The organism is Armatimonadota bacterium (assembly GCA_013359125.1).
Classification (GTDB): domain Bacteria; phylum Armatimonadota; class Fimbriimonadia; order Fimbriimonadales; family GBS-DC; genus JABWCR01.
The window spans coordinates 1-57,286 of record JABWCR010000017.1; the positions used below are offsets into that span (position 1 = coordinate 1).

Here is a 57,286-nt window from a genome sequence, read left to right on the forward strand (position 1 = left end):
CTTAGGATCGATTCGTACTCAGTTTTGTGCTACATTCGCGCAGATTCCCGTTCAGCTTGCGGTTCCAGGTCTTTTGCCAGGCGGAAGCCTGGCGTTCCGGGAGGCGGTCTCGCGCAAAGGGCGCCAAGGATGCTGCCGGAATGGGGGCGATCCCTGTTGCTTCTTAGGCGAAAGGAACCAAGCATTCGCCGGGGAATCACTTCGGTGTTCATGGCACTCTTGGGCTTGGTCGTCATCGCAGCGGCGGTCTATCTGGTCGTTCGCCGAGTCGATGTGCGGCTGGCGCTCATCCCAGCGGGTCTGCTGATGGGTTTGCTGGCGGGCGATCCGTTCGCCATCGTTCGTACCCTATTCACAACGCTGGTCGATCAGAAGTTCGTGATCCCGATCTGTTTTGCCATGGGTTTCGCCTATGTGCTGAGGGAGACGGGCTGCGATAAGCACCTGGTGCGGCTGCTGGCCAACCCGTTGCGCAACGCCAAAGCCGCGCTGATACCGGGCGCGGTGTTGGTCGGTTTTCTGGTCAACATCCCCATCATCAGTCAGACCAGCACCGCTGTTGCGATCGGCGCCGTCTTGGTGCCTCTAATGATGGCCGCAGGCGTCAGTCCGGTCATTGCGGGCTCAGCGCTGTTGCTGGGCGCATCGGTCGGCGGCGAACTGTTGAACCCCGGCGCGCCCGAATATGGCACGGTAACCGTAGCCATCGGCGAATTGACGGGCCAGACGGTCAGCCGTTCGTCCATGCCGAAATATGCATTGCCATTGTTGCTCGTGCAACTCTCGGTCAGCGCCGCTGTTTTCACGATCATGAGCTGGCGATACGAGAAGCGTCAAGAGGGCGCCAAGGCCGAGCCCCTCGAGTCATTCAGGCCGAACCTGCTCAAGGCGATGGTGCCGCTGTTTCCTATTGCGCTGTTGTTCTTGACCGCCGAACCGTTCCGGCTCTTTGCGCCCTCTCCCGATTGGCTGGTGGGCGCGAAGGAGGTCGCCGGTCTGTCGGACGAGGCGGGCGCAAGGAAGAGCGCCGAACTGTTCGACAGTCGTTGGATCGGGGCGGCGATGCTGTTGGGAGCGCTGGTCGCCATGGCGACGGCTCCCAAGGCGGCACTGGGCGCAGGCAAGGCGTTTTTCGAAGGGATGGGCTATGCCTACAAAGAGATTATCGGGATCATTGTCGCGGCGTCCTGCTTTGCCGAGGGCGTTAAGCTGATCGGCGTTGGCGAGTTGTTCAGCCAGTTGGTGGGCGGTTCGCCGCAGACTTTGGTTCCGGCGTCTGGCTATGTGCCGATGCTGTTTGCGGCTCTCAGCGGTTCGGGCATGGCGTCTACTCAGGGTTTATACGCGCTGTTCGCCGAGCCCGGCATAGCGCATGGTTTGAACTTAGAAAGGTTGGGAGCGATCGTTTCGATCGGTGCGGCGGCGGGGCGCACGATGTCGCCTGTCGCGGCGGTCGCGCTGATGTCGGCCAAACTGACAGGCACCGATTCGCCCGAACTGTGCAGACGGGTAGCGTTGCCCTTGATCATTGGGCTGACCGCCACGCTGCTATACGCATTGGCGCTTTTCTGATATAATCCGCGCAATGGCGGAGATAACGGTCGGGATTGCGCAGATCGCGCCGATCAAGGGCAATATCCAGGCGAACTTGGACAAGGTCGGCGCCTTGATGCGTCAGATAAGCGACGAGGGATTGGAGGTCGATCTGCTTACGCTGCCGGAGACCGCTACGACCGGCTACTTCTTAGAGGGCGGGGTGGTCGAAGCCGCCTTGGATGCGCGATCGCTGGCGAATATGCTGGCGCAACAGTACCAATCTTCTGGGCTTCAGCGCGCGCTCGATGTGTCGATGGGATTTTACCAGAAAGAGAACGGCCACCTCTATAACTCGGCGATCTATGTCGAACTGCCGTCGGGCGAGATCAAGCACGTTCATCGGAAGTTCTTCCTGCCGACTTATGGCGTGTTTGACGAGGAGCGATTCGTCAGCCGAGGGGTTCGCATAGAAGCGTTCGATACGCGCTTCGGGCGGGGTGCGATGCTGATCTGCGAGGATGTTTGGCATTCGGTTTGCGCGACGATAGCGGCGCTCAAGGGCGCCTGGTTTATCCTGGCGCCGGTTGCATCGCCTGCGCGCGGTTTTGGCGGCGAGATTCCAGACAATCTGGTTCAATACGAGCGAATTGTTGGAAGGATGTCGGAGGAGCACGGCCTATACACAGTGATGACGGCGCTGGTCGGATTTGAAGGGGGCAAGGGATTCTCGGGCGGTTCGATGCTGGCCGCGCCGAACGGCGAAGTAGCGTTGAAGGCGCCCATTGGCGAAGAGGCTCTGGCTATTGGAAAGATGAGTTTTGACGAAGTCGAGGTCGCTCGCGCGCGGCTGCCTTTGTTGAGCGATTTACAATCGGCGCTGTGCGACGTGATCAACCAGATGTGCTCAGGTGCAATTGTATACAATCAAGATCGAATGGAGGAGTAGAGATGAAGACGATGACTTTGCTTTTGGCTTGTTTGGTTGCCGGAATTGCTGTTGCTCAGCCTAGTATGACGCTGCCCGCCGAGTTGAAAGCCCTGGATTGAATGAAGGGAGAATGGACGGGCGCCTTGTCGTCGTGCCCGAGGTCTCGTCGAAAGTAACGGCGTAGTCTTCGCCGTCCGCGTCGAGGGTCGTGTCGTTCTCCGCAAAGTTGCGGTCGTTAATTGATGTCTCAATCCCTTCGAAACCCCCATAGGCCTTTACTCCGTCGGGGATTTCGATCTGTTCTAGATAGGGCGTCGTGTCGTCGCCGGCGACCCAGACCGAGTCGCCCGAGGACGAAGCGGCGAGCGCGGATCCGATGGCGGCTTTGGCGTTGGCCCAACTGAGGCCGTTGTTCGCGTCGTTGCCGTCCGGCTTCTTCATCCTGAGGGCGTTCTACAATCATGGGGAAGGTCTTCGGGCGTAGGAATCCTGGTCGGCCGCGTGGGTACACCAGAGACAATACATGCGGTGCGGTTTGGATATGACGGGCAATTTACGCCGTTGACGCCGCCTGCTGCAAACAGTTCGCGCATTCTTGCCGTGTCTGGCTTGGTAGGCGTCGGTAACGTCCAGAGTTCTGGAGTGGGGAGGGCCATATTGTGGAACCTTCAGACCGGCGACTATCAGGCGGGTTGGGCCTACTGGCCCGCGCGCAAAGCGGTCTTGTGGCACGGTTCGGCCGAGTCGGCGATGGAGCTTCACTCCTTGCTGCCTCCCGAATACACCCATTCGGAGGCGGAAGGCATCGAGGTGGACGCCTTTGGCAACGTTACGGTCGTCGGATGGGCCTACAACGGCATGCATGGTCGGAACGAGGCGATCGTCTGGCAGATGGCCGTGCCCGAACCCGGCTCGCTGACCGTCCTCAGCTTTGCAACCCTCTCCGCCCTAATTTTCCGCCGAAGACTGAAAGCGCATCGCATACCAGGCGCAAAACGGCGCGAGAGGAGTTAGGAGGCGGGTGGGGAGTTCCCGCCTCCGTGGGGGTAGGGGAGGTGCGACCAAGTCTTCTACACAACTCTGCCCCCAACCGCATTATCGGTCGTGCGCTTGCGAATTATCAGACTTAGCGCCCTTAGTACCGCCGGCGTCCTCGCCGGCCCTCCTCCAACCCAGACGGGCCACACCCCAAGTACCGCCGGCGTCCCCGCCGGCTTTCCTCCAACCCAGACGGGCCACACCCCAAGTACCGCCGGCGTCCTCGTCGGCTTTCCTCCAACCCAGACGGGCCACACCCCAAGTACCGCCGGCGTCCTCGCCGGCCCTCCGTCGGGTTCTGATAGTTAAGGAGATCCTAAAGACGTTCTTGACAGACATACTGGAGCATTAGGTAGAGTCAGTTGTTGCATTTAGACAATGGCAAACCAAGAAGAGAAAAAGCCGATCGATTCGGATCCCTCTAAGCTGAACTTCGTGAGCCTCAAAGGCTCGGTGAGTATCCGCGACCGTAGATATCTTCCTCATTGGGAGAAGGAAGGCGCGACCTATTTTGTTACTTTCCGGCTGGCTAATTCAATGCCAAGGCATGTAATCGAACTCTGGGCTGAGGAGTTGGCGAACCTGGATGCTTCAGTTAGAAAATGGCAGATGATCAAGAAGATCGAGCGATATCTGGATATTGGCGGCAAAGGCTGTTTGTTGTTGGACGGTCGCTGTGCGGATATAGTGGCGGGCGCATTGCAGTTTTACGAAGGCGAAAGGTACATTCACTTTGCATGGTGCGTCATGCCGAATCACGTACACACGGTGTTCCAACTTTTGGGCGACCAAAGGTTGTCCAAGGTCATTCAGAATTGGAAGTCGTATACAAGCCACAGCATTAACAAGGTACTTGGCTCGAAAGGCGAAGTCTGGCATAGAGAATATTTCGATCACATAGTTCGAAGTCCACAGCAGTTAGAGAAAGCAATACGTTACGTGCAGACGAATCCGATGAGGGCGGGTTTGACGGATTGGAAGTGGGTCTATCCAAGCATATCGGATGGATAGGAAGGCCGGCGGGGACGCCGGCGGTACTCTGGCGTTCCAACGGCAAGGTTTCGCGCAGAGGGCCGGCGGGGACGCCGGCGGTACTTAGCTTCCGGCGGTACTCTGGCGTTCCAACGGCATAGTCTCGCGCAGAGGGCCGGCGGGGACGCCGGCGGTACTTAGCTTCCGGCGGTACTTAGCTTCCGGCGGTACTTTGGCAAGGGGGTTATGCGATCGCTTTAGCGATCATTCTGATTGCCAGAAGGATCATGGTAGCGGCAAAGATGCGCCTGAGGACGATCAAGGGCGCACGGGCGCCTAGCGAGCTTCCGATGCGCGCGCCGACCATGATGCCCAGCACAACCGGAGCGACGATATGGCCGAGCATCGCGCCCTTGGCCAGGTAGACCAAACCGCTGGCCGCGCCCGTTGCCCCGATCAGAAAGACGCTGGTCGCGATCGCCTTCCTCATGCCCAGCTTCAGCAGAAGGTGCATCATGGGCGTCTGGACGATGCCGCCGCCGACGCCCAAAAGCGCCGATACCGCTCCGGCGCCCATGCTCAGCCCCATCCCGATATAAAGGCGCGATCGGTCCCAGTCTCCACCTTCGTCGGAGGCGTCCTTTGACGCCAGCAACTGGATCGAAACGACCACCATTAGGACGGCAAAAAGACCGGCCAGGACGTTCTGTGGCGCCCAATAGCCTAACTTGGCGCCCAGAATAGCCCCGATTACGGTCGGAAGAAGCAGGTAGACGCCCAAATCCAAGTCGACCAGCCCTTTGCGAAGGTAACCGAGCGAGCCGACGCAAGAGGTGGCGACGACGGCTGCTAAGCTGGCTGGAATCATCTCTTTGATCTCGTACCCCAGCGCAATGGTCGCGACCGGGGTTAGAATGATGCCACCCCCCAAGCCAAGCATCGCGCCAAATGCGCCGGCCCCGAGCGCTGTCAGAAAGAGATAGAACTGCTCCAACTCATCCCCGGCGGTTTCGCGGCAACCTTTCGATAACCGGCGGCATGGGCGTCAGGGGCGGATGGCCCGGCGTTTGATACCAGTAGGCGACGCTGGAGTAGTCGTTCTCCTGCAAGTTCGCGTGGCCGTGCTCGATCGAAAGGCGAAGGGATCTTTCAAACATGACCGGGTCTTCTAAATGGAATCGATAGGAGGTGCACTGCCGGCGGTCGGGGAATTTGGGATCGCGCTCGGGGATCGACGTGCCCGCATAAAGATGGCCTCTCGGGTGCATGCCCCAGGCTTGGCAAAGATAATCTTCAGAGCCAGTCCCGTGCAGGGACGGAGGCCATGGCTCGCCATCGATAAAGAACATATCGTCGCCCTCGCCCCACCAGGTGTATTCCGGCTCTTCTCGAACCGAGTTGCCGATCGTAACTTTCTTAGGCAGAGGATCGATGTTATCGACCGACAGAACGCAACCGACGTAGTGTCCGGCGCCCTGGGTATCCAAGATCAGATAGTTGCCTGCATCGCTCAAGCAGGGTTCGTCCATCTTTTCCCAATAATTTTCGCCCAGCGCATAGAGGCTGCCGCGATCGGCTTTGGTCGGATACTCTTGGCGGTAGTGGGCGCAGAATCGCAATGCGTCGTCGTTCACGCGGTCGTGGGTTTCGTAGTCCACATAGTAGTAAAAGTGCCCGATGTCGCCGTCGCACTCGTTCAGGACTTCTATGCGGGCACCATCGGCAAACGGCATGGCGAAGTAACAGTTCATAGCCACGCCGCCACCGTATCTACCTTCGTTATCGACGTGGGTTACCGTATTGAGCGGGATAGAGTTGAAAGAGCGGGCAATGCCGTGCCCCATGCCGAAAAAGTCGCCCAGCGGGGCTAATACGCTCGGTTCGCTATTGCCGTCCCAATAGCACCTCAGGATGACCTTGCGCAGATAAAGATCGTCGGAGCATCCAACCGTGATCCAGACATGGCGGATAACGCCCGCGCCTTCGATTCGGGCTAACTCGGCGACCTCGCCTTTACCAATGGTCAGATAGTCGCGATTGCCGCCCGTTCTGTCCCAACTGGATTGTCTTTTGGTGCGCCCGGAACGCTTAAGAGTTAGTCGTCCCATCATCCCTGCAGCATAGTTCTCCATCCCTGCCTCCTGTGCGCATTAGGTTTCTCTGTTCGCCTCGGCGTTCCTACCGTCTACAATTATCCCGTGAGCGAGCTGAAGCAAAAACTGGCGGGACTGCCCAAGGCGCCGGGATGTTATCTGTTCAAGGACGAATCGGGTGAAATTCTCTACGTCGGCAAGGCGGCGTCGTTGCGGAGTCGGGTGCGAAGCTACTTTACCAAGTCGGCCGACCCGTCGAACAAGACGCGCCGATTGGTCAAGCGAATCACGGATTTAGAGTGGATTGTAACGGACAGCGAGTTAGAGGCGCTGATCCTTGAATGCAATTTGATCAAGAAGCACCGACCCTACTACAACGTGCGGCTGAGGGATGACAAAAGCTACCCGTATCTGTGCATTACGACTAGCGAGAAGTTTCCCCGTCTGATGGTAACGCGGCGGGTTCGACAGGATGGCAATCGCTACTTTGGGCCGTTCGCCAGCGCCTATGCCATGCGGCAGACCTACAACCTGCTGCACCGTGCTTTTACGCTCATTCCGTGCGGCAAGGTGTGGAGCGGCGAGGCAGTCCAGCGGCCGTGCCTGTACCATCACATTGGGCGATGCATGGCGCCCTGCGCCGGATTGGCGGATCGGGAAGCCTATCTTGCGGTCATCGAGGACGTGAGCGCGTTCTTGAAAGGCAAGGGTGAGAGCTTGATCGATCCTCTGAAAGAGAAGATGCAGGCGGCGGCCGAGGCGTTGGAGTTCGAGAAAGCGGCGGCTGTCCGAGATCAGATCGCTCACTTGGAAGAGGCTCTGCAAAGGCAGAAGGTGGTCAGCGCGGATCGGAACGACGAGGACGTGGTTGCGGTGGTGAAGGACGATCGCACCGCGCTGGTGCAAATGTTCTATGTGCGCGGGGGTAAGTTGGTGGGGCAAAAGTCGTTTATGGTTGACGGCGCCCAAGATGAGAATCCTGGATTGATAGTGCAGGAATTTTTGAAACAGTACTACCAGACTGCGCCGGATGTGCCCGATCGAATCTTGTTGCCTTATGAGATCGAGGAGATGCGGATCGTGCAGTCTTGGCTGCGGCAGAAGCGGGGCGCAGGAGTTGAGATCAAGGTGCCTCATAGAGGCGAGGGCGCTCAACTGATCGAGATGGCTGCGCAGAACGCCGAACTGTCGCTGAACAGCCTGAGGCAGCAGATGGAGGAAAGCGCGGAATCGGCCGCAGAATCGTTGGCCGAGCTTCAGGAGGCGTTAGATTTGGCCGAGCCGCCGACACGGATAGAGGCGTACGACATTTCCAACATTCAAGGCACTGCGCCTGTCGGCAGCATGGTGGTGTTGGAGGACGGCGAGCCTAAGAAGTCTGAGTATCGTCGGTTCAAGATTCGCTGGCATCCCGAAAGCCCGGACGACTTTGCGATGATGTCAGAGGTGATTACACGGCGGTTGAAGGAGGCGTTAGGCGGGGATGAGAAGTGGTCGCGATTGCCTCAACTGATACTGATCGATGGAGGCAAGGGCCAGTTGTCGGCGGCGCAAGAGGCCATGAAGAAGCTCGGCTTTGAGGTTCCTATGATCGGGCTGGCCAAAAGGGAGGAGCTGATCTACTTGCCCGATCGCTCGGAGCCGATCGATTTGCCAAGAGGGAGCAAAGCGCTCCACTTGCTTCAGCGGATTAGGGACGAGGCGCATCGGTTTGCACTGCAATACCATCGGAAAGTGCGGGACAAACGCGCGGTCGGATCGGTATTAGAAGAGATACCCCATGTAGGGGCTAAGCGGCGGAGGAATCTGTTAAGGCTTTTTGGCAGCGTGGAGCGGATCAGATCGGCCTCTGTCGAGGAGTTAGCCAGCGTGCCGGGCATGACGCGGCGAGTGGCGGAGCAGATTTTGACTTATCTGAACGAGGCCTGAAAAATACGTCTTTCGGCGTATGCGAGGACGTAGAAACCGGCGCATACTTTTTCTATGATGAAGACCATTATCGCTCTTTCGATATTGCTGCTTGCTTGTTCGTCGGCGATTGCGGCAGCCAAGACATGGACCGGCGCAATCTCTACATCATGGGGATTGGCGAACAACTGGAGCCCTTCAGGCGCTCCGTTGGATGGGGACGACGTTACGATCTCAAGCGTAACTGTTAGGCAGCCCACTTTCTCATCGGGCACGGTTACGCTCAACTCGATCTCTTGCTCTGGGACATTGACTATAACCGGCGGTTCTTTGTCGGTGTCTTTGGCATCGTCTATAGCCAACCTGAACTTGAACGGGGGAATCTTTGGAGGCACCGGCAACGTTCAGATCACCGGCAACTTCAACTGGACGGACGGCATTCTGTCTGGCACAGGGACTTTCTCGATTAACGGTAGCGCGACAGGCGTCCTCTCGGGCTCTGGGACCAAGACGCTGAGCAGCAAGACGTTCTCGAACAGCGGGACAATCAACTGGTCCGGTACGGGCAATATCGATGGATTGGGGTCCTCGCAGTTCATCAACCAAGGCACGGGCGCGCTGAATATTCAGTCGGCCGCGGATTTTACCGGTGCTATTAGAGTAGAGAACCGCAGGATTACCATCAGCGGCAATACCTTTAGGGGTCAGATGACAAAGTCTGCCAGTTCGGGGCTGACGACTATTTCTGGCGAGTTCATCAATAACGGCGATCTTCTTATTAACCTCGGTGCGTCGCTCCAACTCTTGGCCGGAGGGAGCGGAACCGGGGATTTCAGCCTCAATGGCGGCAACCTCAATTTTTCGGGCGGTACCTATGACTGCGATGCGGGATCGGCCGTGCATGGAGGCGGCCAAGTACAGGTATCCGGCGGAACCGTCAATGTTTCAGGCGTCTTTAATATGACCAGACCCCTGGCCAATGGGATTGCGACGGCGTGCACAGGCGGCACGCTCAACCTGCTCGCAGCCTCTACTTTGTCGTCGTTGGGCGCCCATACATTTGTGTCGTTAGGAACGTTAAATCTTAGCAGCGGCGAAACGGCGTTCGTCGAAAGGCTTCAGATTTCCGGAGGCACATTGACCGGTTCCGATCTCATCCGGGTCTCTGTGCTCATGGAGTGGTCGGGCGGAGCCATGACCGGGATAGGAAGAACTGAGATTCGAACGACTGCGGACTTGAATATCAGCGGGGCGAGTCTGAAGACAATGTCGGGCAGCCGCATCTTGGAGAACTACGGCGACGTCTTCTTTGCCGGAACGGGCGTCTTGGTGGGTTCTGGCTCGCCCATTATCCACAATATGCCAGACGCGGATTTTCACATTCAGACCGATTCGAACATTTCGGGCACTGGCACATTCAATAACCATGGGAACGGCTTTGAAGGACCTTTCGGCGAAGTGTTTAAGGAAGCCGGTCCGCTCAGCCACTTTGCGATCGAGTGGGTTTTCAACAACGACGGTCGGGTGGAGTGCCAACAGGGGCCTGGCCTCAGTCTCGCCGGAGGCGGCACTAGCTCGGGCCGATTTGATATTCTGACCAACTCGGCGCTGCGGTTCGAAGGCGGCATGCACACCCTCACCGATCAGTCGTCCATATTCGGCCCTGGGGCTTTGATCATGAGCGGCGGAGTGGCCAACATTTCTGGATTTGTAACGTTAACCCGACCCATGCCTAACATCTCGTTGAACGTGGCCAGTGGAACGATCAACTTTCTTGCGGCTGCGACCATTCAACAGATCGGCGGTTACGTAAAAATCCAAGGTGGGACCGCCAACTTTAGCGCTGGGCAGGTTGTTACGATGGAGCAGTTGGACATAGAGTCCGGAACTTTGACCGGCTCAGACACGGTAAAAGTAACCGACCTTATGAACTGGTCGGGCGGCACGATGCGAGGGTCAGGAAACACGCAGGTGGACGCAGGGGGGCACCTCAGTATCTCTGGCAGCAGCGTGAAGCGGCTTGACGACGCGCGCCTTCTCGAAACGCTTTTTGTATTAGGCGACACAACGATTTGGACGGGAACGGGCAACGTTGAGAGCGGCCCCAACGCGCGATTCGACAGTAGGGGAGACTGGAGAATCGAGACGGACGCCGACTGGCTGGGCGGCACGGTCCGGAACATAACTCAGATGAGAAAGATGCCTGGTTTTGGCGAAACCTTGTTCACGGCGAACGTTACGAACCAGAACCTCCTCATCGTGGATGTTGGCGCGCATCTTCGTTTTGGAGGCGCGTTTATTCAGTCGCTCAGTATCGCGAACACACGTTTGCACGAAGATGCGGTGTTGACCGGCCCGCCCCTCTTGACCTATAATGCTGGCGCGCTCAGGACCGATACCCTCCGAGAATCTCCAGTCGTCGGGATTCTCGACATGGTGGGATCGTCCCTTGTGCTGGGAGCAGACCCCAATGCTCCAGGAAGGTTGCTATTGGATGGCGGATTGCGCTTTGGTGCGAACGCGCGCCTGGTGGTTACTATTTTAGGAACAAACAACTCGAATCCTGATTCGATCGAGTTTAGTCAGATCATAGCGACATCCAATGCCGCTCCGGGCATCGACTTGGCGGGCCAACTGAAGATTGTCCGTAACTCCGCGTACCTCCCGACCGTGTGCGACACCATTCCGATCATCATGATGGAAGATTCGAGCGAGCAGATCGAGGGCGAGTTTGACAGCATCGTGTTGGAGGGTTTCGGCGGAGTCTTTCTGGAACCTGTTTTAGTCTACGAGCCGCAGCAGGTCAACCTCGTTATGCGGCCGTTGAGACCTGGCGATGCCAATGCCAACGGTTGCGTCGACGATGTCGATTTAGCCATCGTTCTTGGGTCGTTCGGAAGCACATGCGGTTGTTGCCCTGCCGACATCAATCGAGACGGGTTGGTCGACGATACCGATCTTGCGATCGTGCTCGAGAACTTTGGCCTGGGGTGTTAGCCCGCGTATTTCCAGGCAAAATCTGCCCAACGATGCACCATTAACCAGAGAAATCGGATTACAATCTACAATATGCAGGTTTGATTGGAGGTGTTTCTATGAAGATCGTTCTCGCTCTTTTGCTTATGCTCGGGGCTGTTGCTTCAAGCTTCGCTATCTTGCGCACATGGACGGGAAACGTGAGCACGAGTTGGCACACGTCCGGCAATTGGTCGCCAAGCGGCATTCCGGCGGCTGGCGACGATGTTACCGTGCCATCCTCTGCGCCCAGAATGCCCAGTTTCTTCTCCGGTACGACCAACCTCAACTCGCTGACTGTTGACGGTACGTTGACAGTCTCCGGCGGCACGCTTACCGTCGCCGTCGACTCGACCGTAGAGAACTTGAACTTAGCGGGCGGCACAATCGGCGGAACGGGCGCGTGGACGATACTGAACGACATGAACTGGACGCAAGGCTCGGTGATCGGAAACGGCGATCTGGTGATCCCTGGCGGGTCGACGTTGGACATGTCCGGTTCGAACACCAAGACGCTCGACCAGCGCCGAATTCTCAATTCTGGGGTTGCAACCTGGACCGGAACGGGAGATATCTCAGCGCTCAACAGCCCCCAGTTCGTGAACACCTTTAGCGGCGATTGGAACATTAATACCGACGGCAATTGGGTAGGGGGCGGCGTCGTTACCAATCAGCGCTTTGTTTCTGGAGCGAATACCTTCAGAGGCGAGATTGTCGTGTCAACTTTGGGGCCGAATATCGGCGCGCAGTTTAATAATGCGGGCAGGTTGGATCTGATTAATGGGGCGGGAATGCAACTGAGCGGCGGAGGCACTAGCAGCGGTATCTTCAACCTGGTCGGAGCCAATTTCACCTTTCAACAGGGCGACTTTGTATTGACAAGCGCGTCAACCATTCAGGGAACAAGCCAGATACAAGTGCTATCGGGGAATGTGACGATCGAAGGCGTTTACAATATGACAAGCGCTGCCAGTCCAAGCTTAACGATCGGACAAGCCAACTTGACGTTTGCTCCGTCAGCGACCTTAGCTTCGCTCGGCACGGCCGTCTATATCAACGCTGGCAATCTTACTCTCACGAGCGGCGAGTTCGTTTCTATCTCGGTGCTGACAATGGCAGGCGTGAACTCGCTCGTTACCGGCAGCGATCGGCTGAGGGTAACCGGCTTAACGACCTGGGAGTTAGGCAAATTTGGCGGCTCGGGAGTCCTTGAGATTCCCGCTACTGGCGACCTCAACATCATCGGCGCTTTTCCGAAGCAGCTGCTCGGCACGCGCGTCATCGAGGTTACAGGCGATGTGTTCTGGACCGGCTCCGGCAACATTGAAGCGGAGGCAGGAACGCGATTCGACATAATGCCGAACGGCGACTTTTTCATTAACACCTCGGGAGACATTACGGGGGCTGGAACTTTGAACGTTCTAGGCGACGTGTTGGAAGGTCAGTTTGGCGAAGTGATCAAGATGAACACGACCATCGATACTACAGAAGTGTCTATGGTCTATAACTGTGCCGGACTTACTAATGTCCAGTCGGGCGTCGGATTGACGCTTCAAAACGGAGGGTCGAACAGCGGCCACTTTGAGGTTGCCGGAAACCTTACGTTAGGCGGAGGCGCGCACACGTTCGCCGCTTCGTCAAGAATCGCAGGCGCTGGGTTCGTCGTCTGTACCGCTGGCGCTGTCCATTTCAACGGAACGCTAAACATTGCGAATCCTGGAGGCGGGCCTGCATTGAGCTGCACTGGCGGGGTTTTCAACTTCCTAGCGCCTTCGACCATTCAAGCGCTTGGTCAAAGGGTTTTTATTGAAGGAGGCGTCCTCAATTTCAGTTGTGGAGAGATCGTTACTTTGCCCGTACTCATGCTCGTGTCTGGCACGTTGACTGGAAGCGATCACGTGCGGGTCTCGACAAGTTTTGATTGGACGGGCGGCATCATGAGAGGGTCTGGACGCACCGAAATCCTTTCCAGCGGGATCTTCAGAATCCAGGGAGCTACAGTCAAATCGATGATGGATGCTCGCGCGCTTGAAATCGAATCGGACACGCAATGGACGGGTACGGGCAACGTTGTCTGCTCTGCTGGAAACCAAACGATCAATCGAGGACAGTTCACGATTTCGACCGACGCGGACTGGCTTGGCGGACAATTCGAGAACATAAGGACGGTTCACAAGGCTGTAGGCTCGTCGGGCACTCAATTTTCATCGGTCTTTACAAATCGAAGCGAGGTTTACGCATCGGCGAATACCCTCCTTCAATTTGCTGGAGGATATACTCAATCGTCCGGCCTGAGTTTGACCGATCTTGGTGAGTATGCAACTCTTCAGGGGTCTTCGGCGATCACAATCACCAATGGGACGCTTCAAACCTTCGGTGGAAACTACAGCAGTATCAATGCGAATGTTGTGATCGATAGCAGCGAACTCAAAGTTGGTCGAATAGACAATGCGGGCATTCTATTCTTGGATGGAGACTTGAGTTTGGATATTGGGGCTAACCTTCGAATCAGTGCCGAAGGTACGGACAACGGCGATGTCAACTCGCCTCAGTACGGGCAAATCGTTGTAACAGGAGACGGCCGCACCATCAACTTAGGTCAATCTGCACTGAGGGTCGACCGGGTAGCGGGCTACAACCCTCGCGTTTGCGATGAGTTTGACGTTATCTTGCTTCGCGGCAACGATTCAAGGATTGAGGACGAGTTTCGCATCGTCGTGGCTGTCAACTTTGTGAATGTCCGCCTGATACCCATCTACAGGTCGGACAAGGTCGTCATCCGCATCGTGCCGTTGCGTGCGGGCGATGTGAACGCGGACGGCTGCGTCGACGATACGGACCTTAGCAGCGTACTGACCGCTTTCGGTCAATCTGCATCGTGCCTGCCCGAGGACCTGGACGGCAACGGCATCGTTGACGACACCGACCTGGCAATCGTGCTCGGTGCCTTTGGCTTCGGTTGCTGATCAGCGCTTGCCAAGGTCGTCGCGTTCGGGCTTCTTGCCCGCATAGAACCAGGCTTCGCGCGCTCGAGCCTTGGTCGGATCGTCCTGTTCGACGATTCTTGTAACCGTTCGATTGCGCGATGTCGGCATTACGGAGACTTCTTTGGCCTCTCCGCTTCGACGCACTTTCAGATTGATCGCGCTGTCGGGCTTGGCTTGGTCGATGTGGGCGGTCATGAGCGCTTCCATTTCGGTCTTATTCTTGCCTTCTAAACTGGAGCCATTGACCGAGAGGATCAAGTCGTCGGTCTCAAGCGCGTCGCTGGCCGCGCCTCGGGTGAAGCGCACCTTCGGATAGGCGCCTTCTTCAACCAGGTAGGTTATCCCAGAATCGACGGTCGTCTCGACCTTGTTCTCAAGCACGAGGCCGACTTTGGCCAGTTGCTCGTCGATGTTCATGTCGCCCGGCGTTCGGATAATCTTGTCGTAATAAGCGCCCATCGCCTCGCCGCCAAAGCGGACCATTTGTTTGCGAATTTCATCCTCTTCGAATCCGGGCTTGTCGTCCTTGCATATCTCCCAAAGTGCCCGCATAACGTCGTCAAGAGAATGGCGATTGTTGGTCAAACTTCGCAGTTCGATGTCGAGGCACATGCCGGCGACCCAGCCGCCTGTGTAATAGTTGATGCGAAAGCCGCTGCTGTTGCCCCGTCCGTTGTTCGCGTCGCCCACTTTCTCGCTGGCTTCGTACAGGCTGACCTCGGTTCGGGCCGCCATGCTGCGATAACTGCGGACTTGGCCGATGACATCGTTGAAGAAGAGCTCTTTGCCCCACCATCCGCCTCGGAACAGCAAGAGATGGGCATAGTAGTCGGTTACTCCCTCCAGCCACCACAGCGCGCCGGTGCGAGGGAGAATTGTGTAATCAAATGGCCCTAAGGTTTTCGAGCGGATCCGCTTGACGTTCCAAAGGTGAAAATATTCGTGGGAGAAGACCGACACCGCCGAGTTCGTAACGTTCGATCCAAAGCTGATCTGGGTGCTTGTCAAATGTTCTAGACCGCCCGCGCCGCCTCCGCCGCGGCTGACGTTGAAGTGCCAGACAAACTTGTTGAACGGGGCGCCGCCGAAAAAGGCGATCTGAAAGTCGGAGATATGCTTGCAAGCGCGTTTGACGTAGTCTCTATCGACAACGCTCGCCCCCGCTCCTCGATAGACGATAAAGTGCGGTTTGCCGCCCGACCGATACTCGTCGATGATCAGATCGCCCATGCTGACTGGATTGTCGGCCAATATGTCATAGCTGTCGGCAATATAGTCGTTTGACCCAGGTTCGAGTTCGTCCAATCCGATCGCGGTTTTCCAGCCTTGCGGCACGGAGAGGCGCAAAAGGCAGGGTTCCGTTTTCCTGCCAACCGCGTATAGATAGGTGGAAGGTCCGCTGTAGTGGACGGCTCCATTGGTTATCGCAGCTCGAATATGGTAACTGAGGACGATCGCGCTTTGCCCCGGATGGCTCACGCGCCATGTGTAGTTGTTGGGCTTTTCAAAGGTCAGTTCTTTGCTGTCGTCGTCAGTTACTTTGAAGTTCTCAACTCGGCGGTGGTTTTCTGCCAAGATGTAGGCGCCCGGCGCCCAATTGGGCATTTGGTAGTCGGAAGAGTCGCCGCTGACCGGCGTCCGGATGCTGATCTCCAATCGCTGCTCGTCCGGGTTCATCTTGACCGTGTACTCAAACTTGGCTTCTGCCGCTAAGCACAGAGAGACCAATGCAAGCAAAAGGGCGCTTGTCTTTCTCATCAGCGAGCTGCTCCTCCGAATGGGTTGTTATACGAACGAATCAGGGCTTTGGATCCGGCTTGTCGTCGCCCGAACGTCGGCGCGGGTTGCGCAACCGATCCTCGATGGCAGCCAGTTGTTCGCCCGTTAGCTTCGGTCCGGCACGACGAATGATCGTCATATAGTGCTGGATCTCTTCCGGTTTGACCGGATGGCCGATGTTCTCTTGCTTTCCGTCGACGGCTCGGTTAGAGTTTGCGATGAGGCGACCGTCGGGCGTAACAAAGGCGACAAAGGGGATGCCTTGCTTCTCGCCGCCCAGGGCTTTAAGCAATTCGGCCCCGCCTTTGGTCTCTTTGTCCTTATGCTCGGCCGATTCCTGAACTCGAACGAAGGCGATCGTGAAGTTCTCGACCATCGTCTCCTTGAGCGACGGGTCTAGAACGAAAGCCTCGTGCTGTTTGCACCAAGTGCACCAAGACGCCCAGAAGATCACCATCACGTTCTGGTTTTGCTGCTTGGCCTTGTCCAACCAGGGCTTAAGGGTTGTCTGGACAACGTTGTTCTGCTGCGCGCCTGCCGTAAGAGCGAGGCAGATCGAAAGGACGGTCGCTAATTGTTTCAAAGTTGGCGTTGCCTCCAGTTTTGTATGTCGACGAATATTGTACCGCGACTGGTACCCCGTGTATTTATTCGGTTCGGCATGGAATAAACCTTTGCTTGGGGGCTTGCCGCCGCCGGCCAACCGCGCGCCCATACTACCGATGCGCGGCCCGCCCCCAACGCAACAAACATCCAAAGTTCTCGAATCCCGGCAAAATCCCGGTGAAGCCAGACCCGGATGGATGGAATAAACCGTTGATAACTCGATATATCGGGAGGTAGATCAGATGCGAAAGTATCGAAACATGAGAGAAAAGGGCTTTACGCTCGTCGAGATCATGATCGTCGTCTTGATCATCGGCATTCTGTTGGCTATTGCAGTGCCCAACTTTGTCAACGCTCGCGAGAAGTCGCGCGCCAAGTCGTGCGTGGCCAACCTCAAGCAGATCGACGCGGGCAAAGAGCAGTACGCCATGGACAATAACCGAGCCGACGGCGACCCGGTGGCCTGGAACAACCTGACGCCCACCTACATGAAGTCCCAGCCCGGATGTCCGTCGGGCGGCACCTACACCATCGGCAACGTCGGTACCAACCCGACCTGCAGCACGGGCGGTCAGCACAGTCTGTAAGACTTAGATAGGCGGCAGACTCTTGAAGGCGGTCGTCGCAAGCGACCGCCTTTTTTCTTTGGGTTGACGGAACCAACCGCGCTTCTCCTACGTTATATCCCTTAACCCGGCTAACAACCATGCAAATTGGTCAATCTAATCAAGCCGGTATATTGAGGCAGGAGCATTTACTGTACGCTCGCCTCTGTATTAGGAGCAGCGCGTTATGAATGTTCGCAAAGGCTTTACGCTTATCGAGCTGTTGGTCGTTATCGCAATCATCGCGATCTTAGCCGCGATCCTCTTCCCAGTGTTTGCGCAGGCGCGCGAGAAAGCGCGCCAGACTTCGTGCACAAGCAATTCGAAGCAGCTTGGCACTGCGGCTATGATGTATCTTCAGGATTACGAAGACAACGGTCCTCTGGCCTATGGTCTTCGAGTTCCGGGCGCCCCGGCAGACATCTATCTGTACGGTCAATTGGCGCCGCACGACTGGCCCAATTCGCAAGGCTCTCAAGCCAATCATTTCCGCGGACTGTCTTCCTTAGTCTCGTGGGTCAATACGCTTCAGGCTTATACCAAGAACTGGGGCATTTACGGCTGTCCTTCGGCCAGCGAGATTAGGTCCGCGACGTTTACTTCCGATTATGCAGCGCCGCGGCGCCAGCCGGCGCCCGGAAGCTACACCTACAACGGTCTGCTGCACGACTATCCAATGGCTCGAGTAGCCATGTCCGCCGATCTGCCCATGTTTTTTGAGGGCAGGGGAAAGGCCTATACCCTTGGGATTGCCAACGCGAACCCTGTCTTGACCTGCAACCCGACTTCTGCATTGCCTTGCCGCTACTTTAGCTGCACCTATGGAGCTTCGGGCACGCCCTATCCGACTTCGGTCATGTTTACGCTCAACGGCACCGCCCACGTGCATAGCGGAGGCCAGATGTTCGTAATGGCCGATGGCCATGCCGCATGGCGAAAGATGGGGGCTCAAACGACGCCTCAAGATACCAACTATCGGGTTGACCCTTACACTGGGTACACCGCAGACGGCTTCCCCGCCTCTTACTGGTGGGACGGCTGCAACGCCTGGCTGTTCCGACCCGACTACGAGTTCAACATATGAGATAACGACAGCGCAAAGGGCGGCGGGCTGAGAAGTTCGCCGCCTGTTTGGAACTTTCTGCCTCCTTCGGGTAGTCTTTATCCTATGGATGGGGCCGAAAAGGAACTTTTCGCGGACCCTTGCGTAAAATGAACTTTTCGGTTATAATATCCATTGGCAGGAATCTTTGCCGTAAGGCAGAATCCTGACCTAAACCTTTCACAGGAGGTAGTACCATGAAAGTCCGAAAGGGCTTTACTCTGATCGAGCTGTTGGTTGTAATCGCGATCATCGCCATCCTGGCGGCCATTCTTTTCCCGGTCTTTGCACAGGCCCGGGAGAAGGCTCGCCAGACTGCTTGCTTGAGCAACAACAAGCAGATGGGCACCGCAGGCATGATGTATCTGCAGGACTACGACGAGTTGTTCCCCAATGCAATGGGGCTTCGAGTCCCCGGCGCGCCCGCCAATCCGTGGCAGTTTGCCATGCTGATCCCCCACGACTGGTCGACCAGTCAGGGTTCGCAGTCTGGCGCATTCAGAGGACTTGCCTCGCAAGTTACCTGGATGAACACTTTGCAGCCCTACGTAAAGAACTGGGGCGTGATGGACTGCCCGTCCTCGCGCGAAACTCGCCGAGCTGGGTTCGAGGCGGATTATGCCGCTCCTCGCAAGCCGATCGGTCGAACGAACATCAGCTACAACGGCATTCTGCACGACTATCCGCAGGCTCGAATCGCCAAAGTTGCCGAGCTTCCGCTGTTCTGGGAGGGTCGCGGCAAGGGCCAGCAGTTGGGCTTCACCATTTCGAGCCCGACTCTGATGTGCGATCCGGCCAACACGGCGCCGTGCCGCTACTTTAGCTGCACCTACGGAGCCTCGGGCACGCCCTATCCGCAGTCAGCCATGTTCGTGCTGGAGGGTTCTGCCTGGGTGCACAATGGCGGCGTTATCATGACGTTTGCCGACGGCCATGCCGGATGGCGCCGTTTGGGCGCTCAATTGACTCCCCAGGACACCAACTGGCGCGTCGATCCGTTCACCGGTTACAGCAACGACGGGTTCCCCGGGTTCTACTGGTGGGATGGTTGCAACGCGTGGCTGTTCCGACCTGACTACGAGTTCAACATTTAACTCTCAGGTCTGACCTGTAGTTCCAAAACGGGGCGGGGCAACCCGCCCCGTTTTCTATGCTATACTCTTTCTGTAGCGCCAACTAATATCCAAACCAGGAGGTTTCGTCATGAAGCGCATCAAGGCGTTCACACTGATCGAGCTGCTGGTCGTCATCGCAATTATCGCGATATTGGCCGCAATTCTATTCCCCGTCTTTGCCCAAGCGCGCGACAAAGCGCGGCAGACTGCCTGCCTCAGCAACAGCAAGCAGATGGGTATTTCGACTATGATGTATTTGCAGGATTGGGACGAGCTCTTTCCCAATGCGATGGGCCTTCACGTACCTGGCGCGCCTGCCAATCCATGGCAGTTCGCCATGCTGATCCCGCACGATTGGTCGAACACGGAAGGGTCGCACACCGGCGCTTTTCGCGGCCTTGCGTCCCAAGTTACTTGGATGAACACCCTTCAGCCCTACGTCAAGAACTGGGGCGTGATGGATTGCCCGTCGTCCCCGCATCGTCAGCGTGCCGGCTGGCCGCTAAGCGATTACACCAGCCCGCGCAGACCGCCCGGCGCCACCAACATGACTTACAACGGAATCTTGCACGACTTTCCGCAAGCCCGAGTGGCCAGGCCGGCAAACCTGCCGCTCTTCTTTGAGGGTCGAGGCAAAGCGCAGGAGATCGGGTTCATCATTTCTAATCCGACCATTCGATGCGATCCCTCAGACGCTCGACCGTGCCGGTACTTTAGCTGCACGTACGGCGCCAGTGGAACGCCCTACCCGACTTCGGCCATGTTCCTCAAACTGGCTAGCGCCTGGATCCACGCGGGCGGAATGATCTTTGTCCATGCGGACGGTCATGCAGCATGGCGACGGCTGGGCGCAACCCTTGCTCCCAATCCGACCGACCATCGCGTCGACCCGAGCACCAACTACGACTTTACGGGCAACTCCACTCACTACTGGTGGGACGGATGCAATGCCTGGCTGTTCCGACCCGACTACGAGTTTAACTGAGAAGCGTCTACCGGCGGGGGCGACCGCTCCCGCCGGCCCCAATGAAGTTTGAACCCCTCTATCGTATTGTGCGAAGGATTCCCGTTGGCCGCGTTGTCGGCTATGGTCAGTTAGGCGAGTTGTCCGATCCGCCGTTCTCCCCAAGAGCCGTTGGGCGGGCTATGGCTTATTGTCCCGACGATGTGCCTTGGTGGCGCGTTTTGGGCGGTAATGGCCTCATTCTCACCTATCGACGAGACCCTGTGCTGGGCGCGTTGCAGATCGCTCGCCTGAAGGACGAAGGCGTCCCGGTCGACGAACTGAGGCGCGTCGACATGGATCGCTTTCAGTGGTTGCCGACCGACAATGAACTTCGTGACGATTGAACAGGCATCGCGCGTTCAGTGCTCGTTCGCAAAGCTCGACCTTAGAGAGCGCGCCCGATTGCTCCGGCGCTTGCGTCGCGCTATTGTCGCAAGGCGAGACGAAATCGTCCGAACGATCACGGAAGAGCAGGGAAAGCCGCGATTCGAAGCGCTGGTTATGGAGCTCTTTCCGGTACTGGATATGGCATCGTACCTCATCGAGCAGGCGCCCAAAGTTCTGAAGGCGCGATCGGCGGATCGACATCAGCCTTTCTTACAAACCCATTCGGGCTGCTTTGCTCCGAGACCCTATGGTCTCTGGGCGGTCATATCGCCCTGGAACTACCCGTTTTCGATCCCCATGATCTCAGCGATGACGTTTGTAATGGGAGGCAACGGAGTCGTGCTGAAGCCCTCGCCCGTTACCCCGCGCTGTGCCGATTTGATCGTTCAGTTGTTCGAAGAGGCCGGGTTCCCAGATGGTTTGGTTTCTGTGCTGCATGGCGGCGTAGAAGCCGCGCAAGCGTTGATAGACGATGAGCATATTGCCGCGGTTTGCTTCACCGGCAGCGTGGAAGGCGGCAGAAGCGTGATGGCTCAGTGCGCCAAGGCGCCCAAGAAAGCACTATTGGAACTAGGCGGCAAAGATGCGGCGATCGTTTTGGCCGACGCCGATCTAGAACGGGCGGCCAAAGGTATTGCATGGGCATCGATGGCGAATGCGGGACAGACCTGCGCTTCGATAGAAAGATGTTTGGTCGAGCGGCAGGTTTACGATCGGTTCGTAGACTTGCTAGCAAGAGAGATCGAGCAAATCCGGCTGGGCGATCCGTTTGACGAATCGACCGACATGGGACCGTTAACGACGCAAGCGCAGTTCGACATCGTCCGGTCGCATGTAAAGCAGGCGGTATCGCAAGGCGCAAAGGCGCTCGTCGGGGGCCAGGCACGGCCCGACTTGGGCGAACGGTACTTTGAACCAACGCTGATCGCGGACGCGCCCTTGGATTGCGATTTGATGCAGAAAGAGACCTTCGGGCCGGTCGTCTCCGTTCGGCCGTTCGATGATCTGACCGAAGCGACAGAAATCGCCAACGGAGCGCCCTTTGGATTGACGGCGTCGATTTGGACAAAGAGCCAAAAGGCTGTGCTGGAGATCGCATCGCGACTGGAAACGGGCGTCGTATCGATGAACACCCACATGACGACCTATGGAGAGGCCAACAGCGCTTGGGGCGGCTTTAAGCGGTCGGGCATAGGCCGCACGCATGGGTATAGCGGGCTGATGGAAGGCGTGCAGATGCAGTACATCGACATCGACGAAGGCGGTAAGCCGGAGATTTGGTGGTATCCGTATAGCGAGCGCGCCAAGACGGTGGTAGACGATCTGTTTATGTTCCTATCAGAGAGTTCTTGGCCTCAGCGGATTGCCGTCTCGCGCCGATTCCTTCCGCAGTTGGGTTTCTTGAGCCGATTCTTTCCATTGCACCGCATGATGCCTAAGCTCCTGAAGTACCTGTAAGGCAGGAGGAGGCGCGCGTCTGGCGAATCTATCGCCCATCATGAACCGCGCATTCTTGGTCGGCTCCATTGCTCTTTTGCCCGCGCTCCTCATTGGCGCGCGATTGTTGGACGCTTATCCCGGCTTGGTCGAAAAGAACGGCGCATTGGTGCCTTCGGTAATCGCATCCAAGTTTGCGCCGGAGACGGGACTGCAGAAACCGTTTCCTCAACCTATCGTCGAGGTGGAGAATCCAACGACCGTCAAGCGCGTCGAATTAGGGCGACTGCTCTTTTTCGACCCCGTTTTGTCGGTTGACGAATCGACCTCCTGCGCCAGTTGCCATCATCCAGACTTAGGATTCGGGGATGGCCTGCCCAGGTCGATCGGTTTAGGCGGCAAGGGCGCTGGGGCAGAGCGAAAGGGCGGCAAGGAACTTACACGCGCGGCGCCGACGTTGTGGAACTCGATGTTCAATCACAGACAATTTTGGGACGGTCGAGCCAAGACTCTTGAAGAGCAAGCCAAAGGCCCGATCAGCGATCCGGACGAGATGGCTAACGATCCGCAGAAGTTGGTCGGTCGATTGAAAACGATTCCAGAGTATGTGAGGCATTTCGACGAGGCATTCGGAGGCGAGATTAGTTTTGACAAGGTCGTTATGGCGATTGCTGCGTTCGAGCGGACTTTGGTGAGCTTCAACTCTCGATTCGATCAGTATGCCTCGGGCAATGGCGCAGCGCTGTCGCCGACCGAGAAGCGGGGATTGAAACTCTACCTCTCTACAAAAGCTCGGTGTTCCGAATGCCACGGCATGCCAACCTTTGCCAATCCCGACTTTAAGGTGATCGGAGTGCCCGATCCGCCGGACGGGCCCAAAGACGTTCACAAGGAACCCGCCGAAAAAGGTCGCGGCGGCGGGCCGACCGGTGCTTTTAAGGTCCCGACGTTGCGAAATGTTGCTCTGACAGCGCCCTACATGCACAACGGCGCTTTCAAAACGCTCGAAGAAGTGGTCGATTTCTACTCGAACGGCGGCGGGCGAGGCAAAGGCTTGGACATCCCCCTTCAGGACGACAAAATTCGCAAGTTCCAGTTGACCAAGCAAGAACGGGCGGATCTAGTCGCGTTCATGCACAGTCTGACCGATGTCTCGGCGATGCCGGCCATACCGGATCGTGTTCCTTCTGGCTTGCCGGTCGTTAAGCGGATTTCCGATCCGGTGCGACAGCGAGCCGTGCGGGCTTCAAGGGCGGTCAAGACGCCCGATCGTCCAATGGTCGTCGAGATTGGCCCCGGACAAAGCCTGCAGGAGGCCGTCGATCGAGCGGGTCGAGGCGGAACGGTCAAGATGCGATCCGGCGTTTACCACGAGAACGTCTTGGTCATTCATCATGGAGTTACGATAGAAGGCATCGGGCCGACCAAGCCGATCATCGATGGCCGCAATCGTTTGCCCGATGCTATTGTCGGCCTCGGCAACGACTTTACGGTGCGGAATCTCGAAGTGCGCAACTATCAGGGCAACGGCATCGTCGTGCACGGCGCCCGAAATGTGCGCTATGATGGCATCAAGTGCGTCAACACGGGTGTGTACGGCATTTATCCTGTAGGCTGCGACGGCGTGCTGATCGAAAACTGCGAGGTAACCCAGGTGGCCGACGCCGGAATCTATGTCGGACAATCCAAAAACGTGGTCGTTCGCAATTCGGTCGCGTACAAAAACGTCGCCGGCATCGAGATCGAGAACTGCGAGAATTCGCTGGTCGAGGGTAACTACTGCTACGAAAACACGGGCGGGCTGTTAGTCTTCGTCTTGCCGTTCAATCCGTCCAAAGTCTGCGTCAATACGGTCGTTCGGAACAACAGGCTGATCAATAACAACACGCCCAACTTTGGCGATCCGGACGCGATCGTCTCCAAGATTCCAAAGGGCAGCGGGCTGATCATTCTCGCGGCTGACAACACGTTGATATACGACAACGCGATCGAGGGCAATTCTACTTTTGGGATCGCGATGCTAGGGCTTAATTCTATTTTTCCTGCAGGCACCAAGTACGACGTCGATCCTTCGCCGGACGGCAATCAGATATACGGAAACAAGATTTCGGGCAATGGCTTAGACCCCGATCCGACAATCGTTAAGATGGGGTTGCCAGGGCGCGATCTGTTTTGGGATCTGAGCGGCAAGGGTAACCGCTGGATGCAGCCGGGCGCGTCGAGTTTTCCGCCTAGCTTGCCAAAGTAAGCTTTATCTTCTGCGGATGGCTTCGATCTCGGCCTGGCGGATCGCCTCGTCGATCGCATTGCGGGCAAAAAGCTGGATACCGATGGCGAACAGGCAACTCAAGAGAGCCACAACGCCCCAGAATCGGGCGCCTTTCAGAATCGCGTACATCGCTAACAAAGCGCCGATACCAGCCGGCGTCGCGCCTGCGCAACAGCCTATCGAGCCCAAGAGCATGGCAAAGGCGGCTTCGACGCAACCGCCTTGCTGACGGAGGCTGGTCGCCGGTATCACCGATGCGACGGATTGACCTTGGGCCGGCTGGCCGACATGCGGGCGAAGATTAGCCGCGGCGGTTTGAGCGACGACGAGCGAAGGATCGTACTTGAGCGCCGTCTCGTATGCCGCGATAGCCTCCAAATATTTGCTCTGCTGGTGAAGCGCGCAGCCCAGATTATAATGCGCCAGCGAATCGGTCGGGTGGATGTGGGCCGCTTGACGAAAGGCCTGTTCCGCTCGCACCGTCTCGCCCAGCGCCGCCAATGCCAGCCCAAGGTGCATGGCCACTTGGAAGTCGTAAGGATGCCGCTGAAAGGCGGTCTCTAAATAGGGCAAAGCCTCGGCATACTGCCTGTTTCGGGCTAAGTCTATCGCTCGCCGGACCCAGCTTTCCACGAGGATATTCTACATGGCGGTCGGTATAATCGCCGATATGCAAAGGGTTGTAACGCTCCCGATGATGGGCCAGACGATGGAAGAAGGCGTCATCGTCAAGTGGTTCAAGCAGATCGGCGACCGAGTAGAGAAGGGCGATCTGCTCTTTGAAGTTCTTACCGACAAGACCAACATCGAGGTCGATTCGACCGAGCAGGGATATTTACGAAAGGTGCTGGTTCCGCTTGAGACAACCGTTCCGGTCGGCGCGCCGATCGCCATCCTGACCGATACAGCGGACGAACCGATTGAAGAGACAATCGATCGGAGATTAGCTTCTCCCAGAGCGCGGACGGTGGCTGCCGAGAAAGGCATCGACCTGAGGACGGTCGAAGTTTCCGATGGTGGCGTAATTCGGGCGTCGCAAGTAGAGGGATTGCAGGGAGCCATTGGGAGCTACTGGCGAAGGCAGACGGCAGAGGCTGTCAGCAGAAGCTGGCGAGAGGCGCCCCACGTTACCTTGTTCGCCGAGGCAGTAATGCCGAATGAGACGGGCGTGTTAGCTCGGATCGCACAAGCCTGCGGAAGGGCGTTGGCGCAAATGCCCGAGATAAACGTCCGATGGAGCGGGCAGGGCATTGTGCCGTTCGACGAGGTCAACGTCGGCCTGGCGGTCGCATTGGACGACGGTCTGGCCGTTGCGAGCCTTGTCGAGCCGCACAGATCGGAAACCATCAAGGTCGAGTCGGAGATCAAACGACTGGCGGAACTCGCCAGGCAGAACAAACTAGGTCCAAACGATACCCAACCGGCCGCGATAACGGTTTCCAATCTCGGAGCGTTTGGCATCGATGGGTTCACCCCCATCATCACGCCTGGCCAGACGTTCATTCTTGGCGTTGGGGCACGAAAGCAGCGTCCCATCGTGCTCGATGGGCAGGTCGTCGCGGCTTTCACCGTGCCTCTCAGCCTCTCGTTCGACCATCGGGCTGTGGACGGCGTGCCAGCCGCCCGCCTGTTGGGTTTGATCAAACTGGGGCTTGAGGAAGAATGAAGTTTGGCAAATCTCCCCGGCGCTCTTGACTTTTCTGCCAAGCATCGTTCATAATTCCGTTTCGCTGATCGGCTTTGCCGGTCGGCGCCGTCCGTGCGCAAGCGCGGAGCGTTGGGCAGCTGGGGCCGTAATAGCATACACAACCCGATGCCAAGACAAAAAATGCCCGGAAGGGGTCAAGGTTGGAGGAGGCGGAACGCGAGCCGAAACAGGCTCGATAAGGGATAACCCTGAAGCGCTCCAGAGCAAATCGCGCCCCTCCGCCGCCGATGCAGCGAGGGGTTTTTTGTTATCAGTCGCAAGGAGAATCGAATGCCGACCATCAATCAACTGGTGCGCAAAAAGAGAAAGCCGAAACCGGTGAAGTCAAAGTCGCCGGCGCTTCGCAACAACCCGCAAAAGCGCGGCGTCTGCACCATCGTGCGGACGATGACGCCCAAGAAGCCAAACTCGGCATTGCGCAAAGTCGCTCGCGTGAGATTGACCAACGGCACCGAGGTAACCGCCTATATCCCCGGCATTGGACATAATCTTCAAGAGCACTCCGTCGTTCTGGTTCGAGGCGGAAGAGTGAAAGACCTTCCCGGCGTCCGCTACCACATTGTTCGAGGCACGCTCGATTGTTCTGGCGTAGAAAATCAATCGACCACGCGCGATCAGGATCGACGACGGCAGGGGCGATCCAAGTACGGCTCCAAGAGGCCCAAGTAAGAGGCGATTTATGGCGAGAAAAGGACAGATCCCGAAGAGACAAGTACTGCCCGACCCAGTGCACAACAGCGAGATGTTGGCGCGCTTCATCAATCGCGTTATGCGCGGCGGAAAGAAAAGCGTCGCGGAGCGCATGGTCTATACCGCGCTGAGCATGGTGGAAGAGAAGGCCGGCAAGCCCGCTATCGAGGTTTTTGACACCGCAATGGCCAATATCTCCCCCCAGGTCGAGGTTCGACCCAGGCGCGTCGGCGGCCAGACGTACCAAGTGCCGATCGAAGTGACGCCCAGCCGAAAGCGCGCGCTCGCCATGCGCTGGCTGGCTGCGTCCGTTCAAAAGAAAAAGTCAGGTCGCACGGCGGCCAGCCGATTAGCGCAGGAGCTTTTGGACGCATTCAATAAGACCGGCGCCGCCTACAAGAAGAGGGAAGACACCCACAAAATGGCCGAGGCCAATCGCGCCTTCGCTCATTACCGGTGGTAATCATTAGGAACCGATCATGCCAAGAACCGCTCCGTTAGAGAAAGTCAGGAACATTGGGATTGCCGCGCATATCGATGCGGGCAAAACGACCACTACTGAGCGGATCCTCTACTACACCGGGCGAATCCACCGAGTCGGAGAGGTGCACGACGGCTCTGCCACCATGGACTGGATGGAGCAGGAGCAAGAGCGCGGGATCACGATCACTTCGGCCGCGACGACCTGCGATTGGAACGGCCACCGAATCAACATCATCGATACTCCCGGCCACGTGGACTTTACGGTCGAGGTCGAACGATCGATGCGCGTGCTGGACGGCGCCGTCGCCATTTTCTGCGCGGTGGGCGGCGTTCAGCCCCAGTCCGAAACGGTTTGGCGCCAGGCGAATCGCTACAAAGTGCCTCGCATGTGCTACGTCAACAAGATGGACCGGCTCGGCGCCGACTTCTACAAGGTCGTCGAGCGGATCGTCGACCGCCTGGGCTCGCGCGCGGTGCCGATTCAACTCCCGATAGGCGCGGAGAGCGAGTTTGCGGGCATTATCGACCTGATCACGATGCGAGCGTTTTTCTATCGCGACGATCAAGGCAACCAGATTGACGAGACCGACATCCCGGCGGATATGGCGGGCCTGGCAAGCGAGTGGCGCGACAAGATGCTCGAGGCCTGCGCCGAAATGGACGACGCGGTCATGGAGAAGTACCTTGAAGGCGCGGAACTGACCGTTGAAGAGATCAAGCGATGCTTGCGCAAGGGCACATGCGAACTTAAGATTGTGCCTGTCGTCTGCGGCTCCAGTTTTAAGAACAAAGGCGTTCAGCCTCTGCTCGACGCGGTCATCGATTACCTTCCGTCTCCATTAGATGTCGAGGAAGTCAAAGGCGTTCATCCCAAGACCGGGGAAGAAGTGGTTCGACGTCCCGCGGACGACGAGCCGGCCTGCGCGCTGGCCTTTAAGATACAGACCGATCCGTTCGTCGGCAAGCTGACCTATATTCGCGTCTATTCGGGCGTGATCAAGAAAGGCTCCTACATCTATAACGCGACCAAGAACGAGCGCGAGCGCGTGGCGCGCATCCTGCAAATGCACGCCAATCGTCGCGAAGATTTGGAGGAAGCGAACGCCGGCGACATCGTCGGCGTTATCGGCTTTACCTCGACGACCACGGGCGATACGCTCTGCCCTGAAAGTCATCCGATGCTGTTGGAGCCGCCGCAATTCCCCGAACCCGTCATTTCCATCGCAATCGAGCCGAAAACCAAATCCGACCAGGACAAACTGACCAACGCCCTTCAGAGACTTGCCGCAGAAGACCCGACTTTCCGACTTTCTACCGATCACGAGACCGGGCAGACTCTCATCTCGGGCATGGGCGAGCTGCACCTGGAGATCATTCTCGACCGACTTCAGCGCGAGTTCAGCGTATTGGCCAACCAGGGCCGGCCCCAAGTCGCGTACAAAGAGACGATCCGGACTCTGGCCAAGGCGGAAGGCAAGTTCGTTCGACAGTCCGGCGGCAAGGGCCAATACGGCCATGTCGTCCTGCAGGTCGAACCCAACGAGCCGGGCGCCGGGTACAAGTTTCATAACAAGGTCGTCGGCGGCGCAATCCCGAGAGAGTTCTTTAACCCGATCGAGGCGGGCATCAAGGAAGCTTTGGAGACCGGAGTCGTTGCAGGCTACCCGATGGTCGACGTGGTCGTAACCCTGCTCGACGGATCGTATCACGATGTGGACTCGAGCGAAATGGCCTTCAAGATCGCCGGTTCGATGGGTCTCAAAGCGGCTGCTCAGCGCGCTAATCCGGTTCTCTTAGAGCCTTACATGGCGCTTGAAGTCACCGCGCCCGAGACGAATGTAGGCGACGTCATGGGAGACTTGAACGCCCGACGAGCTCGAATCGAGGGCATCGAGCCCGGTCCGGGCAACATACAGATCATAAAAGCCGTTGTGCCGCTCGCAGAGATGTTTGGCTATGCCACCGCCGTTCGGTCGCTCTCGCAGGGTCGGGCGACCTATGTGCTGCACCCATCCCACTATGAGGAGGCGCCGCCGCACGTGGCGCAGGCCGTTACCGAAAGGAACGCGACCCTGCAACCGGTTGGCCGCTAAGTCCCAAGGAAGGCAACGAGGAAGCATATGAAGCGCGACAAAATCAGAATCAGACTCAGGGCGTACGACTTTCGAGTGCTCGACGAATCGGTCAAGCGCATCGTCGATCAGGTTGTTCGGAGCGGCGCCCGAATCAAAGGTCCGGTGCCGTTGCCGACCGACATTCGACGCTTCTGCGTGATCCGAGGCCCGCACATCGACAAGATCGGGATGGAGCACTTCGAAGTGCGCACCCACAAGCGATTGATCGACATTGTAGAACCGACCAACCGCACCATCGACGCGCTGATGAGGCTCGATCTTCCAAGCGGCGTCGATATCGAGATCAAACTTTAACGGAGAGACCTATGATAGGCGGACTGATAGGACGAAAGTTAGGGATGACGCAAATCTTCGATGAAGCGGGGCGCTATGTGCCGGTTACGGTCATCGAGGTTGGTCCGTGCTTCGTCACCCAGCTTCGCACGGCAGAGCGCGACGGCTACTCGGCCGTTCAACTCGGCTTTGGCGCGATGAAGAAGAATCGGCTGACCAAGCCGAAGGCCGGGCACCTGGAGAAGGCTGGTCTGAAGGACAAGCCGGTGCGAAAGTTGGCCGAGTTTCCGACCCTAGGCGCAGAGTTGGAGCTAGGGCAGCAGATTCGGGCCGAAGATGTGTTCCAGCCGGGCGACGTGATCAAAGTTACAGGCACGAGCAAGGGCAAAGGCTTTGCAGGCGTCGTGAAGCGATATCATCACCACGGCGGACCGATGACTCATGGCTCGATGACCCACCGCCGACCTCTATCGAGCGGCGCGACGGGGCCTCAAAGAGTTATGAAAAACCACAACATGCCAGGCCGAATGGGCGCCGAGACGACCACTCAGCCTTCTGTAACGGTGGTTCGAGTGGACGCCGAGCGCAATCTGGTCTTGATCAAGGGCGCTGCGCCGGGCGGCAACAACGGTATCGTCTACCTTTGGAAGGCGCGGCGAGACTAAACGAGTTAGAGAGAGAGAACGGAGCATAAGGACCATGCCAACGATAAAACTGCACGGAGCGGACGGTAAAGAGAGCGGCAATCTCAAACTGGACGATAAGCTTTTTGGCCTCGAACCAAACGTGGCCGTCATGCATCGCAAAATGGTGGCCGAGCGCAACAATGCCCGAGTAGGGTCGCACGATACGCTGACTCGCGCCGAGGTCGCTGGCGGCGGCAAGAAGCCTTGGAAGCAAAAGCATACCGGCCGCGCGCGGCACGGCTCGTTCCGCTCTCCAATCTTTAGGCACGGCGGTATCGCTCATGGGCCCCATCCGCGAAGCTACGCGCAAGACGTGAACAAGAAGGAGAAGCGACTGGCATTGCAGAGCGCCCTTTCGGCGCGCATCGCCGATGGCAGCGTCGTCGCGGTTAAAAACATCCCGATCACCGAGATCAAGACCAAAGCCGCGGCCGAGTTCTTAACAACAATGGGCGCCGGAGGTCAAAAAACCCTCGTCTTGATCGAAAGCCCAGACGCTGTCTTGCTGAAGTCTTTCAGGAATCTGCCGGGAGTCGTCGTGAGGACGGCGCCGGCTTTTTCTTTGATCGATGTGTTGGACGCAGAGCGCATTATCGCGACGGAGCAGGCGCTCAAGAACACCGAGGAGGTCTGGTCGAAATGAAAGCCCTGAGCGACGTGCTTATTCGCCCGCTGATCACCGAAAAGGGCACCAATCAGACCGCGGATCACAACCAGTATGCATTCGAGGTCGCCTCCGACGCCACGAAGATCGACATCGCGAACGCGGTGCGACAAGTCTACAAGGTGCAGGTTGTCAAGGTGCAGACCCTGTGGGTCAAGGGGCGTCCAAAGCGACTGGCCTCTCAACGCAGGATGGGACGCACATCGAACTGGAAGAAAGCCGTTGTGCGCTTGGCGCCCGGACAACAGATCTCGGACGCGACGCAATAGCCTGACGGAGAATAGAAAATGCCGACCAAACAGTGGAAACCGACATCGCCGGGCCGAAGGTTTATGATAACCTCTTCGTTCGAGGATATCACGACCGACGAGCCCGAAAAGAGCCTGACCATCGGCCTCAGGAAGACCGGGGGCCGAAACAATCAAGGCCGCAAAACCGCACGAAACCGCGGCGGCGGGCACAAGAGGCTCTATCGGATCATCGATTTTAAGCGCAATAAGGAGAACGTGCCGGGCAAGGTCGCCGAGATCGAGTACGATCCGAACCGCTCGTCCCGCATTGCGCTGATCCACTATGCAGACGGCGAAAAACGGTACATCTTAGCGCCGGTCGGTCTGTCGCAGGGCGACACAGTGGTCAGTTCGACGGAGGCAGACATCAAGCCGGGCAATGCGCTGCCGTTGCGCAACATCCCGGTCGGCACGGTCGTTCACAATATCGAATTGACGGTCGGCAAGGGCGGTCAGATCGTTCGGAGCGCAGGGTCGTCTGCTCAGATTGTGGCAAAGGAAGGCAACTACGCGCAGATTCGCCTGCCCAGCGGCGAGAACCGCTTAGTTCACCTACAGTGCCGAGCCTCGATCGGGCAGGTAGGCAATGTGGATCATGAGAACGAATCGTGGGGCAAGGCCGGTAAGAGCCGATGGAAGGGCCGCAAGCCCAAGGTTCGCGGATCGGCCATGACCCCCAGAGACCATCCGCACGGCGGCGGAGAGGGCAAGACGGGCGTCGGAATGAAGCATCCCAAGACGCCGTGGGGCAAGCCTGCCATGGGCGTCAAAACGCGCAAGAACAAGCGCACCGACAAGTTTATCGTTAGAAGGCGCGAGAAGTAATCTGGAGGCAAGATGGGACGCTCACTGAAAAAAGGGCCTTTCGTCGATGAAAAGCTGATGGACCGCGTTCGATCGATGAACGCCAGCAACGACAAACGGCCGATCAAGACTTGGTCCAGACGCAGCACGATCGTGCCGGAAATGATCGGGCATACGTTCAACGTGCACGACGGGCGCAAGCATGTGCCGGTTTATGTTTCAGAACAGATGATCGGGCACAAGTTAGGCGAGTTTGTGCCCACCCGAACGTTTCGCAGCCACCCGGGCGGAAGCGAAAGAACCAGCCGGGTTAGGTAACCAAGAGATCAAACGAGGAGCAACGAGATGTCAGTGAGAGCAACGGCAAAGAATGTGAAGATACCGGCGACCAAAGCAAGGCTCGTGGTCGACCTGGTAAGGGGCAAGCCGGTGGACGAGGCTCGCGCCATCCTGGCCAGCCTGCCCAACAAAGCCGCGCGCCTAACGGCCAAAGTGCTGGAATCGGCGGCCGCCAATGCCGCCAACACTCACAATCTTGACCCCGACCGCCTCTTTGTTTCACGGGCCTTCGTCGACGAAGGCCTGGTGATGAAGCGCATTCAACCGAAAGATCGCGGTCGGGCGTTCCGCATCCTTAAGCGCTCCAGCCACATCACGCTCTACGTAGACGAAGCGGGGGGACGCTAAGCTATGGGACAGAAAATTCATCCGGTCGGCTTCCGGGTCGGCATCACGAGAGACTGGGACAGCCGCTGGTTCGCCCCCAAGAAGCAGTACGGCGCAAACGTCTATGAGGATTACACTATACGCAAGGCGATCAAGACCAAGTACTACAGTTCGGGCGTGTCGCGCATCGAGATCGAGCGCGCGGTTGCGGCGCTGAAGGTGATCGTGTACGCTCAACGGCCCGGCCAACTGATCGGTCGAGGCGGCAAAGGCATCGAAGAGATCACCCAGATGATCGCCCGTATCGTCAAGCCCAACAGCCCGGAGACTCGGGTTCAAGTCGATATTCAAGACGTGCGACAGCCAGAAACCGACGCCCAACTCTTAGCGGAGAACATTGCCACGCAGCTCGAAAAACGAATTTCCCATCGACGAGCCATTCGACAGACCATGACCCGAGCGCAGCGCAATAACGTAAAGGGCATCCGAGTCGCCGTTGCCGGACGACTGAACGGCGCAGAGATCGCAAGGCGCGAATGGGACCGCAACGGCCGCGTTCCGCTTCACACCCTTAGGGCCGACATCGACTTTGGCCAAGCGATCGCGTACACGATTTTTGGCACCGTCGGTGTCAAGGTCTGGGTCTATAAAGGAGAAGTGCCCCGAACGCGAGGATTCCACGAGGCGCTTCGCGGCGTGAGCGACGTGGACGAAAACCGAAGAACAGAAAGAACGAGAGCGCCCAAGCGAAGCGCGGGCGGCCGGACGAAGGCGGAAGGCGGCGCGCCAAGACCCCGGCGAGGGGCAACCGCGGCTCCGGCAGAAGAAGCGCCCGTAACCGAGACCGCTCCGATGCCCGAGCCAGTAGCGGAGCCAACGCCAGTTAGTGAACCCAGCAGCGAATAAGCAAGAGGCCAGAACGATATGTTAATGCCAAAGAGACTAAAGCATAGAAAGCACCACCGAGGACGCATGAAAGGCGTCGCCAAAGGCGCTACCGAAGTCCATTTCGGGCAGTGGGGCATTCAGGCGCTCGAGCCATGCTGGCTGACGAACCGTCAGATGGAGGCGGCGCGCGTCGCCATCGTTCGACATCTGCGCCGAGGCGGAAAGATCACGTTTCGCATCTTTCCCGACAAACCTTACACCAAGCGGGCCGCAGAGACGCGAATGGGGTCTGGAAAGGGCAGCGTGGAGGGTTGGGTGGCCGTGGTCAAGCGCGGCCGGATCATCTTGGAATTGGCCGGCGTTCCCGAAGCGGACGCGATGGAAGCGTTGCGTCGAGCCTGTCATAAGCTTCCGATCAAGACAAAGATTGTGGGACGGCTGGATGTCAGCGCCCATGCTGCAAAGGAGGTCAAGGATGAGAGCGACGAAAGCTAAAGACTACCGATCGATGGCTTACAACGACCTCTTGGAAGAGTTAGAGGACAAGAAAAAGGCGCTCTATCGTTTGCGCGTACAGGTGAGCCTGATGCAGATGAAGGATACGGCCAGTCTGAACTATGCCAAAAAGGACATCGCGCGGATCATGACCGTCATTAACGAGAAGCAGCGCGAGCAGGCGTAAGGAAAAGAGGAAATGAGCGAAAAGGAAACTCGAACCCTAGAAGAGGCTGGCGAGTACGCGGGCAAGAAAAAGACCCGCATCGGTCGCGTCGTCAGCGACAAGATGGACAAAACGGTCGTCGTGCTGATCGAGCGGACGATGCGACACCCCATCTATCACAAAACCGTGCGCCGATCCACCAAGTATCAAGCGCACAGCGAAAACAACGATTGCCATGTGGGCGATCTGGTCGAAATAGTTGAGACGAGGCCCATGAGCCGCCACAAGAGGTGGCGCGTGCGGGCCGTTATCGAGAAGGCAAAGTAAGAAAGGCTAGGTGAACGACAATGGTACAGCAATATTCCCGGTTGCGCGTGGCGGACAATTCCGGCGCTCGCGAGGTGTTAGTCATCCGCGTTATGAAGGGCTCCAACGCCCGATATGGCGGCGTGGGCGACATCATCGTGGCGGCGGTCAAGGATGCCGCGCCTAATATGCCGGTGAAGAAGGGCGAAGTGGTCAAGGCCGTCATCGTAAGGACCAAGCACGTCATCAAGCGGCCCGACGGCACCAGTTTGCGGTTTGACGACAACGCCTGCGTGCTGATCAACCCGGCCTTAGAGCCGAGAGGCACTCGCATCTTCGGCCCCGTCGCAAGAGAGCTGCGCGAGAGGAACTTCATGCGAATCGTCTCGCTCGCTCCCGAGGTGCTTTGACAATGATCAAGAAACTGAGCAAGCCGTTAAGAATGAAGATCAAGCGCGGCGATACCGTAACGGTCATCGCTGGCAAAGACAAAGGCAAACAGGGCAAAGTGCTGCGCGTTCTGCCGACCGTCAATCGCGTCGTCGTCGAAGGCGTGAACATGGTAACCAAGCACAAGAAGAAAGTTCCGACGGCCAAAGGCGCTCAGGAGTTCGGACGCTTTCAGATGCCCGCGCCGCTGCACGCCAGCAACCTGATGGTGGTGGATAAGGATACGGGCAAACCGACGAGAGTGCGCCGAGCCCGAAACGCCGAGGGCAAACTGGTGCGCGTTTCAAAGGCCGGTCAGATATTGGACGCGGAGTCGTAATCGAGGCGATAAAGAATGGCAAAGAAAGAAACGCAAGAGAAAAAGCAGAAGGGCGCCGCGGTCGCAGAGGGGCGCGCGCAGGCGGGCTTCGAAACCCAGTTAAAAAAGCGATACGCCACCGAGATCGCGCCAGAGCTGGCCAAACAGTTCAACCTGGCTAACCCGATGGAGATCCCGAAACTGACCAAAGTCGTGCTGAACATGGGCGTCGGCGAGGGCGAAAAAGACTCCAAGCAACTGGACAACGCCGTGCGCGAGATGACCATCATCTCGGCTCAAAAGCCGGTCGTAACGGTTGCCAAGAAGCCAATCTCGAACTTCAAGATTCGCGAAAACTACAAGATCGGTTGCAAAGTAACGCTGCGAGGCGACCGAATGTACGTCTTTTTGGAGAAGCTGATCAACATCGTGCTGCCGCGCATACGCGACTTCAACGGCGTCTCGCCCAAGTCGTTCGACGGCCGGGGCAACTACTCTCTAGGGGTTAAGGAGCAGATCATCTTCCCCGAGATCGTATACGACGAAATCGACCGAGCGCGAGGCATGGACATCACGATCTGTACCTCGGCGCGCACCGACGAGATGGCTTACGCGCTGCTAAAACAACTGGGAATGCCCTTCAGAGAGCGATAAATGAAACCTTATCCTATCGACAACATCCGAAACGTAGCGCTGGTCGGCCATGGCGGCTCGGGAAAGACGACCCTTGCCGAGCACATCTTGCATCTATCCGGAGCCACGGACAGAATAGGCTCGGTAGAGGCGGGAACCACCGTTTCGGACTTCGATCAGGAAGAAGTCAAACGCAAGATCAGTTTGAGCGTTTCGGTCCTGCCGGTCGAGTGGGAAGGGAACAAGGTCAACTTGATCGATGTGCCGGGGTTTCCAGACTTTATCGGCGACATGTATGGCGCTTTGCGCGTGGTCGATTCGGCGATCATCGTTGCGCCCGCTCAGGCCGACTTGGACGTTGGGTTTGAGAACGCTTGGGAGCAGTGCGAGGAGCAAGGCTTGCCGCGCTTTGTGTTCGTCAACAAGATGGAGCGCGACAATGCCGACTATCCGGGATTGCTCGCCACCCTGCAAAGCCTCTACGGTCGGAGGATCGTACCGATCCAGATTCCCGTTGGCGCTCAGACCGGTTTCAAAGGCGTGGTCGATTTGCTCCACATGAAGGCTTACGTCGGTCATGACAAAGAGGGCGTGGCGACCGAAATCCCGGCAGAATTAGTTGCAGAAGCGACCAACGCGCGCGACGCATTGATCGAGGCCGCCGCCGAATCGGAGGACGATCTGGCCGCTAAGTATTTGGACGGCATTACGCTGACCGAGGACGAAATTCTGCACGGTCTACAGATGGGCATCAACGCCGGAACGCTGGTTCCGCTGATGGTCGGGTCGGCCGGCCAAGGCATCGGCACACGACGGTTGCTGGAGACCATCATCGAATTCGCCCCGTCGCCCACGCACCATCGGGCTATCGTGGCTAAAGACAAGAACGGCCAAGAGGTCGAATTAGCGCCCGATCCCAATGGCCCTCTCTGCGCGTTCGTCTTCAAAACGACCGCCGATCCTTACGTCGGCAAGCTGACCTACTTCCGCGTTTTCTCGGGCACTTTCCACGGCGATTCGACGGTCTACAACTCGCGCAAGGAGCGCGACGAGCGCATCGGCCAAGTCTACTATATTCGAGGCAAGAACCAAGTCGCAACGCCCGGGATACCGGCGGGCGACATTGCCGCAACGGCCAAGCTACAGGAAACCAGCACGGGCGACACGCTGGGCGACAAGGCGAAACCGTTGACCTTAGAGCCAGTCCACTTTCCCGATCCGATCTATCAGGTCGCCATCGCCGCCAAATCAAAGGCCGACGAAGACAAAATGGGCCCGGCCTTGGCGCGCCTGCACGAAGAGGACCCGACGCTGCACGTGCGCCGCGACCCCGAAACGCATCAGACGCTGCTCCTAGGCATGGGCGATTTGCATCTCGATATCGTGATGGAGAAGCTGAAGCGCAAGTTCAGCGCCGAGGTGGTGTCTGAGGAGTTCCGCATCCCGTTTCGCGAGACCGTGGTCGGCTCGGCCAAAGCGCAAGGCAAGTTCAAGCGTCAGAGCGGCGGTCGCGGCCAATACGGCGACTGTTGGATCGAGCTAGAGGCCTTGCCGCGCGGATCGGGCATCGAGTTTGGCGAGAAGATCGTCGGTGGCGCGATACCGAAGAACTACATACCTTCGATCGAAAAGGGCATCCGAGAAACAGCCGAAAAAGGCCTTATCGCAGGCTATCCTTTGGTCGACTTTAAGGCGGTCGTATACGACGGCTCCTATCACGACGTCGACTCGTCTGACGCTGCATTTAGGATGGCGGGCAACATGGCGCTCAAGGCTGCCAGCGAGAAAACGGGCGTTGTGATGTTAGAGCCGGAGTTGGAAGTGGAAATCAGCGTGCCCGACGCGTACACTGGCGACGTGATGGGCGATATGAACGGTCGCAGGGGCCGCATCCTTGGCATGGAGCCGGCCGGTAAGGGAAGGCAAACGGTTCGCGCCATTGTGCCAATGGCCGAGATGCTAAAATATGCGCTCGAACTGAGATCGATCACTCGTGGGCGCGGGCGATTTAAGACTAAGCTTGCGGGCTACACCGAAATGCCGCACAATGTCGCGGCCCCGCTGATCGAGAAAGCCAAAAAAGAGCGCGAAGCGCAACAGGATCATTAGAGGAACAGAGAGGACGATAAATGGCCAAAACCACGTGGATTGTCAAAGCTCGACTAAAGCCAAAGTATTCGACCCGCAAGGTCAACCGGTGCAACGTTTGCGGGCGGCGGCACGGCTACATTCGTTTCTTTAGCCTTTGCCGAATCTGCCTGCGCGAAATGGCGCACAGGGGCCTGTTGCCCGGCGTCAAGAAGTCGAGCTGGTAAGGAGCGCAAAAGAAATGATGACTGACCCTATAGCCGATATGCTCACCCGACTGCGAAACGCGGCGCGGGCCGAAATGCCCAGCGTCAGCATGCCGCATAGCGCGGCAAAAGAGCGTTTGGCGAACGTACTGAAAGAGGAAGGCTTTGTGCGAGCCGTCAACGTGGATCGCAGCAAGCAGTTTCCAATCTTGCAGATCGCGCTGCAATACGGCAAGAACGGCGATTGCGCCATCGCTCACATCGAACGAGTGAGCAAACCCGGACGCCGGATCTATCGAGATGTAAAAGGGCTTAGACCCGTTCGGCGCGGCTTGGGTAGCGCGATCGTATCGACCTCGCAAGGCCTTATGCCAGACCGCGAGTGCCGCAAGCGAAACATAGGCGGCGAGGTTGTCTGCATCCTCTGGTAGGCCGAAAGACGAATTAGGAGAAAAAGACCATGTCAAGAATAGGCAAAGCGCCCATAACAGTGCCGAACGGCGTAGAGATCAAGGTCGATGGCCTTGCTGTAACCGTCAAGGGGCCAAAAGGGCAACTGAGCCACGACTTGCCCGAAACGATCACCCTCGAGCAGCAGAACGGTACGCTTCATGTCAAGCGGCAAGACGACGAGCGCAATAATCGATGCCAGCACGGCTTACAGCGCACGCTTATCAACAACATGGTTCAAGGCGTTAGCGAGGGCTTCGAAAAGGCGCTCGAGATCGTTGGCGTCGGCTATCGCGCCTCGATGGAGGGCCCGACGCTGGTGCTGCAGATCGGCTTCTCGCACTTGGTCAAGGTGCCGCCTATGGAGGGCATTTCCTTTGAGCTGGCGCAGGACCCTCAGTCCAAGAACGGTCTAATACTGGTGCGCGGCATCGACAAGCAGCGCGTCGGTCAGCAAGCCGCCGACATCCGAGCCATCCGCCCGCCGGACGCTTATAAAGGCAAGGGCATCCGATACAAAGGCGAGGTCATCAAGACCAAGGCCGGAAAGAGCGCGATCGGAGCCAAGAAGTAGCCGCGTCGGCAATAGGGTATAGTATCTGACCATTCGTTCCTGGCTGACTGCCGGAGACTCCTATGAAAGACGACCCCAAACTCTATCTGACAGAAGAAGGCTATCGAGCATTAGAAGCGGAACTAAAGCAACTGACCACCGTTGAAAGACATCGAGTGGCCGATCAGTTTCGAGAGTATAAAGAACATGGCGAAACAGGCGACGAGGCCGAGTTCGAGAGCCTCAAGAGCCAGCAAGCGATGCTTGAGTCCCGGATACACGACGTAAAGGCCATTCTGGCTCGGGCCACCGTGGTGAAACCGTCCGACGTGCCGACCGACCATGTAAGCGTGGGCTGTTTGGTCGAGATCCAAGACGCGGAGACCAACAAGAAGCAGAAAGTGCAGGTGGTCGGCGCTGCAGAGGCGGACCCGCTAAAGGGACGGATCTCCTACCTGGCGCCGCTCGGCGAGGCGCTGATGGGTAGAAAAAAGGGCGATTCCGTGGACGTTAAACTGCCGCACGGACGCGCCCGTTACAAGGTGCTCAAGATTTCGAAGTAGCCCTTAGATGCTGTCTCCCGCCTTGCCAAAGTTCGACAGCACGATCGCCAAATCCAAGTCGTCGACCACGCCGTTGCCCGTTATGTCGGCGTCAACGTTGTTGGTGCCAAATCGGGTTAGAATGCGCGACAGATCGGTGTCGTCGATGAGGTTGTCGTCGACCGAATCGCCGTTGACAAGCGGAAAATCGATGTTCAGCGTTCCGCCCGAAAGGCTTGCGCCGACCGTCCTTCGCAGCCCAGAACCCATCTTTGTGCTGACCAACACCGCGCCATTGATCTGGGTCGAAAGCGTGTAACTTCCGTCGGCGGCCAGCGTTACGGTGTGGTTTTCCGTTGTTGCGCCTTGCTTGATGGTGACAACGGCCTGGCGGTTTTGATAGGAGGCCTGATAGCCCTCTAGAGTCAGCCGCCCCGAGATCTGAGTAGCCGGCAAATCGGGCGCGCCATAAAGGCTAAAGAAGAATCCCGCATGAATGGCCCCAAAATAGTATGCGTCGTACTGCGTACCGTTCCACTGCACGAAGTAATCCAGGTTCGCATCGCCTTGAGCCGTCGCCCAGGCGCCAGGCGAGGTAACTTGCACGCCCAAATAGCAACTGAAGTAGTCGTCCTCGATTCTTCCGCACTGTACGGTGAAGACGTTGGACATGGTGTTCGTGCGCAAGCGCCAGACGCCCGATTGAGGCACATAGAGCACGTGGGGCCCTCGATTGCTTCCATTAAACGTCTGCGGCTCCCCGATCGGCTCGGGCGGAAAGTCGCCCGTGGCCGGCGCATAGAAGCCCTGAATCGTGTAAAAGCCCGGATTCGGAAAATAAATCCCGATATCCACCTGACTGATTCGAAATCGGCCAACGCCGGATGGATCCATCGACTGGTTGATCAGCACGTCGTCCAAGACGATGGCGCTGCCGCCTTCATAAGCGTAGTTGGTCGCAATCTCGTGATAATAAAGGCGAGAATCCTGCACTCGCGCGCCGGTCCAGTTGATAATCGGCTTCTCAAAGGGGTTTGAAACAGCATCGGCCATAAGAGCCTTCGAATCGATGCGTTCTATCAACTGCCAGCCTTGCCCGAAGCCAGCCGCCGTTACAAACGCGCTCAAAAGCAGTCCGATCTTCCGCATTTGGTTCATCCTCCTCGGTTTGGTAATATTCTAACCTGTTTTTTGACGATCAATTCTCTGTTCCTGTTCCAGTATCGCGCGGATCGCGAGGAACCATCCTCATCCTCTCGGGCGGCGGGGCGCCGATCAGGCGGTCCACCTCGTTTGCCCGTTGCAGATCAGGGCTCAGCCATGCGTCATAGTCGTCCGGGTGAATGATGACCGGCATTCGGTCGTGCGCTTGTGCGACCAGTTCGTTCGGCTCCATGGTCAGGATCGCGCAACTCTCGATCAGCGAGCCGTCCGGCGAATGCCATCGGTCGTAAAGCCCGCCCAAGCCCATCAGTGGGGAGTCAGTCATCGAAATGAGATACGGCTGTTTCTTGGAACCTTCTTTCTTCCATTCGTAGAATCCAGAGGCGGGAATCAGACAGCGCTTATGCCGCATCGCGCCCTTAAACGAGGGCTTCTCCCATGCCGTCTCAGATCGGGCATTAAACATTTTGTATCCAATCGTCGGATCCTTTGCCCAAAAGGGAATCAGCCCCCAAACCAGATGGGTCAGTTCGCGCTGCTTGGCGTCATTGATGCGGACTGCGAGCACGGGCTCGGCGGGAGAGATATTGTATCGAGGCTCGATCTCGAAGGCTAAGTCCAGACGGAACTGTCTGGCCAGTTCGTTCGCGGTGGCGCATAGGGCAAATCGGCCGCACATGGCTAACCTCTCTTCTCCGCTTCGTAATGCACCCAACGCGGGGCGAGTTTGAACTGTATCAGCGTCAGCGCAAGGATAATGGCAAAGATGATCCAGGCCAACGCCGAAGCATAGCCCATCTTAAAATAGGTAAAGGCGTTGCTGAACAAGTACATCACGGGCACCAGCATGCTATCGACCGGACCGGAGCCGCCCTGACCGCCTCCCAAGACGTAGATACGGTCGAACTCCTGCAGCGCGCCGATGGTGCCCATGATCAGGTTGAAAAAGACGTAAGGCGACAGCATGGGCAGTGTGATGCGGCGAAACACTTCGGCCTTGCTGGCGCCGTCGATCTCGGCGGCTTCGTATAGGTGTTGCGGGATGCCCTGAAGACCGGCCAGCCAGAGTATCATGCCGCCGCCTGCGCCCCAAAGCCCCATCACGATCAGGCCGGGCTTGGCCCATTCGGGCACGCTGAACCAGCCGGGAGGCGTCCAACCGAACCACTCCGTCAGGGTCGCTTGCCACGCCGCATTGATCAGCCCCCGGCTCGGATCGCCGCTCAGCGCCCAACCCCAGAGCACCGCAGCAGCAATGGTCGGCACGATGGCCGGCATATAGTAGGCCGTCCGATAGCCCGTCATCCCGCTAACGCCCGTATTCAGCAGCATCGCGATCGCCAATCCGGTCGCCATATTGAGCGGAATGCCGATCACCGCTAAGTAAAAGGCGTTGTAAAAGGCTTTCGACAAAAACTCGTAGTCCTCGGTCAGCAGCAGCGCATAGTTGTTCAGACCGACCCACCGAGCGGGATGAAGCACGTCGTAATCGCAAAAACTGAGCATGAGCGACGCGATCATCGGCCCGGCGGTAAAGGCCAAAAAACCGATCAGCCAAGGCGAGACGAACGCATAGCCGTAGTAGGCCTCCTGTTTGGCCATGCGCGGCAAGCGATGCGACCGCCACCTTGACACTAGATAGGCCGTCAGAAAGAGGCCGAGTAAACCAAGCGAGATCAAGACCGGGCGCCACTCGATTATCGGGTTGCTTTCGCGGCTGTAGACTTTGTCCAACTCGCGCTGAACTTTCGACTGCGACTCGGCAAGCGCCGCTTCCGGAGACTTGACCAAGTGCACAGCTTGGTCGAAAGCGCGGACATGCTCGTCCCAAAGCCGCTGCCCCACGAACGTAACCGGTCTGAATCGCGCGACAGGGAGCAGATCGATATAGGTCTGCACGACCTGTCGAAACTTTGGATCCTTGGGCATATACTGGGCGTATACAGCCTCGTTGACGCGCATATTGGCCGAAAATCGAGGCACGTACATGCGCCCTTTCGTCCGGTAGTAGGCTGCCTGAGCCTCCGAGCTGATCAGGGCGCTCTCGACGCCCGCCATCCATTTGACAAACTTCCAAGCGGCCTCTACATTTCGCGAGCCGGCCGGAATGGCGTAGGAAAAGCCGCCGTTCCACGTGATGAAGCGGTCCTTGCCGGCAAAGCGTCCGCGCTGATGATAGCGATCCGTCGGCACTGGGGGCGGGGCTGCGGCAAAGTCAAGATCGGGAGCATAGCGGGCGATACCGTTGAGCACCCAATCCCCATCGATTTTCATCGCGACTTTGCCCACAAAGAAGGGGTCTTGCTCGCGTCCAAGGAAGCCTGACTGAAACTTGTCGATCTCGTTGATGCCGCCGAGCTCCTTGTAAACGCGCACCATAAACTCGAGCGCCTCTCGTGTCTGCGGATTGTTGATCGTGCAGGTGCGGCCATCGGGCGACATGAACTCGCCCTCGTTCTGCCACGAATAGAGATAGAGCCAAGAGTTGCCAAAGTTGGGGATGAAGCCGATGCGTTCCAACTGGCCGTTCTTGTTGCGCTTAGTCAGTTTCTTGCCGTATTCCAGCAACTCGTCCCAGGTGCGGGGCGGTCGATCGGGATCAAGGCCGACCTCTCGGAAGATCGCGCGATTGTAGAGGAGCGCGCGGTCGTCTGTGCCCGCCGGCACTGCGTACACCTTGCCTTTGTAGACCGCCTCGTTCCAACAGGCCGGATAGTAATCGTCTTGCCGCACGCCCTCTTTAAGATGCTTGTCCCGCTCGATCAGGTCGTCCAAAGCGCGGAAGGCCGAGCGAGAGGCCCAGTCGCCGATGGTGAAGCGGTCTTGAAAGATGACATCGGGGGGCGCTTTGCCCACAATGGCCGTCATCAGTTTTTGCGGGTTCATCCTGCCAGCGCCCATCGACAGCAATTGCACCTTGATGTCGGGATTGCGCCGTTCGAACTCTTTGATCTGGGCTGCCAGTCCTTGTTGTTCTTCTCCCAAAGACAAGCCCCATACGATCAATCGCGTTTCTTGCGCATGGGCCACGGCGAACAGGGCGACGAGCGCGACCAGCAGTCTCATAGTGCGTCGTGCCCGGGCGGAGGCGACCACTTTTCGCGCGGATGATAATGTTGGTACACCTTGCGGGCGATGGCCTTGATCATCTTTTGGCTTTCGTTTTCTTTGCTCCAGCGGCGATCTTCTATCTCCTTCGCATAGACAGCGAGAATGTAAGGCCCGCTGGGAGAGAAGACGATCGCGATGTCGGAGCGCGAAGCATCGATAGAGCCGCTCTTGCTGGCGACCGGCACCCAGGGCGGCGACTGTGCGGCGATCAGATCGTCGAAATATTGATGGGTAAGGATGCGGATCATCGCTTCGCAGGCGGCGACGGTGCCCGCCTTGTTCGTGCGGATGGCGTCGAGCAAGGCGACCATTTCGTTCGGCGTTGCCATGCCCATCCCCCATTTTTCTCGCAATGCAAGGAGTTCTTTCTCTTCGGGCGGGATAGCCGACAAGAGCCGGGTGTCCTTCAGATTCAGCCTGGAAAGCCATTCGTTGATCGCTACAACGCCGAGTTTCTTGGCCAGCATGATGGTCGCCGTATTGTCGCTGACCGTGATCATCAGGTGGATCAGTTCCTTGATCTCCGGCTTGGCGTCGTCCTTATAGAACTGCAGGAAGCCAGCGCCGCCGCGCCGATCGTCCGGCGCGATGGCGAGTTTATCCAGGTAGCCGAGCCGACCCGATGTCACCTCCTCGAACGCTTTGCCCATGACTGCGACCTTTATCGTGCTGGCCGTGGGGAAGATCTCGTCGCCGTTGAGCGCGATGCGGTGATTTTGCCGCGTGTGATAGAGGCTGTAGCCCACGATACCCTTGACAGGCTTTGCAAGGGCGTCTAACTCGGCTTTGAGCCTGCGTTCCGAAGCGCTCTGGTTCACGTGGTCAGAGATTCGCCGTCCAGCCTTCGTTTCCTGGCGGCGATTCGTACCTAAAATTGTGCTACAAATCTTCATTTTCCCGTTCGAAGCCCGAATCCGTAGATTTGGGACTAAAGTCTATAGGAATCAAGCCTCCCGACGACGTATTCTTTGGCATGGAACCCATGGAGGTTCAAGGGAGGGCCGTATGAAAGCAGCAATTCTGGCTGTATTAGCCACAGTGGCCATAGGATCGGCTTTTGCGCAAGACGCGGAGCATCATGAATCAAGATGGATGGGCTACGCCAATCCGATATCCGACGCAGAAAGGGCGATCAAGCATCCGCCATTAGATGTACCGAAGTACTTCAAGCGCATCAACCCGACGTTGCCTAAGGACAACCGCGGCATGGGCGACGAGGCCGCCTACGACGATCAATCCGAGCCGCAAATCCAGTTTGCGAACATGTTTCGCAACTTCAGCGGCGGATCGACAGGTTGGTTTCCGCCCGATCCAGTGGTAGCCTCGGGCATAGACCGAATCATCGTCGGCGTGAACAGCGACATCTTCATTCGCAACAAGAACGGCGGCTTGATCGGTCGCATCTCTTCTGACAACTTGTTCGGAGGCAGCACGTTCAAGTTCGACCCGCGTGTGGCCTGGGACCCCTGGCGAAGTCGATTCTTAGTGCTCTACATGGCCAAGAGCGAATCGCCCAGGCAGTCGTTCTGGGCCCTAGCAATCTCAAAGACTGCCACGCCGACCGCCGTCGCATCCGACTGGCACACCTACTTTTTTAGCACGGCTCCTGGCGATAACTGGGGAGACTACGGCTACATGGGATTTGACGAGAACGCCGTCTTTCTCAGTTGCACGATGATTCCTTACGGCTTGGGTTTCCGCGCCAATCGTTTCTTGACTTTGAACAAGGACGAGATCTATAGCGGCTTGCCGGCAGGAAGCTGGATGGATTCGGACTTCAGTCTGGATTACATGGCTCCTGCGCAAATGTGGACAGGCGCCGGCAGAGGCTACATCGTCGGGTTTTCGGACGGTGGCGGAAGCCAAATGAAGGTCTGGCGCATCAATTGGACGGGCACGACATGGGCGCAAAAATGGGCGAACAGTCCGGGCTTTACACGCACGGATGTGAGCGTGCCGACGTACATTGTGCCGCCCAATGCCACACAGCCGGGCGGACTGAGCCGATTGGACACAGGCGACACCCGAGTGAGAGACGCTGTGTTCTACAACGGCACGCTCTACACGGTTCAGAGCGTTGCGGTCAACTTTGGAAGCGGCAATCGCACCGGATACCGAGCCTACCGTGTCAATGCCGCCAGCCCGACCACTTTCTCTCACTCGACATCCGGCGCGAATGGGTTCGACTGCTACTACCCGGCGATCTTTCCGACTTCGGGCGGCGATGCAGTGATCGTCTTCGGACGCTCCAGCTCGTCGGAGTTTGCATCGCTGCGCTACACCACGTGGCGCAACGGCGTGGCACAAGTCGATAACAGCACGCCCATTCGCGGCAGCAGCGTTGGCTACGTTCGCATCGACGATCAGGATCGAAATCGGTTTGGCGACTATTTTGGCGCCGCCCTCGACCCGTGGGACTTACAAACCATCTGGGTCGTTGGCGAGTACGTTACCGGTTCGACCACCTGGGACACGTGGGTGGCAGAGACCAACTTCAAACCCACAACGACCCTAACCTCCGACCCCATTGTTGGACAGTTGGGTCAGACGGTGAACCTCCGATCTACGCTCAGACGCAACGACACAGGAGCGTTCGTGGCCGGTCAGACGATCCAGTTTAAAGTGAACGGCCTGACTGTAGGCAATGGCGTTACGGACAGCAACGGTGTGGCCACTGTGCCTTACACAGTCCCTATGAACGCGCCGGTCGGAGGTCTGTTTCCAATCGTTGCGACATTTGAGCGTACGACGGCCTTGAACGGTTCGGGCGCTGGAAGCGATCTTTTCATCCGCAAGCGCGATCCACAGGTCCTTGTAACCTGGGTCTATGTGTCCGACGGCCAAGACGTAACGCTCTATGCTCGACTGCAGTGGCCGGCTGGGCCGGAAATGGTGGCCGGAAAGAGCCTGGATTTCTATGTGCGAGATGTCTATCGCGGAAGCGCGATCACCGATTCGGTGGGATTGGCTCGATTGCCGTTCCATGTTACGGGACTGCCTGCCGGCAGCAACCAGATCAGGGTTGAATTTGCAGGCGACGCGATCTACAATCCAGCCAGCAATACCGGGGTCATGCGAGTGGAGCCACCGACTTCCTTGGTTCTGACTGTAACGCCTACCTTGGTCAGGCAGGGCCGCTATACTGCGACGATATCTGCGACGCTCAGAGACAGCGCTGGCCAGCCCATTAACGCAGCCGAGATCGAGTTCTTCATGAACGGTCAGTACTTCTTTTCTCGAAACACCTCGTTTAACGGGCAAGTAAACTTCACCATCCAGTTTTCTAGCGGGCACCCTTGCGGCGAGAACCAGTTGCTCGCTCGATTCTGGGGCGAATTCGGCCTTGCAAGTTCGCGCGACACCAAGATCATCACCGTTCGCCTCGCCGAGGACTTGGACATGAACGGTATTGTGGACGACGCCGATCTGGCGATGGCGCTGACCGACTTTGGTACAAACCTGTTCCGGTCGGACGTGGACAAGAACGGCGTGGTGGACGATATCGATCTGTCGCGCATTCTCGAAAGGTTCGGACACGTAGGCTGCTAAGTCGAGCGTAGGTATAATTCGCGCGGTTTGAAGGGATCGCGCGAATTTACCTTTATCGGCGCAGCAATCGGCAGCGTTGTCGGGCTGTTGGCGGGCGTCAGCATCGCACTGGCCGCAGGCATCGGACTGCTATGGGGCGCTCTCTTGAGTCTGGGTCTGGCGCTCTCTTTGGCCGGTATCGGCGGCGGTATCGGCTATGCGATTGCCAATCGCTTGCCGCCGATGTTGCCGGCCTACCGATCCGAGCACGACAAACTGCGCCAAACGGCGAAAAGAGTCCGCAAAACGCTTAAGAAGATCCAGATGGGAGAGGATGGGGGAAGAACCCTTGATCGGATCCTCAACAAGGACGCCGAGCTTCGCCATCGCGCCAGCAAACTGAAAGAAGCCATCGCCGCCCTCGCGCACGAGAACTTAGGCTGGTCGGACCGAATCGTCGGCGGCATCGATGTGCTGAGCGGCGCCATGAACCAACGCCCGGGCAAGAGGCTGACCAAGATCGATTGGGAGATTCAGTCCTACCGAGCCAAACTGGAGCGAGAAGCCGATCGTCTGGACAAGGAGACTCGAAAGACGACCGATTTGCGCGCCAAAACGGAGCTGGAATCGGCTTTGGCGATGAAGCTGAAGGAGAAGACAGCATTCGAACAGATCGACGGCGCGGTGCAGTTTATCGAAGCGCAGCTGGCGCGCAACCGCGCAAGCCTAGAGGCCGTGCATGGCCGTGCGACCCGCTTGATCCACCTCGATGCGCCGCTCCCCACAGCCCAGCAAGATTTGGCGCAGGAGTTGGACGAGCAACTGCACGCTTACGAGCGCGCATTGGAAGAGGCGCGATTCGAACGCCTTTACGACATCGACTCCCAGGAGCATTTGAGACTCAATGAATAGCCTGAATGAGATTATCCAGGTCGATTGGGAACGACGAATGCGGTCGAATCCCGAGCGCGCATCGTCCATGGGCGATCGGCGATACGACGATCAATGGACCGACTACAGCCTAGACGCTTTCGATAGGCGGTATCGAGAGATCGAATCTGAGCTACAGATGCTGAACAGAATCGATATCGGCGTATTGAGCGACGAAGAACGGCTGAACTGTGAACTCCTGAAGTTAGAACTGGAAACAGAGTTAGAAGGCGAGCAGTATCGGCTCTACCTGATGCCATTGAACCAGCGACGCGGCCCGCAGAGCCTGGACGACATGGCCGGATATCTGAGGCTGGAAACAGAACAAGACTTTGAAAACTGGCTGGCGCGGCTGGACAAACTGCCCGTGTTGGTCGATCAGCATATTGAACTCTTGAGAGAGGGCATGCGATCGGGCATGATGCTGCCCAAGGTCGTTCTGAGCCGCGTGCCCGCCCAGATCGAAAAGCAAGTCGTATCGTCGCCCGAAGAAAGCCCCTTTTTCCACGCTTTTAAGAAAGCCCCAAACGATGCGCTGAGGGAAAAGGCCAAGGCGATCATAGGCCAAAGCGTGCTCCCCGCCATGCAGAAGTTCCAACGCTTCTTTGTGGACGAGCACTTGCCCGCTTGTCCGGACGAGATCGGATTTAGCCATCTGCCCAACGGCGAAACGATCTATGCCTATCTGGCCCGAGTGCACACCACGACCAGTCTGACGCCCGACCAGATTCACGAGACTGGCCTGTTAGAGGTTGCAAGGATTACCCAAGAAATGGAGCAGTGCAAGGATCGAGCTGGCTTTGCAGGCGACATGGCTTCGTTTTTCGCCTTTTTGCGCTCCGATCCACAGTTTTTCTACAAGACGGGGCAGGAACTCTTGGATGCTTACCGGGCCATGAGCAAGAAGATCGACCCCGAACTGGTGCGCTTGTTCCGAACCTTGCCGCGGACCCCATACGGCGTCGAGCCGATTCCGATGAACATCGCGCCCGATACGACCACGGCCTACTATCGGCCCGCGGCGGCGGACGGCTCTCGCGCCGGAAGCTACTTTGTCAACCTTTACAAGCCGGAAAGCCGCCCAAAATGGGAGATGATGGCGCTCTCGCTGCACGAGGCCGTGCCCGGGCATCATCTGCAGATCGCGCTCGCCATGGAGCAGACGCATTTGCCCAACTTCCGCCGTCATGCCTACTTTAACGGCTACTTGGAGGGTTGGGCGCTCTCCGCCGAAAAATTGGGCGAGGAGATGGGACTGTACGAGGACGAGTACTCGCGCTTTGGCCGACTTACGTACGAGATGTGGCGCTCTGTGAGACTAGTCGTGGATACCGGGATGCACGTGAAGGGCTGGTCGCGCGAGAAAGCGATCGAATACTTCATGCAGAAGGCGGCCAAGACCGAACTCGATGTGGTCAACGAGATCGACCGCTACATCGCTTGGCCCGGCCAGGCGCTCGCCTATAAGATCGGCGAGATCAAAATGCAGGCCATCCGTGCGAAGTGCGAGAAGGCGTTAGGCGACCGGTTCGACATCAAGGCCTATCACGACGCAATCTTGCTGGACGGCGCCATGCCGCTCAACGCCCTCGAACGAAAGATCGACCGCTGGCTGGCTAATCCAGTCTGATCTCCTTGCCCTCGTCAGCGCTGCGATAGAGACCGTCCAGGATCGTGATCACATCCAGCGACTGCTCGGCCGGTACGGGCGAGGGAAGACCGTTGGCGACCGCTTCGGCAAAGGCCATGCACTCCTTAGCATGAGGCTCGCCGCCTTCCGCATTGACCAAGGTCGCGTTGCTATGCTGGCGCGTCTCGTTGTGCGTGCGCAGTATCTCGTTGTTCGGCCAGTGCGCGCCGCCTTTCTCGCCATACAGCCACATCTGCATATCCTCGCTCAAGGTTTTGTGGTGCAGAAGCCAGCTCACCTCCAGCATCAGCGTCGCGCCGTTATCGAACCGCACAAAGGCTGCGGCAAACTCTTCCACGTCCCAATATTCGGGGATCGGGCCGCCCCAATTGCTAAACGCGCCCGGCTGTCGGCGCAAACGGTCTTGGGTTATGCCCGATACGGCGACAGGCTTGGGATGTCCCATCATCCATAAGGTCAAGTCTAAAATGTGCACGCCGATATCGATGCAAGGGCCGCCGCCTGCGTGTTGCTTCATCACGAACCCTGGGCCGGTGGGCGCGCCCGATCGGCGCAGCATCCACGACCGCGCATGGTAGACCTGGCCAAGGGCGCCACCGTCGATCTCAGTTTTGAGCGCCTTGGCCGTACCCGTGTATCGAAAGTGCTGGGCGGTCATCAGCATCTTGCCGCTACGATCGCGCGCCTCGATCATCTGCCGAATGTCGGCGGGCGTCGGGGCCAGCGGCTTTTCGCAGATAACGTGCTTGCCGGCGTTGAGCGCAGCGACCGTGAGCGGCGCGTGATACATGTTAGGAGTGCAAACGTCCACAATATCGATCTCTGGGTCGGCGATCAGCGCTTCGCCCGAGTCGTAAAGCCGATCGATGTCCTGTTCTGCGCCGATTTTGCGCAGATTGTCGGCGTTGTTGTCTGCCAGGGCATAGAGTTCGGTATGGGGGCTTTCGCGCCATCCAGGGAAATGTGTGCGGGCGATGCCGGCGACGCCAATGACGCCGACTTTGAGCGATTTTGACATTCAGAAACCTCGGTGATAAGGGATTGCGGTTTAGTTTCGAGCGCTGGAGGCGAATCCCTTCTCCTTGTCTGGCGGCCCAATGAAATTCGCCCGAACGGGATTTTTTTCAAATGTAGCACAATTTTGAGTACGAATCACGGCCAGCGCAAGGCGAGCAACGGCGCGATCTCCTCCAATAGAGCCTCGTGCCGCTCGTCAAATTGTCCGACCTCCGTGCCGTCCAAATCGATCTGCCCGATCACCGATCCAGCCTCATCGCGCACCAAAACCACAATCTCCGAGCGCGTCTCCAAATTGCACGCCAAGTAGTTCGACCGCTCCCGCACGTCTCGAACAATCTGGTTCGCGTCCTCCGCCACCGCCGTGCCGCAGACTCCCTGTCCAATCGCGATCCGAGTATGCTCCGTAGGCGGGCCGACAAAAGGCCCCAAATGCAACTCCCCATTGCGCAACAGATAAACTCCCGCCCAATGGCAGTTCAATCGCCGATGCAACACCTGCATGGCGGCCAAAATCGCAGCCTCATTGGACTCCTCAGAATCCATTGCCGAACCGACTTCGCTAACTATGGCCTCTCGATCCATCCAAGTATAATTCTGACATGCTCTATGCAGGTCTGGCGGCCTTAGGCGCCGCGATTGCGGCGCTCATCGGCAACTGGATCATCCTCCGTGCAGCGCTCAAGCCGCCCCGAACGCCGCTGTTCCTAACTCCGCTCGATCTGGACCTGCCTTATATCGATGTGCGATTCGGCAAGGAGATCGAACTGGCCGGATGGTGGATTCCGGCGGACAATGCGGTCGGCACGGTCGTTTTGTGCCACGGCTACTTCATGAATCGCAGCGAACCGCTGGTCGTCGCCAAACGATTGTGGCCCTTGGGCTTCAATTGCTTGACGTTCGATTTTCGCGCCTGTGGCAAGAGCGGAGGCGATCTCTGCAGCCTTGGCTATCACGAATCAAACGATGTGACAGCCGCGGTAGACGAGGCAGAGAGACGGACGCCCGGGCTGCCGATCATCGCGTTCGGCGCATCGATGGGCGCGGTCGCTTCGATCTTTGCCGCCAGCCGCGATCGCCGAATCGCGGCCATCGTTGCCGATTCGCCCTACGCTCGGCTCAGCGACGCCGTGGACGACTGGTGGAAGGGAAGCGTCGGACCCTTGGCGATGTGGCTGCTGAAGCCGGCGAAGTTAGTCGGCATCTTGATGACCAAGGTCTCGCCCTATAGCGTGCGGCCCGATATGGCCGTCCAGGCGATAGACCGACCGATTCTGCTGCTGCACGGCGAGCGCGATCGCTTGATCCCGGCGCATCACTCGCGCCGCATTTACGCCGTGGCCAACGAACCGAAAGAGGCGCTCTTCTTCGAACAGAGCGACCACGTGCAAGCGCGATTCGACCATCCGGAGCGGTACTATCAAGCGCTGACGTCGTTTGTGCAAAGCGTTGTCAAAAGGGAGGCGGGCTGTGAAGTTTGATCAACAGATTGAGTATTTGGTTCGATCTCGTCATGCGCTGATCTACGTCCAGACGGCAGAGGAGCGCCGCGCCGAAACGGAACTAAGGGTAGTGGCAGAAAGGCTCAAGCGGCCGTTGCACGTCTGGACGAACACGCAGGGCTTGCTGCCGCCCCTAACCGACGAAAAACCCAGCAAACTCGCGCCCGACCTGGAAGCGCTCACCCAAATCTGGCAGCACAAGGGCAACGGCCTCTTCATGCTCAAGGACTTTCACGCCAGCCTCAACGATAGTCGCGTCATTCGCCTGTTGCGCGATCTGAACCCCAGAGCCGCCAAGAACGGGCAAACCCTTCTCATCGTCAGCCCCGTGCTCAAACTGCCCGTCGAATTGGAAAAGGAGATCACGGTCGTCGAGATGCCCTTGCCCGACCGAACCGCCATCGAAGCGCGAATCCGCGATCTTTTAGTCGTCATGCAAGGCAAGGACGGCATCGACACCCAGATCGAACCGCAGCGTTTCGAGGAGATCGTGCTGGCGGCGCAAGGGCTAACCATGGAGGAGATCGAAAACGTCTGCCTCAAGTCGTTCGTGCAGTTCAAAGCGCTCAACGTCGAGGCGATCCTAGAAGAAAAGCAGCAGATCGTCCGCAAGTCCGGCGTGTTGGAGTATTACGCCTCGCAAGAGGAATTGAAAAACGTCGGCGGCATGGACTCGTTGAAAGAGTGGCTCCGAAAGCGCCGAGCATCGCTCACTGACAAGGCGCGCGAGTTCGGACTGCCGGCGCCAAAGGGCATGCTGCTGTTGGGCGTGCAGGGCTGCGGCAAAAGCCTCGTCGCCAAATCGATCGCCACGCTATGGGGCTTGCCGATGCTGCGATTCGACGTGGGCCGGGTGTTCGGCAGCCTGGTCGGATCGTCCGAGCAGAACATGCGCATGGCCATCCGCACCGCCGAGGCGGTCGCCCCCTGCGTGCTCTGGATCGACGAGATGGAGAAGGCCTTTGCGGGCGTGCAAAGCTCCGGCATGAGCGACTCGGGCACCACCGCGCGCGTCTTCGCAACCTTCCTCACCTGGCTGCAAGAGAAAAAAGCCAGCGTCTTCGTGGTCGCCACGGCCAACGACGTGTCGCTCCTGCCGCCCGAACTGTTGCGCAAGGGCCGCTTCGACGAGATCTTCTTCATCGATCTGCCGACCCAGGCCGAGCGCGAGGCTATCTTCACCATCCACATCGCCAAGCGCAAGCGCGACCCCAAAAAGTTCAACCTCAAAAAGCTCGGCCAAGCCACCGAGGGCTTCTCCGGCGCCGAGATCGAGCAGATCATTGTGGCCGGGCTGTTCAGCGCGTTCGACGCCGGTCGAGATTTGACCACCGACGACCTGCAGACCGAAGCCGCCAACATGGTGCCCCTATCGGTGATGATGCGCGAGGAGATCGACGAGCTGAGATCGTGGGCCAAGATGCGCGCCCGCCCCGCCAGCGGCCACGAGGCGAGCCCCAAAAAGCGCTCGGCTCAGGCTTGACGCCCGATCCCTCGACGCCCGTAGGTTGGAGGGATCACTTCGTTCCCCTCCTTAAACGCGCAGCGTTGGAGGGGGCTTTTCGCTCTGTCCGTATAGCCGAAAATCGGTCTTTCGCGGTCGGCTTGCCCCCCTTCTGTATCTTCCCCCCAAAATCTTCGATTTTAGGGGGAAGAACGAATCCAAACCCTCCGCACCCGCTTGCCTGATCCCTTGTATCCTTATAGGTCGAGGGACTCCACACCTGCGGGCGTGGAGGGATCAAGGTTCGCTCATTCGCAGGATGGCGTCGGTTTTCGCTTGTGCGGCCTATTGCCGAATCGAGCCGGGCGCGTCGGGCATCTGGAGAACCTGGTCGTAGCAGGCGATCGCCGCGTCGTCCTGGCCCTGAACGACGAGCGCGCGCCCCTTGATCATGAGCGCCCAGGCGCGCGCCTCATGGTCATTGTCTATCGAGAAGTTTTATTCCTGACGCTGGCAGGGCGTCGATACGCCGCCTTGGACGATGGTTAGCGTTTCGCTCTTGCCGTCCGCCGGATCGGAGAATATAAGCCTGGCGCCGACTTTCGATACTTCGAACGTCCGGTTGTCCTGAGCTTGCAATCGGAACGGCGGTTGCCCGGTTACCTGGGCGTAGAGCGAACCGTTTTTGAGGCTGATCTCGATGATTGTGTCGCCCATGATTTTGTACTTGCCGACAAACGGCTTTAGATCGTCCTCGGCGAGTTTCAGGTCGAGTACCGCTTTCGGCATCTCGAACGGCCTGCCAAAGGCGATCTGACTGAGATCGTAGGCGGTTCGATCGGCGTCCCCCTCTTCACTATTAGAAATCGCTGCGACAACGGTCTTTTCGTCGGGGAATGTGAGCAGACAGGAGACAAATCCGTCGATGCCGCCATTGTGCCAGACGCGCCGATGGCCGTGCGGCTTATCGATCACCCAGCCGTAGCCCATCGGTCCGCCCGCATTCGTCCACATCTTGTCGATGGCGCTCTTGGGCAGGGCTTTTCCGCTCCAGAGCGCCTGGACCCATCTGTTCAGGTCGCCCACGGTAGAGCTGATCGCCCCGGCGGCATGGGGCACGATCATGTTGATGGGGTCTGCAACCACGACTTTAGGCTGTATCGATTCGTAGCCGACCGCCATCCAGCGCTGGAACGACTTTTCGTGCCCGGTGCGCGATAGGCCGTTCGGCTTAAAGAATGTCGCGCCCAGATAGTCGAAGTAGCTCTTGCCCGTAACGCGCTCGATGATCATCCCGAGCGCGATGTAGCCAGAGTTGCTGTACTCCTGTTTCGCGCCCGGCTCAAAGACCAACGGCTTGTCCTTGGCCCATTGAAGCGTCTTGACCGGTCCATGGTCTGCGTTCTTGACTCGCCCATAGATCGGGTCGGCCGTCAGGCTATACAGCCCGGATGTATGGCTTAGGAGGTGATGAATGGTAATCGGCTCCCACGCCTTTACCGGGTCTTTCAGAAACTTGTTCAGTTTGTCCGTAGTCTTGAGCTTGCCGTCTAATTCGAGCTTCATGATAGCGGCAGCGGTGAACTGCTTAGTGATTGAGCCGATTCGAAAGACGGTATCCGGCTTGTTGGGGGCTTTCTGCGCGTGGTTGGCCATGCCGTGTGCAGAAAGGACTGCGATTGAGCCGTCGATCGAGATCAGCGCGGAGCCTGTAAAGCCTCTATGCTCCGTCGCCGCCTTTAGGTAGGCTTCCGCGTTCTCCTTGATCTTCCCGTTCGTCTTCAATTGGCTCATAGTAGATGATGATTCTACCATCCGGCATTCTTTCGACCCGCTTCTTGACCTGGGGCTTGGTCATGGCTTCATCTGTCGCGCCAGGGCAGCGGCGCCGACAACTCCGGCATCGTCCAGCCGCTCTGCTTGTACGATGCGGCAGGTTTCCATAAGCGTCGGGATGGCAAAGTCGGTGGCCGCGCGCCTCGCAGGCTCTAGCAACAGGTCGCCCGCCTTGCTAATCTGACCGCCCACAGCCACAATTTCGGGATTGAAAATGTTGATGTAAGTCGCGATAGCCACGCCCAGCCAGTAGCCGGTCTCGTCCCAGGTCTCTATAGCCGCCGGATCGCCCGCCAACGCGCCCTCGTGCAAGGTGCGAGGCGTAACCCGTTCCAAGTCGCCGCCCGCAAACTCCAGCGTTCTGCCTTTGCGACCACGGCGAACGACTTTCTGTCGGCCTCTTGCGCTGATGGCGACCTTTTGGATGATGCCTTCGATACAGCCCATTGCGCCGCACGGGCATCTGGGGCCGCCTGCCAGTACGATGGCATGGCCCAATTCGCCTCCGCCGCCGTTTGCCCCCACCAAAAGCGAAGCGCCTTGCCACCCCATGCCGTGCAACTGCTTGCCGCTCAAAACGACGCCGCCCCCAATCCCGGTTCCGACAGTGATCAGTACCAGTCCGGCCGCTGTGCCTTTGCCGCTGCCGTAGTAATACTCTCCCAATGCCGCCAGATTCGCATCGTTGCCCAGGAAGACGGGCACGCCCATCTGCGCTTCGATCTCGGCAGCGAGCGGCACGTCTCTCCAAACTTCCAACCGGCCGCCCCGCATTTCGCCTAGATTGGGCGCCCAGCGCACAATGCCAGATTGTGCGTCGACATGGCCAGGGGCTGCCAGGCCGAT

The 57,286-nt window shown here is 57.9% G+C and carries 56 protein-coding genes (1 of these 56 cut by a window edge); 42 read left to right on the forward strand and 14 right to left on the reverse strand.

What is annotated here, in order from left to right:
* Window positions 1-210 precede the first annotated feature (210 nt).
* Together dcuC and HUU60_08715 are read left to right on the forward strand one after the other, a co-directional pair.
* Window positions 211-1,572 (forward strand): C4-dicarboxylate transporter DcuC, encoded by a 1,362-nt coding sequence (gene dcuC / locus HUU60_08710; protein NUL82786.1) that lies wholly within the window; start codon window positions 211-213, stop codon window positions 1,570-1,572.
* A gap of 13 nt (window positions 1,573-1,585) precedes the next feature.
* Entirely contained in the window at window positions 1,586-2,482 is an 897-nt protein-coding gene (locus tag HUU60_08715; protein NUL82787.1) for a beta-ureidopropionase, read from the forward strand.
* 60 nt (window positions 2,483-2,542) lie between these two features.
* Here HUU60_08715 and HUU60_08720 read toward each other — a convergent pair whose 3' ends face one another.
* Window positions 2,543-2,905, reverse strand: coding sequence for a hypothetical protein (locus HUU60_08720; protein NUL82788.1), 363 nt, complete (start codon window positions 2,903-2,905; stop codon window positions 2,543-2,545).
* A 216-nt stretch (window positions 2,906-3,121) separates the two neighbouring features.
* Here HUU60_08720 and HUU60_08725 point away from each other — a divergent pair, with 216 nt between their 5' ends.
* Window positions 3,122-3,478, forward strand: a complete 357-nt coding sequence (locus HUU60_08725) for a hypothetical protein (protein NUL82789.1) — start codon at window positions 3,122-3,124, stop codon at window positions 3,476-3,478.
* 402 nt (window positions 3,479-3,880) lie between these two features.
* A complete protein-coding gene (locus tag HUU60_08730) occupies window positions 3,881-4,513 on the forward strand; it encodes a transposase (GenBank protein ID NUL82790.1) in 633 nt (210 codons plus the stop codon).
* Window positions 4,514-4,718: 205 nt separating this feature from the next.
* On the opposite strand, the gene HUU60_08735 is transcribed toward HUU60_08730, so the two are convergent.
* On the reverse strand, window positions 4,719-5,468 hold the full coding sequence (locus HUU60_08735) for a sulfite exporter TauE/SafE family protein (protein ID NUL82791.1): 750 nt from the start codon (window positions 5,466-5,468) through the stop codon (window positions 4,719-4,721).
* A gap of 1 nt (window position 5,469) precedes the next feature.
* The gene (locus HUU60_08740) at window positions 5,470-6,606 is read right to left on the reverse strand and encodes a DUF2961 domain-containing protein (protein ID NUL82792.1); all 1,137 of its coding nucleotides are present in this window, start codon (window positions 6,604-6,606) and stop codon (window positions 5,470-5,472) included.
* Between the two features lie 75 nt (window positions 6,607-6,681).
* On the opposite strand from HUU60_08740, the gene uvrC reads away from it, so the two are divergent.
* From uvrC to HUU60_08755, 3 genes are all read left to right on the forward strand, one after another.
* Complete coding sequence (gene uvrC, locus HUU60_08745; protein ID NUL82793.1) at window positions 6,682-8,496, forward strand: excinuclease ABC subunit UvrC; 1,815 nt, start codon at window positions 6,682-6,684, stop codon at window positions 8,494-8,496.
* A 54-nt stretch (window positions 8,497-8,550) separates the two neighbouring features.
* Window positions 8,551-11,472, forward strand: coding sequence for a hypothetical protein (locus HUU60_08750; GenBank protein ID NUL82794.1), 2,922 nt, complete (start codon window positions 8,551-8,553; stop codon window positions 11,470-11,472).
* Window positions 11,473-11,570: 98 nt separating this feature from the next.
* Window positions 11,571-14,456 (forward strand): hypothetical protein, encoded by a 2,886-nt coding sequence (locus tag HUU60_08755; protein ID NUL82795.1) that lies wholly within the window; start codon window positions 11,571-11,573, stop codon window positions 14,454-14,456.
* On the opposite strand, the gene HUU60_08760 is transcribed toward HUU60_08755, so the two are convergent.
* Both HUU60_08760 and HUU60_08765 read right to left on the reverse strand, forming a co-directional pair.
* On the reverse strand, window positions 14,457-16,235 hold the full coding sequence (locus tag HUU60_08760) for a M61 family metallopeptidase (GenBank protein NUL82796.1): 1,779 nt from the start codon (window positions 16,233-16,235) through the stop codon (window positions 14,457-14,459).
* A gap of 40 nt (window positions 16,236-16,275) precedes the next feature.
* The gene (locus HUU60_08765; protein ID NUL82797.1) at window positions 16,276-16,839 is read right to left on the reverse strand and encodes a thioredoxin family protein; all 564 of its coding nucleotides are present in this window, start codon (window positions 16,837-16,839) and stop codon (window positions 16,276-16,278) included.
* Window positions 16,840-17,122: 283 nt separating this feature from the next.
* Here HUU60_08765 and HUU60_08770 point away from each other — a divergent pair, with 283 nt between their 5' ends.
* The 7 genes from HUU60_08770 (at window position 17,123) to HUU60_08800 (ending at window position 24,762) form a co-directional block, all read left to right on the forward strand.
* Window positions 17,123-17,449: a prepilin-type N-terminal cleavage/methylation domain-containing protein gene (locus HUU60_08770; protein NUL82798.1), complete on the forward strand. Its 327-nt coding sequence runs from the start codon at window positions 17,123-17,125 to the stop codon at window positions 17,447-17,449.
* Between the two features lie 205 nt (window positions 17,450-17,654).
* A complete protein-coding gene (locus HUU60_08775; GenBank protein NUL82799.1) occupies window positions 17,655-18,551 on the forward strand; it encodes a prepilin-type N-terminal cleavage/methylation domain-containing protein in 897 nt (298 codons plus the stop codon).
* 215 nt (window positions 18,552-18,766) lie between these two features.
* Entirely contained in the window at window positions 18,767-19,663 is an 897-nt protein-coding gene (locus HUU60_08780; GenBank protein NUL82800.1) for a prepilin-type N-terminal cleavage/methylation domain-containing protein, read from the forward strand.
* Window positions 19,664-19,772: 109 nt separating this feature from the next.
* Window positions 19,773-20,669, forward strand: coding sequence for a prepilin-type N-terminal cleavage/methylation domain-containing protein (locus tag HUU60_08785; protein ID NUL82801.1), 897 nt, complete (start codon window positions 19,773-19,775; stop codon window positions 20,667-20,669).
* 41 nt (window positions 20,670-20,710) lie between these two features.
* Window positions 20,711-21,034 carry an MGMT family protein gene (locus tag HUU60_08790; protein ID NUL82802.1) on the forward strand — a complete coding sequence of 108 codons (324 nt, stop codon included), beginning with the start codon at window positions 20,711-20,713 and terminating at the stop codon, window positions 21,032-21,034.
* A complete protein-coding gene (locus tag HUU60_08795; GenBank protein ID NUL82803.1) occupies window positions 21,015-22,535 on the forward strand; it encodes an aldehyde dehydrogenase family protein in 1,521 nt (506 codons plus the stop codon). The genes HUU60_08790 and HUU60_08795 overlap by 20 nt, the downstream gene beginning before the upstream one ends.
* Before the next feature lie 40 nt (window positions 22,536-22,575).
* The gene (locus HUU60_08800; protein ID NUL82804.1) at window positions 22,576-24,762 is read left to right on the forward strand and encodes a right-handed parallel beta-helix repeat-containing protein; all 2,187 of its coding nucleotides are present in this window, start codon (window positions 22,576-22,578) and stop codon (window positions 24,760-24,762) included.
* Window positions 24,763-24,765: 3 nt separating this feature from the next.
* Here the strand turns inward: HUU60_08800 and HUU60_08805 are convergent, their stop codons facing one another.
* Window positions 24,766-25,416, reverse strand: coding sequence for a tetratricopeptide repeat protein (locus HUU60_08805; GenBank protein NUL82805.1), 651 nt, complete (start codon window positions 25,414-25,416; stop codon window positions 24,766-24,768).
* Window positions 25,417-25,429: 13 nt separating this feature from the next.
* Between HUU60_08805 and HUU60_08810 the strand changes: the two genes are divergently transcribed.
* From HUU60_08810 to greA, 23 genes are all read left to right on the forward strand, one after another.
* A complete protein-coding gene (locus HUU60_08810) occupies window positions 25,430-26,449 on the forward strand; it encodes a 2-oxo acid dehydrogenase subunit E2 (GenBank protein NUL82806.1) in 1,020 nt (339 codons plus the stop codon).
* Between the two features lie 312 nt (window positions 26,450-26,761).
* Entirely contained in the window at window positions 26,762-27,160 is a 399-nt protein-coding gene (locus HUU60_08815) for a 30S ribosomal protein S12 (protein NUL82807.1), read from the forward strand.
* Window positions 27,161-27,170: 10 nt separating this feature from the next.
* On the forward strand, window positions 27,171-27,644 hold the full coding sequence (gene rpsG / locus HUU60_08820) for a 30S ribosomal protein S7 (GenBank protein NUL82808.1): 474 nt from the start codon (window positions 27,171-27,173) through the stop codon (window positions 27,642-27,644).
* 16 nt (window positions 27,645-27,660) lie between these two features.
* Window positions 27,661-29,757: an elongation factor G gene (gene fusA, locus HUU60_08825; protein ID NUL82809.1), complete on the forward strand. Its 2,097-nt coding sequence runs from the start codon at window positions 27,661-27,663 to the stop codon at window positions 29,755-29,757.
* A gap of 27 nt (window positions 29,758-29,784) precedes the next feature.
* The gene (gene rpsJ / locus HUU60_08830) at window positions 29,785-30,093 is read left to right on the forward strand and encodes a 30S ribosomal protein S10 (GenBank protein ID NUL82810.1); all 309 of its coding nucleotides are present in this window, start codon (window positions 29,785-29,787) and stop codon (window positions 30,091-30,093) included.
* Between the two features lie 11 nt (window positions 30,094-30,104).
* Window positions 30,105-30,737, forward strand: coding sequence for a 50S ribosomal protein L3 (rplC, locus tag HUU60_08835; protein ID NUL82811.1), 633 nt, complete (start codon window positions 30,105-30,107; stop codon window positions 30,735-30,737).
* Window positions 30,738-30,771: 34 nt separating this feature from the next.
* Window positions 30,772-31,401, forward strand: coding sequence for a 50S ribosomal protein L4 (gene rplD / locus HUU60_08840; GenBank protein NUL82812.1), 630 nt, complete (start codon window positions 30,772-30,774; stop codon window positions 31,399-31,401).
* Window positions 31,398-31,691 (forward strand): 50S ribosomal protein L23, encoded by a 294-nt coding sequence (gene rplW, locus HUU60_08845; protein ID NUL82813.1) that lies wholly within the window; start codon window positions 31,398-31,400, stop codon window positions 31,689-31,691. The genes rplD and rplW overlap by 4 nt, the downstream gene beginning before the upstream one ends.
* Window positions 31,692-31,709: 18 nt before the next feature.
* Window positions 31,710-32,537: a 50S ribosomal protein L2 gene (gene rplB / locus HUU60_08850; protein ID NUL82814.1), complete on the forward strand. Its 828-nt coding sequence runs from the start codon at window positions 31,710-31,712 to the stop codon at window positions 32,535-32,537.
* Between the two features lie 12 nt (window positions 32,538-32,549).
* Window positions 32,550-32,834, forward strand: a complete 285-nt coding sequence (rpsS, locus tag HUU60_08855; GenBank protein NUL82815.1) for a 30S ribosomal protein S19 — start codon at window positions 32,550-32,552, stop codon at window positions 32,832-32,834.
* 27 nt (window positions 32,835-32,861) lie between these two features.
* Window positions 32,862-33,203, forward strand: a complete 342-nt coding sequence (gene rplV, locus HUU60_08860; GenBank protein NUL82816.1) for a 50S ribosomal protein L22 — start codon at window positions 32,862-32,864, stop codon at window positions 33,201-33,203.
* Window positions 33,204-33,206: 3 nt separating this feature from the next.
* On the forward strand, window positions 33,207-34,088 hold the full coding sequence (rpsC, locus tag HUU60_08865; GenBank protein ID NUL82817.1) for a 30S ribosomal protein S3: 882 nt from the start codon (window positions 33,207-33,209) through the stop codon (window positions 34,086-34,088).
* Window positions 34,089-34,106: 18 nt separating this feature from the next.
* The gene (gene rplP / locus HUU60_08870; protein NUL82818.1) at window positions 34,107-34,565 is read left to right on the forward strand and encodes a 50S ribosomal protein L16; all 459 of its coding nucleotides are present in this window, start codon (window positions 34,107-34,109) and stop codon (window positions 34,563-34,565) included.
* Complete coding sequence (gene rpmC / locus HUU60_08875) at window positions 34,546-34,752, forward strand: 50S ribosomal protein L29 (GenBank protein ID NUL82819.1); 207 nt, start codon at window positions 34,546-34,548, stop codon at window positions 34,750-34,752. The genes rplP and rpmC overlap by 20 nt, the downstream gene beginning before the upstream one ends.
* Window positions 34,753-34,764: 12 nt before the next feature.
* Entirely contained in the window at window positions 34,765-35,058 is a 294-nt protein-coding gene (rpsQ, locus tag HUU60_08880; GenBank protein NUL82820.1) for a 30S ribosomal protein S17, read from the forward strand.
* 20 nt (window positions 35,059-35,078) lie between these two features.
* Window positions 35,079-35,447: a 50S ribosomal protein L14 gene (rplN, locus tag HUU60_08885; protein ID NUL82821.1), complete on the forward strand. Its 369-nt coding sequence runs from the start codon at window positions 35,079-35,081 to the stop codon at window positions 35,445-35,447.
* Between the two features lie 32 nt (window positions 35,448-35,479).
* A complete protein-coding gene (gene rplX / locus HUU60_08890; protein ID NUL82822.1) occupies window positions 35,480-35,806 on the forward strand; it encodes a 50S ribosomal protein L24 in 327 nt (108 codons plus the stop codon).
* Between the two features lie 15 nt (window positions 35,807-35,821).
* A complete protein-coding gene (rplE, locus tag HUU60_08895; protein NUL82823.1) occupies window positions 35,822-36,439 on the forward strand; it encodes a 50S ribosomal protein L5 in 618 nt (205 codons plus the stop codon).
* Window positions 36,440-38,527 carry an elongation factor G gene (gene fusA / locus HUU60_08900; protein ID NUL82824.1) on the forward strand — a complete coding sequence of 696 codons (2,088 nt, stop codon included), beginning with the start codon at window positions 36,440-36,442 and terminating at the stop codon, window positions 38,525-38,527.
* A 20-nt stretch (window positions 38,528-38,547) separates the two neighbouring features.
* Window positions 38,548-38,733: a type Z 30S ribosomal protein S14 gene (locus HUU60_08905; protein NUL82825.1), complete on the forward strand. Its 186-nt coding sequence runs from the start codon at window positions 38,548-38,550 to the stop codon at window positions 38,731-38,733.
* Between the two features lie 14 nt (window positions 38,734-38,747).
* Window positions 38,748-39,143, forward strand: coding sequence for a 30S ribosomal protein S8 (gene rpsH / locus HUU60_08910; GenBank protein NUL82826.1), 396 nt, complete (start codon window positions 38,748-38,750; stop codon window positions 39,141-39,143).
* Window positions 39,144-39,172: 29 nt separating this feature from the next.
* Window positions 39,173-39,736, forward strand: coding sequence for a 50S ribosomal protein L6 (gene rplF / locus HUU60_08915; protein NUL82827.1), 564 nt, complete (start codon window positions 39,173-39,175; stop codon window positions 39,734-39,736).
* A 62-nt stretch (window positions 39,737-39,798) separates the two neighbouring features.
* Window positions 39,799-40,278 (forward strand): transcription elongation factor GreA, encoded by a 480-nt coding sequence (greA, locus tag HUU60_08920; protein ID NUL82828.1) that lies wholly within the window; start codon window positions 39,799-39,801, stop codon window positions 40,276-40,278.
* A 3-nt stretch (window positions 40,279-40,281) separates the two neighbouring features.
* On the opposite strand, the gene HUU60_08925 is transcribed toward greA, so the two are convergent.
* Genes HUU60_08925 through HUU60_08940 form a run of 4 tightly spaced genes read right to left on the reverse strand, consistent with a single transcriptional unit; the run spans window position 40,282 to window position 45,350 of the window.
* Window positions 40,282-41,406, reverse strand: a complete 1,125-nt coding sequence (locus tag HUU60_08925) for a hypothetical protein (protein NUL82829.1) — start codon at window positions 41,404-41,406, stop codon at window positions 40,282-40,284.
* Between the two features lie 49 nt (window positions 41,407-41,455).
* Complete coding sequence (locus tag HUU60_08930) at window positions 41,456-42,100, reverse strand: SOS response-associated peptidase (GenBank protein NUL82830.1); 645 nt, start codon at window positions 42,098-42,100, stop codon at window positions 41,456-41,458.
* Window positions 42,101-42,102: 2 nt separating this feature from the next.
* The gene (locus HUU60_08935) at window positions 42,103-44,487 is read right to left on the reverse strand and encodes an extracellular solute-binding protein (protein ID NUL82831.1); all 2,385 of its coding nucleotides are present in this window, start codon (window positions 44,485-44,487) and stop codon (window positions 42,103-42,105) included.
* Entirely contained in the window at window positions 44,484-45,350 is an 867-nt protein-coding gene (locus HUU60_08940) for a serine hydrolase (protein ID NUL82832.1), read from the reverse strand. Before HUU60_08940 ends, HUU60_08935 begins: the two co-directional genes overlap by 4 nt.
* Window positions 45,351-45,537: 187 nt before the next feature.
* Between HUU60_08940 and HUU60_08945 the strand changes: the two genes are divergently transcribed.
* The 3 genes from HUU60_08945 to HUU60_08955 are packed head-to-tail and all read left to right on the forward strand — an operon-like array spanning window position 45,538 to window position 50,620.
* The gene (locus tag HUU60_08945; protein ID NUL82833.1) at window positions 45,538-48,081 is read left to right on the forward strand and encodes a hypothetical protein; all 2,544 of its coding nucleotides are present in this window, start codon (window positions 45,538-45,540) and stop codon (window positions 48,079-48,081) included.
* A gap of 27 nt (window positions 48,082-48,108) precedes the next feature.
* Entirely contained in the window at window positions 48,109-48,972 is an 864-nt protein-coding gene (locus HUU60_08950; GenBank protein ID NUL82834.1) for a hypothetical protein, read from the forward strand.
* A complete protein-coding gene (locus HUU60_08955) occupies window positions 48,965-50,620 on the forward strand; it encodes a DUF885 domain-containing protein (GenBank protein ID NUL82835.1) in 1,656 nt (551 codons plus the stop codon). Before HUU60_08950 ends, HUU60_08955 begins: the two co-directional genes overlap by 8 nt.
* On the opposite strand, the gene HUU60_08960 is transcribed toward HUU60_08955, so the two are convergent.
* Together HUU60_08960 and HUU60_08965 are read right to left on the reverse strand one after the other, a co-directional pair.
* Window positions 50,607-51,659 (reverse strand): Gfo/Idh/MocA family oxidoreductase, encoded by a 1,053-nt coding sequence (locus HUU60_08960; protein ID NUL82836.1) that lies wholly within the window; start codon window positions 51,657-51,659, stop codon window positions 50,607-50,609. The two genes, HUU60_08955 and HUU60_08960, sit on opposite strands and share 14 nt — an antisense overlap.
* Before the next feature lie 134 nt (window positions 51,660-51,793).
* Window positions 51,794-52,204, reverse strand: coding sequence for a GAF domain-containing protein (locus HUU60_08965; protein NUL82837.1), 411 nt, complete (start codon window positions 52,202-52,204; stop codon window positions 51,794-51,796).
* 56 nt (window positions 52,205-52,260) lie between these two features.
* Here HUU60_08965 and HUU60_08970 point away from each other — a divergent pair, with 56 nt between their 5' ends.
* Both HUU60_08970 and HUU60_08975 read left to right on the forward strand, forming a co-directional pair.
* The gene (locus tag HUU60_08970) at window positions 52,261-53,139 is read left to right on the forward strand and encodes an alpha/beta fold hydrolase (GenBank protein ID NUL82838.1); all 879 of its coding nucleotides are present in this window, start codon (window positions 52,261-52,263) and stop codon (window positions 53,137-53,139) included.
* Window positions 53,129-54,643, forward strand: coding sequence for an AAA family ATPase (locus HUU60_08975; protein NUL82839.1), 1,515 nt, complete (start codon window positions 53,129-53,131; stop codon window positions 54,641-54,643). Before HUU60_08970 ends, HUU60_08975 begins: the two co-directional genes overlap by 11 nt.
* A 459-nt stretch (window positions 54,644-55,102) precedes the next feature.
* On the opposite strand, the gene HUU60_08980 is transcribed toward HUU60_08975, so the two are convergent.
* Together HUU60_08980 and HUU60_08985 are read right to left on the reverse strand one after the other, a co-directional pair.
* Complete coding sequence (locus HUU60_08980; protein NUL82840.1) at window positions 55,103-56,398, reverse strand: serine hydrolase; 1,296 nt, start codon at window positions 56,396-56,398, stop codon at window positions 55,103-55,105.
* Window positions 56,399-56,458: 60 nt separating this feature from the next.
* Window positions 56,459-57,286, reverse strand: partial view of an ROK family protein gene (locus tag HUU60_08985; GenBank protein ID NUL82841.1) — the 3' portion only. 192 nt of this gene lie beyond the right edge of the window; 828 of the gene's 1,020 nt are visible here — the last part of the coding sequence; its start codon lies off the right edge, out of view — the gene reads right to left on this strand; its stop codon occupies window positions 56,459-56,461.

Excerpts from the sequence above, each read along its gene's own strand:
- dcuC (NUL82786.1), top strand. The coding sequence starts at position 211 with ATGGCACTCTTGGGCTTGGTCGTCATCGCAGCGGCGGTCTATCTGGTC.
- HUU60_08715 (NUL82787.1), top strand. The coding sequence starts at position 1,586 with ATGGCGGAGATAACGGTCGGGATTGCGCAGATCGCGCCGATCAAGGGC.
- HUU60_08720 (NUL82788.1), bottom strand. The coding sequence starts at position 2,905 with ATGAAGAAGCCGGACGGCAACGACGCGAACAACGGCCTCAGTTGGGCC.
- HUU60_08730 (NUL82790.1), top strand. The coding sequence starts at position 3,881 with ATGGCAAACCAAGAAGAGAAAAAGCCGATCGATTCGGATCCCTCTAAG.
- HUU60_08740 (NUL82792.1), bottom strand. The coding sequence starts at position 6,606 with ATGGAGAACTATGCTGCAGGGATGATGGGACGACTAACTCTTAAGCGT.
- HUU60_08750 (NUL82794.1), top strand. The coding sequence starts at position 8,551 with ATGATGAAGACCATTATCGCTCTTTCGATATTGCTGCTTGCTTGTTCG.
- HUU60_08755 (NUL82795.1), top strand. The coding sequence starts at position 11,571 with ATGAAGATCGTTCTCGCTCTTTTGCTTATGCTCGGGGCTGTTGCTTCA.
- HUU60_08760 (NUL82796.1), bottom strand. The coding sequence starts at position 16,235 with ATGAGAAAGACAAGCGCCCTTTTGCTTGCATTGGTCTCTCTGTGCTTA.
- HUU60_08770 (NUL82798.1), top strand. The coding sequence starts at position 17,123 with ATGAGAGAAAAGGGCTTTACGCTCGTCGAGATCATGATCGTCGTCTTG.
- HUU60_08775 (NUL82799.1), top strand. The coding sequence starts at position 17,655 with ATGAATGTTCGCAAAGGCTTTACGCTTATCGAGCTGTTGGTCGTTATC.
- HUU60_08780 (NUL82800.1), top strand. The coding sequence starts at position 18,767 with ATGAAAGTCCGAAAGGGCTTTACTCTGATCGAGCTGTTGGTTGTAATC.
- HUU60_08785 (NUL82801.1), top strand. The coding sequence starts at position 19,773 with ATGAAGCGCATCAAGGCGTTCACACTGATCGAGCTGCTGGTCGTCATC.
- HUU60_08790 (NUL82802.1), top strand. The coding sequence starts at position 20,711 with ATGAAGTTTGAACCCCTCTATCGTATTGTGCGAAGGATTCCCGTTGGC.
- HUU60_08795 (NUL82803.1), top strand. The coding sequence starts at position 21,015 with ATGAACTTCGTGACGATTGAACAGGCATCGCGCGTTCAGTGCTCGTTC.
- HUU60_08800 (NUL82804.1), top strand. The coding sequence starts at position 22,576 with ATGAACCGCGCATTCTTGGTCGGCTCCATTGCTCTTTTGCCCGCGCTC.
- HUU60_08810 (NUL82806.1), top strand. The coding sequence starts at position 25,430 with ATGGCGGTCGGTATAATCGCCGATATGCAAAGGGTTGTAACGCTCCCG.
- HUU60_08815 (NUL82807.1), top strand. The coding sequence starts at position 26,762 with ATGCCGACCATCAATCAACTGGTGCGCAAAAAGAGAAAGCCGAAACCG.
- rpsG (NUL82808.1), top strand. The coding sequence starts at position 27,171 with ATGGCGAGAAAAGGACAGATCCCGAAGAGACAAGTACTGCCCGACCCA.
- fusA (NUL82809.1), top strand. The coding sequence starts at position 27,661 with ATGCCAAGAACCGCTCCGTTAGAGAAAGTCAGGAACATTGGGATTGCC.
- rpsJ (NUL82810.1), top strand. The coding sequence starts at position 29,785 with ATGAAGCGCGACAAAATCAGAATCAGACTCAGGGCGTACGACTTTCGA.
- rplC (NUL82811.1), top strand. The coding sequence starts at position 30,105 with ATGATAGGCGGACTGATAGGACGAAAGTTAGGGATGACGCAAATCTTC.
- rplD (NUL82812.1), top strand. The coding sequence starts at position 30,772 with ATGCCAACGATAAAACTGCACGGAGCGGACGGTAAAGAGAGCGGCAAT.
- rplW (NUL82813.1), top strand. The coding sequence starts at position 31,398 with ATGAAAGCCCTGAGCGACGTGCTTATTCGCCCGCTGATCACCGAAAAG.
- rplB (NUL82814.1), top strand. The coding sequence starts at position 31,710 with ATGCCGACCAAACAGTGGAAACCGACATCGCCGGGCCGAAGGTTTATG.
- rpsS (NUL82815.1), top strand. The coding sequence starts at position 32,550 with ATGGGACGCTCACTGAAAAAAGGGCCTTTCGTCGATGAAAAGCTGATG.
- rplV (NUL82816.1), top strand. The coding sequence starts at position 32,862 with ATGTCAGTGAGAGCAACGGCAAAGAATGTGAAGATACCGGCGACCAAA.
- rpsC (NUL82817.1), top strand. The coding sequence starts at position 33,207 with ATGGGACAGAAAATTCATCCGGTCGGCTTCCGGGTCGGCATCACGAGA.
- rplP (NUL82818.1), top strand. The coding sequence starts at position 34,107 with ATGTTAATGCCAAAGAGACTAAAGCATAGAAAGCACCACCGAGGACGC.
- rpmC (NUL82819.1), top strand. The coding sequence starts at position 34,546 with ATGAGAGCGACGAAAGCTAAAGACTACCGATCGATGGCTTACAACGAC.
- rpsQ (NUL82820.1), top strand. The coding sequence starts at position 34,765 with ATGAGCGAAAAGGAAACTCGAACCCTAGAAGAGGCTGGCGAGTACGCG.
- rplN (NUL82821.1), top strand. The coding sequence starts at position 35,079 with ATGGTACAGCAATATTCCCGGTTGCGCGTGGCGGACAATTCCGGCGCT.
- rplX (NUL82822.1), top strand. The coding sequence starts at position 35,480 with ATGAAGATCAAGCGCGGCGATACCGTAACGGTCATCGCTGGCAAAGAC.
- rplE (NUL82823.1), top strand. The coding sequence starts at position 35,822 with ATGGCAAAGAAAGAAACGCAAGAGAAAAAGCAGAAGGGCGCCGCGGTC.
- fusA (NUL82824.1), top strand. The coding sequence starts at position 36,440 with ATGAAACCTTATCCTATCGACAACATCCGAAACGTAGCGCTGGTCGGC.
- HUU60_08905 (NUL82825.1), top strand. The coding sequence starts at position 38,548 with ATGGCCAAAACCACGTGGATTGTCAAAGCTCGACTAAAGCCAAAGTAT.
- rpsH (NUL82826.1), top strand. The coding sequence starts at position 38,748 with ATGATGACTGACCCTATAGCCGATATGCTCACCCGACTGCGAAACGCG.
- rplF (NUL82827.1), top strand. The coding sequence starts at position 39,173 with ATGTCAAGAATAGGCAAAGCGCCCATAACAGTGCCGAACGGCGTAGAG.
- greA (NUL82828.1), top strand. The coding sequence starts at position 39,799 with ATGAAAGACGACCCCAAACTCTATCTGACAGAAGAAGGCTATCGAGCA.
- HUU60_08925 (NUL82829.1), bottom strand. The coding sequence starts at position 41,406 with ATGCGGAAGATCGGACTGCTTTTGAGCGCGTTTGTAACGGCGGCTGGC.
- HUU60_08930 (NUL82830.1), bottom strand. The coding sequence starts at position 42,100 with ATGTGCGGCCGATTTGCCCTATGCGCCACCGCGAACGAACTGGCCAGA.
- HUU60_08935 (NUL82831.1), bottom strand. The coding sequence starts at position 44,487 with ATGAGACTGCTGGTCGCGCTCGTCGCCCTGTTCGCCGTGGCCCATGCG.
- HUU60_08945 (NUL82833.1), top strand. The coding sequence starts at position 45,538 with ATGAAAGCAGCAATTCTGGCTGTATTAGCCACAGTGGCCATAGGATCG.
- HUU60_08955 (NUL82835.1), top strand. The coding sequence starts at position 48,965 with ATGAATAGCCTGAATGAGATTATCCAGGTCGATTGGGAACGACGAATG.
- HUU60_08960 (NUL82836.1), bottom strand. The coding sequence starts at position 51,659 with ATGTCAAAATCGCTCAAAGTCGGCGTCATTGGCGTCGCCGGCATCGCC.
- HUU60_08965 (NUL82837.1), bottom strand. The coding sequence starts at position 52,204 with ATGGATTCTGAGGAGTCCAATGAGGCTGCGATTTTGGCCGCCATGCAG.
- HUU60_08970 (NUL82838.1), top strand. The coding sequence starts at position 52,261 with ATGCTCTATGCAGGTCTGGCGGCCTTAGGCGCCGCGATTGCGGCGCTC.
- HUU60_08980 (NUL82840.1), bottom strand. The coding sequence starts at position 56,398 with ATGAGCCAATTGAAGACGAACGGGAAGATCAAGGAGAACGCGGAAGCC.